Genomic DNA, 55,530 nt, shown 5'->3' with positions numbered 1-55,530 from the left:
GAAAACAGCAGGTTGTGCTCAACAGGATCTACGGAAGTGACGCCTAGCAGAAAGCAGACGATGGAATTGGCTGCCGATCCGCGGCCCTGGCAAAGTATGGGGGGCTTCTGATCGCGCGCGAACCTGACGAGATCGTAGACGGTGAGGAAGTAATAAGCATATTGGTGGTTGCGGATGAGGTCGAATTCTTCCCTCAATAGCTTCCGCACCTTGTCCGGCAGGTCTGTGCCATAGCGTTTGCGGGCAGCCTTTGTGACGATATGCTGGAGCCATCTTTGCGGCTTCCATCCCTTTGGCACCGGCTCGTGCGGATATTCATAGTTCAGATGGTGTAGCCGGAAGCTGATGCGGTCGAGCAGGACCTTGGTTTCCGCCACGGCCTGCGGGCAATCGCGGAACAGGCGCGCCATTTCGGTGGGGGCTTTCAGATGGCGTTCGGCATTACCAGCGAGCTTTCGCCCAGCCTGCGTGATTGTCGTGCCCTCGCGGATGCAGGTGACGATATCGTGCAGGGGGCGCTGCGCCGGCGTCGCGTAGAGCGCGTCATTTGTGGCGATCAGCGGTACGCCGCTGGCCTGACCAAGTCGCATCAAACGCGCGAGACGGCGGCGGTCGCTGCCCTGGCGCGGCATGGTCGCGCCCAGCCAGACGCGGCCCGGTGCGGCATTGCGCAGTTGATAGAGCAAGGCGCCGTCACTTTCCTGCGCCATGACGATCAGCAGCAGGTCTTCAGTATATTCCAGCAGGTCACTGAAATGGAGGATGCAATCGCCTTTCTGCGCGCGCAGATTGCCGAGCGTCAGCAGGCGCGTGAGGCGTCCCCATCCATAGCGTGTTGCCGGATAGGCAACGATGTCCGGCGTGCCGTCGGCAAAGACAAGCCGCGCGCCGACGACCAGCTCGAAAGGGATTTCGGGCAGCTTCTCCGCAGCGGCCTTCTCTCGTGCGTTCCTGAGAGCGATATAGGCGCGAACCACGCCTGCCACAGTATTGCGATCCGCAATGCCGATCCCGGCCATTTTCAGCGCAATCGCTTCACTCACCATGTCCGACGGATGCGACGCGCCGCGCAGGAAGGAGTAGTTCGTCGCGGCCACCAGTTCGGCGAAGGCGGGTTCGTCGCTCATGCGAACAGGCCGTGGACGTACCAGCCGGGCTCCCGCTTCTCGCTGTTATAGAGGCCGTGGCGGAAGATCCAGAAACGGTGGCCACGGGCGTCCTCCACGCGGTAATAGTCGCGCGTGATGCCGGTGCCTTCGGGGCGTTTCCACCATTCGGCTGCGATGCGTTCCGGCCCCTCGAACCGCGTCACGTCGTGCAGGGTGCGTCGCCAGCGGAAGCGATGCGGTGGGCCGTCCGGGACCTCGGCCATGACCTCGATCTTCTGGGGCGGATCGAACAGGTGCAAAGGGCGCAGCGGCGGTTCGCCAGTTTGCGGCTTCTCCCAAACGGCGGGGGTCGGCGCATCCACGGCGGGCAGCGTCAGCACGCCCTGTTCGGGAATATGCGTGTCGCGCGGCGCGAAACGGTGGATGCGGTCGCGGCCCAGGCGCGTCGAGAGCCGGTCGACAAGCGCCGCCATCGCCTCCTGCGTGACGGCGCCGCCTTCAAGCTGCAACTGCGTCGGCATCATCGGTTCCAGGGACGGCACGGCCAGACGGATCATGTCGAAGCCGAAGCCGGGATCGATGGGGTCGGCCAGCGCCTCCACGCGTTCGGAGAACAGCTTGACCAGCAGGGCGGGATCGCGAAGCGGCAGGCCGCTTTCGACGCTGAGGTCGCGGATCTGCCCGTCGCTGCGATAGAGGCGCGCGGTGAAGCGGCGGCCCCCCTTGCGGCGTTCCTCCAGCACAAGGGCGGCTTCCTCGCCAAGGTCGCCGATCACGGTCAGCGCGTCTTCGGTGCGGGCGATGGGTTCGGCAAAGCGGCGCTCGAAGAACAAAGCGGGCAGGGCGCGGCGCGGCACGATGCGGCTGTCGGCCTGACCCAGCACGCGCGCCAGTGTGTCGGTCGCCTCTTCCCCGAAGCGGGCGGCGATGGGCGCGGAGGGGCGCGTGGCGAGATCGCCGATGGTCCGCAGGCCAGCGCGACGCAGGGCAGTCTCGGTTTCCGGCTCCAACCTCAATGCCGCTATGGGCAGGCGGCGGAGTGCGGCGTCTTCGCTGGCGGCGGGCACCGTCTGGAAGCGGGCGAGGGCCTGTGCGCCCTCCGGCGTATCGGCAAAGGCGTGGCGGAGATGGCCGGTCGTGCCCTGCATCCAGCGGTGCATGCGGCTCTCCAGATCGGCGACCAGCCCTGCCTCGCCGCCGAACAGATGCGCGCAGCCGGTGATGTCGAGCGTGATGCCATCGGAAGGATCGAGCGCCACCATCGGCGTGTAGCGGTCGCACAGGTCCGCGATCCGCTCCAGCCAGCGCAGGTCCGCCGCAGGGTCCGCATCGTACACCACAAGCTCCGGGATGCGCGCGCGCGCATCGGCCAGCGGCAGCCCCGGCGCCAGTCCGAGGGCTACGGCGCGCGGGTCGAGTGCGGCGAGGCGCATGGCCCCGCGTATCTTTTCGACCAGTGCGAAGGGCGCGTCATCCCGTGCGTCGGAGCGGGACGAGCGATGGCGCAGCATCCGATCCGCCGCGAGGAAGGGAAACCATAGCGCCAGGTGGCGCCGTCCGGATCGGGGTGTCTGCATTTCTGTCTGCCGGGCGGAAGACTGCACTTTCACGATCCCACTCCACTTGCCAGCATCCGCCAGCCGGACGGCCGCGCTGGCGCAACAATTCGATTTTCAGGGTCGGATAGCCGGGGGCATTGGCCTCCAGCGGGGCGGAGGCGGCCGCACGCACCGCCCAACGGGTTTGCGCGGCGCTCGGCGTCGGTTCGGCATCGACGCGCAGCAGCAGTACCGTGACGCCGGATGCTTCGGCGGCGAGGGCAAGGCGGCGGCTGGCCGTCAGATCGAGGGCAGCGGGACGCTGCCACAGTTCGACGATCGCGACGCCGACATCGGGGCAGCGCACCACGTCGGCGGCGGCACGCAACACCGAAACGGGATCGGGGAGCACCGCCACTATCACGCGCGCCGGATCGAGGCCGATTTCCAGCAACCCTGCGGCGTGCAGCCTGCCGTTCACTTTCTGCACGGTTTCCTGCCGCAGCCACAGGATGCCACCACCCAGCCGCAGGGCCAGCATGGCGGCGAAGCCAGTCACGCTGCCTGCGTCGTCGGGGTCAAGGGCGAACAGTTCGTGCAGGCAACCCCGCGTGATGCCCCCGCCTATGGCTGTGTCGATTGCCTCATGCCCGGTGCTGATCTGCACGCCTTCAGAGATCGGGCGTTGCTGCTCGATATGTGAAATCCTGCGCCGCAGCACGGATAGGGAGGGAGAAGAATCGGCCATATGTTCACTATATGTTCCTTATCTTCTTCTTCGGCATGGCAGTCAACACTCAGCCGCGCATGGCGTCCGCCGCATCGCTGGCGAGCCTGTCGGCACGCTCATTGTCCGGATGCCCGTTATGCCCCTTTACCCAGCGCCAGTCGATGCGATGGCGACGCGTGGCCTCCACCAGCGCCTGCCACAGCTCCGCGTTCTTGACGGGCTTCTTGTCGGCGGTCTTCCAGCCATTCTTCTGCCAGCCCAATACCCACTTGGTGATGCCGTCCTTCACATAATTGCTATCGGTGGTCAGGATCACGTGGCAGGGGCGCTTGAGGGCATTCAGCGCCTCGATCGCGGCCATCAGCTCCATGCGGTTGTTGGTGGTCAGCTTCTCGCCGCCGGACAGGTCCTTCTCATGCGGGCCGGAGCGGATCACCGCGCCCCATCCGCCGGGGCCGGGATTGCCCTTGCATGCGCCGTCGGTGAAGATCTCGACTGTGGTTGGCTCGCTCATGCGCCGAGCAACATGGATGGCTCCGCGGCGGCGTAGAAATCGAGGCGGCGCAGGAAGGCGAGGGGGTCCTTGCGCGTGACCATCGCATCGGATGGCGTGTTGATCCAGTCGTAGGCGCGCGTCAGCAGGAAGCGCAGCGCAGCGCCACGGCACAAGGCGGGAAAGGCGGCGCGCTCCGCATCCGACAGGCCGAATGCGGCATCATATCCGGCCACCAAAGCTGCGCCGCGGTCGGCATGATAAGCGCTGCCGTCGTGCGCGAAACACCATGCGCCATGCGTCACCGCCAGATCATAGGCGCGTATTTCGGTGCAACTGAAATAGAAGTCGATGAGGCCGGTGACATCGTCGCCCAGCATCAGGACATTGTCGGGGAACAGATCGGCATGGATCACCGAGCGCGGCAGATCCGATGGCCAATGCGCGTCCAGCCAGGCGAGTTCGTCCGCGACGCGCCGACCAAGGCCCGGTGCGATGCGGTCGAAATCATCACCACATTTCGCGGCCAGATCGTGCCAGCCAGGCAGATCGAGGACATTTGGACGGACGCCGGTAAAATCCGCCGCCGCACGATGTAGCTCGCCCAGCGCCTTGCCCGCGGCATTGGCTTGAGCAGGGGTTGGCTCGGTGACGGACACCCCGGTCAGGAACTCGATCAGGCAGGCCGGGCGGCCACTCAGTTCCTGCAGCCTGCCGCCCGCGCGATCGGCAATGAAACGCGGCACCTTGCATCCGCGCGCGCCCAGATGGTCGAGCAGGTCCATGAAGAAAGGCAGGTCCGCCTCATCGACGCGCTTTTCGTAGAGCGTCAGGATGAAACGGTCGCGCGTCGTCTCGATCAGGTAATTGCTGTTCTCGACACCTTCGGCAATGCCCTTGGCCGACACGAGGCTGCCGACGTCATAGCGCGTCAGGAAGGCGGCCATGTCTTCGGCCGGAACATGCGTATAGACGGCCATTCGGGGATCAGGCCGCTTCGAGGCCGCGCGGCAGCTTGAAGGAAACGGTTTCCTTGACGGTTTCGACTTGCCGTTCCTCGACTTCGAAGCGTGTCGCCAGCTTTTCGACGACTTCGCGCACCAGCACTTCGGGCGCGGAGGCTCCGGCGGTTATGCCAAGCGTCGCGACGCCGCGCAGCCACTCGAAATCGATGTCTTCGGCGCGCTGGATGAGGCGCGCGGGCGTGCCTTCGCGGTCCGCCACTTCGACCAGCCGCAGCGAGTTGGAGCTGTTGGGCGCGCCGATGACCAGAACGGCGTCGCAGGACGACGCGATCGCCTTCACTGCATTCTGCCGGTTCGACGTCGCATAGCAGATATCCTCGCCCTTTGGCCCCAGGATCGTCGGAAAGCGGCGCTGCAACACTTCCAGAATGGCTGCCGTGTCGTCGACCGAAAGGGTGGTCTGCGTCAGGAACGCCAGGTTGTCGGGATCGAGGGGCGCGAATGCCTCGGCATCGGCGACCGTCTCGATCAAGGTCATCGTACCTTCGGGAACCTGTCCAAAGGTGCCGATGACTTCCGGGTGGCCCCGATGGCCGATGAAGAGGATATGCCGCCCAGCAGTGACCTGCCGTTCCGCTTGGCGGTGAACCTTGGACACGAGCGGGCAGGTCGCATCGAGATAGGAGAGGCCGCGCTGCTCCGCGTCAGCAGGCACCGATTTCGGCACGCCATGCGCGGAAAAGACGACGGGCACGCCATCGGGCACTTCGTCCAGTTCCTCCACGAATACCGCGCCCTTGGCTTTGAGCCCTTCGACCACGAAGCGATTGTGGACGATTTCATGCCGGACGTAGACGGGCGCGCCATATTTTTCGAGCGCGCGTTCCACGATCACGATGGCGCGGTCGACTCCTGCGCAAAAGCCGCGTGGCGCTGCAATCAGCAGCAGCAGGGGAAGCTTGGCGGCATCGGGCGCGGCGTCGATCATGCCCCGCCTTTAGGCGAAGCGCGTGCAGGAGGGAAGGCGCTTCCTCGCATGGGACGGCGCGAGCGCCCCTGTAAGCATGTTGCTTACAGGGAGGTGGATGGATAAGAAGCCGGTCAGCCTCGTTTTTCAGGGAATTCCCGTGACCATCGCCAGAACCGCACTTGTAAGCCTTGCCCTTGTCGCTCTTGCGGGCTGTTCGCGCAGCGGCGAGATCGATGCGACGGGCGGTGTCATCGCGGTGCGCTCTGCGTGCCCGACGGCGGCAGTGCCGGCCTATACGGGCGACATCACGCTGTTCAATCCCGCCAGCAGCCGCGATGCTTCGGCCATCGACGTAGTGGCCAGCATTACCAATGTCCGCGCGACCTGCTCGGAAGGGGCACAGCTTTACACCGAAGCGACATTCGACGTGCAGGCGCGCCGTAGCGACGCCAGCGCCGCGCGCGAAGTGACCTTGCCCTATTTTGCGACGGTCGTGCGCGGTGGAAGCAGCGTTATCGCCAAGCGCGTCGCGCAGGTGACGCTGCGGTTCGCGCCCGGCGAGTATCGTGCGACGGCCAGTGCGAAGGCCGGGTCCTATGTGGACAAGGATGTTGCGACTTTGCCACCCGAAATCCAGAAGCGCATCAGCCAGAAGCGGAAGGCGGGCGATGAGGACGCGGCGCTCGACCCCTTTTCCGATCCGGACGTGAAAGCGGCCTTGCAGCGCACCAGCTTTGAATTGCTGGTGGGCTTCAACCTGACGCAGGACCAGTTGCGATATAACGCGACTCGCTGATCGGGCTGGTGCCGTCGCCTGGCGGCTACATTTCGGATCAGGCAGTATGGGCTTTTAAGGAGCGCAGCCTATTGGCCGTGCAATAGTCCAATCCTTGGGGGATCTACCAAGTGACTTTATATGCACGTTTCGCAACGTATCTGAACGGTGTTCTCGACGGGCTGGTGACGGCCGGTGATCTGCCTGCGGGTCTGGATCGCAAGGGCGTGACGGTCGAACCCCCGCGCGATCCGAGCCATGGCGACCTTGCCACCAATGCCGCGATGGTGCTGGCCAAGCCTGCGGGCACCAATCCACGTGCGCTTGCGGAAAAGATCGCCGCCGGGTTGCAGGCGCTGGAGGAAGTCTCCGAAGTGTCCGTCGCGGGACCGGGCTTCCTCAACATGCGCCTGACGGACGCGACATGGCGTGCGGAACTGGCGGCCATCCATGCCGAAGCGGCGGACTATGGCCGCACGGACATGGGGCAAGGCGTTCACGTAAACGTGGAATATGTCTCCGCCAATCCTACCGGGCCGATGCACATGGGGCATTGTCGTGGCGCGGTGGTGGGCGATGCCCTGGCCACTCTGCTGGAATATGCGGGGCATAAGGTCACGCGCGAATATTATATCAACGATGCGGGCGGGCAGGTCGATGTGCTCGCGCGGTCGGCGCATGTCCGGTATCGCGAGGCGCTGGGCGAAGATGTCGGGGCGATTCCGGAGGGGCTGTATCCGGGCGACTATCTGATCCCGGTGGGTCAGAAGCTGGCCGCAGACTATGGCGACGCGATGGTCGCGGCGCCGGAAAGCGAATGGCTGGTGCCGTTCCGCAAGCAGGCCGTTGCCGCAATGATGGACATGATCCGCGCGGATCTGGCGCTGCTCGGTATCCACCACGACCTGTTCTCCTCCGAAGCCGAATTGCAAAAGGCGGGCAAGCCCGAAGCCGCCGAAGCATGGCTGCGCGAACAGGACCTCGTCTATGACGGCGTGCTGGAAGCGCCCAAGGGCGAGACGCCCGAGGATTGGGAACCCGTCGAACTGCCCCTGTTCCGCTCCACCAAATTCGGTGACGATCAGGACCGCCCGATCAAGAAGTCCAACGGCAGCTGGACCTATTTTGGCGCGGACCTCGCCTATCATTATCAGAAGGCGCAAGCGGCGGACCAGCTTATCGACATCTGGGGCGCGGACCATGCGGGCACCGTAAAGCGCATTCAGGCGGCGGTCGCGGCGCTGACCGGCGGCAAGACACGATTTGACGTTAGGCTGGTGCAGATGGTCCGGCTGCTGCGCAATGGCGAGCCGGTCAAGATGTCGAAGCGTTCGGGCAACTTCGTGACGCTGGCAGATGTCGTGCAGGAAGTCGGCAAGGATGTCGTGCGATTCACCATGCTGACGCGCAAGGCCGATGCGCAGATGGATTTCGACTTTGCGAAGGTGGTCGAGGCGTCGAAGGACAATCCGGTCTTCTACGTACAATATGCCCATGCGCGGATTTCCTCGCTCGGACGGCGGGCGGCGGAAGCGGGGCTCGATCTTCCTGCGCCCGACCTGTCCCTGCTTGGGACGGTCGAACTGGAGCTGGTCAAGCGTGCAGCGCAGTTTCCGCGCATTGTCGAGGCCGCGGCGCAGAACCGCGAACCGCATAGAATTGCCTTTTATCTCAATGACTTGGCGGCCTCCTTCCATGGCTGGTGGAACCTTGGGAATGACAATCCGGAACTGCGCGTGATCGTGGCGACTGATCCTGCCACGACATCGGCGAGGCTTTTCTTGGCTCGCGGAATCGGGCAGATAATCCGCAACGGCTTGGCCCTGATGGGGGTCGAGGCGCTTACGGAGATGCAGTAGATGAGTGATTATGCGCGTGGCGGCCTGAACCTGGAGGATGAGGATCGTCTTCCGTGGCTGGAACCCGCAGAGCGTGACGACGATAATGACGGCGTGTCTCCGCTCAAGCTGCTGGCCTTCATCCTGACGGGTCTGGTTGCGCTGGGGGTGATCGTGGGCGGCGTTTACTGGATGCAGAGCCGCACCGGCTCGGGCGATCTTGGCGGCGACGCGCAGGTGATCACGGCACCCGCTGGCGACTACAAGGTGCCCGCCAATGAAGTGGACGCCAAGAAGTTCGCGGGCGAGGGCGACGCCAGCTTTGCCGCCAGCGAGGGCGTGGAGCGCGTGGGCCGGATCGATCCGAGCCGCGTTCCCGAAGCGCCTGTCATCGGCGGCGCGGCGCCTGCGCCCAAGATCGCGGCGGCCAAGCCCGCCAGCAAGTTCAGTGCGCCCGTTGCGGACGAAACCGGGGCGAAATCTGCTGCCACTACTGCTGCATCCGGCGCTGCCCGGGGGGCGATGATCCAGCTTGGCGCCTATGGCAGCCAGGCGAGTGCCAAGGAAGCCTGGGGAAGGCTTTCCAAGCGGTTCGATTATCTCGCGCCGCTGGGCACTTCGGTCGAGACCGTCAAGGTCGGTGAAACGACGCTGTACCGGCTGCGCGCGAGTGCCGGTAACGCATCGCAGGCGAGTGCATTGTGCGGCAAGTTGCGGGTTGCGGGCGAAAGCTGCCTCGTCGTCAACTGACGCTTCGACAATCGGGCGGGTAGCGGTTAGATTGACGGGCATGATGCGTCACGCCTGTATGAAGCCCAGATCATGAAGCCTGTTATCTTCGGGCTGTCCGGCCTGTCCGTCACTGCGGATGAGGCGGCGTTTTTCCGCGATGCCGATCCGGCGGGATATATCCTCTTCGGCCGCAACATTCAGGATGTCGCGCAGGTGCGCGCCCTGACTGACTCCCTGCGGGCGCTTCATGGGCGCGACGATCTGCTCGTCATGATCGATCAGGAGGGCGGCCGGGTGGCCCGGATGCGGCCGCCGATCTGGCCAGCCTTTCCTCCGGGCGCAGCCTTCGACGCGCTCTATGAAATTGCGCCCATCACGGCGATCGAGGCGGCGCGGGTAAACGCACAGGCGATCGCAACGACGCTCCGGGAATGCGGGATCAGCGTCGATGCCCTGCCGCTCCTGGATGTACGCCAGCCCGGCGCGAGCGACATCATGGGCGACCGCACGCTCGGCAGCGAACCTATGCGCGTGGCGGCGTTGGGACGCGCGGTGCTGGACGGCCTGAAGCGTGGCGGGGTGACGGGCATCGTGAAGCATATGCCGGGCCATGGCCGGGCGCTGGTGGACAGCCATCACGAACTGCCCACGGTCGAAGCGGACGAGGCCGATCTGGCAGTCGATCTGGAGCCGTTCACGAGCCTGAACTGGGCGCCGATGGGGATGACGGCGCATATCGTATATACCACATGGGACCCGGACCGCCCGGCCAGCCTTTCGCCCACGGTCATCCAGACGATCATCCGCGACCGCATCGGATTTGGCGGGCTGCTGATGTCCGACGATCTCGACATGAAGGCGTTGAGCGGCAGCGTGCCCGAGCGCGCCGCCGCCGTAGTTGCCGCGGGCTGCGATCTGGCGCTCAATTGCTGGGCGCGGATGGACGAGATGATCGGCATCGCGCAGGTGCTGCCCGAGATCACGGAGCAGGCCCGAGAGCGGCTGGATGCTGGGATGGCCTATGCCGCCGAGTCACTGGACGATGCTCCGTTGGACGCATTGCTGGCAAAGCGCGACGAACTTCTGGCCTTTGCGTGAGGATGACGCGGGCCAGTGGATGATCTGTTCCCCGCTGCGGCAGGTCCCGCCGGTCCCGAACGGCTGACGGTCACGTTCGATGTGTGGGAAGGGCCGCTCGACCTGTTGCTGGCGCTGGCCCGGACGCAGAAGGTCGATCTGCGCGAGATATCGATTCTGGCCCTGGTCGAGCAGTATCTGGAATTCATCGACAGCGCGCGTGAACTGAAGCTGGAGCTGGCCGCCGATTATCTGGTGATGGCGGCGTGGCTGGCGTATCTGAAATCCGGGCTGCTGCTTCCGCGCGACGAGCAAGTCGATCCCTCGCCCGAGGAACTGGCGCTGCGGCTTCAACTTCGCCTGCAACGTCTGCAGGCGATGCGCGAAGCCGGGGCGCGGCTGATGGCGCGTGATCGGCTCGGCCGCGACGTGTTCGCGCGGCCTGCGCCGGAGGGGCTGCGGACCGTGCGCAAGTCAGCTTGGCAGGCGAGCCTGTTCGAACTCATCCAGGCCTATGGACAGATCCGCGCGCGAACTCAGCCTGCGGTACATGTCGTCGCGCGCCGCCCGGTGATGACGCTGGACGAAGCGATCCTGCGCGTGGAGGCGCTCGTGGGCGTGCGGCTGGACTGGACGACATTGGAAAGCTTCCTGCCGACGGGCATGAGCAAGGTCCTAAGCCGCTCTGCTCTCGCAAGCAGCTTCGTCGCTGCTCTCGAACTGGCGCGGCAGGGCAAGGTGGATATCCGGCAGGATGGGATATTCGCGCCCCTCTATCTTCGCGCCGCTCAGCCTGACGCGGTGATTCGCAGATGATGCAGGAAGCTGACGACTTTTCCCGCGCAGTCGAGGCAACGCTGTTTGCTGCCGAGCAGCCTATGACGACTGGCGAATTGCGGCTGCATGTCGGCGATTCGGGAAAGCTGGCGGAAACGCTTCGGCAGTTGCAGCAGGATTATGCCGGGCGCGGCATCAATCTGGTGGAGCGGGGCGGGCGGTGGCATTTTCAGACCGCGCCCGATCTTGCCCATATCTTGCGGCGGGAGAAGGAAGAGACGCGACGATTGTCGCGCGCCGCGATGGAAACCCTGGCGATAATCAGCTATCATGAGCCGGTCAGCCGCGCCGAGATCGAGGCGATCCGGGGCGTTCAGGTCGGCAAGGGGACGCTGGATGTCCTCATGGAAGCGGGTTGGGTGCGGCCGGCGGGGCGTCGCGAAGTTCCGGGGCGGCCGCTGATTTATGCGACCACTGAAGAATTTCTGACGCATTTCGGGCTTAACAGCCGCCGCGACCTGCCCGGAATAGACGACCTTCGCGCAGCAGGGCTGCTCGATCCGGTCGATCTGGCGCTGGAGAGCGCAATGGGAGCCGGCAGTGCGGATGATGACGGCCAATCCGTTGTGGAAAATGATGATGAAGACGCCTAGATAGCGTCCAGCAATTGGAGAATTACGATGGGTTCCTTTTCGTTGATGCATTGGGTCATCGTCCTGCTGGTCGTCATGCTGCTGTTTGGCAGCGGACGCATCTCCGGGCTGATGGGTGACGTGGCTAAGGGCATCAAAAGCTTCAAGAAAGGCATGGAGGACGATTCGGACGATCTGCCGACCGCGCGTCCTGCCGCCAAGATCGAAGGCCAGCGTGCGCCCGAGCCGAGCGTGACCAAGACCGAAGAGCACAAGCAGGTCTGATCGCGACCGCGACTTCACAGGCGGAACGCGGGTATAGCAATGTTCGATATCGGATCGACTGAACTGCTGCTGATCGTGATCGTGGCGATCGTGGTGATCGGCCCGAAGGATTTGCCGCGCGCGCTCTACAAGGTCGGGCAGGTCGTCGGCAAGGCCCGTGGCATGGCGCGCCATTTCCGCACCGGGATCGACGCCATGGTGCGCGAAGTCGAACTGCAGGAACTCGAGAAGAAGTGGGCGGAGCAGAACAAGCGGATCATGGCGGAACATCCGCCGGAGACCGCTTCGGACGATAGCGAAAGCGCCGCTGGAGCCGCAAGCGCGCAGCCTCAGCTTGATCTTGCCGATACGCCGATGACGCCGCTGCCGACTTCGGCCTATCCCGGGTCGCCGAAGAACGACGAAGCGGCATGATCGACGATATCGACGACAGCAAGGCGCCCTTGCTGGACCATCTGATCGAGTTGCGGGGGCGGTTGCTGAAATGCGTTTATGCCCTGATCATCTGCGGGGCCGTCTGCTTCTACTTCTCCGACAAGCTGTTCGCGTTCCTGATCCAGCCGCTGCGCGAAGCCTTCGGCGATGGCAAGGGGCAACTGGTCTACACCAAGCTGTATGAAGCCTTTTTCGTTCAGGTGAAGATCGCCATCTTCGGCGCGTTCTGCCTGTCCTTCCCCGTCATCGCCAACCAGTTGTGGGCGTTCGTTGCTCCGGGCCTGTATGCTAAGGAAAAGAAGGCGCTGCTGCCCTTCATCATAGCAACGCCCGTGCTGTTCACGATGGGCGCGGCGCTTGCTTATTATGTGGTGATGCCGACGGCATTCCACTTCTTCCTGACGTTTCAGGGTAATGCCGGGGGTCTGAATGTCGAGGCGCTGCCGAGCGCCGACGCCTATCTGTCGCTTGTGATGCAGTTCATTCTGGCATTCGGAATCAGCTTCCTGATGCCGGTGCTGCTGATGCTGCTGAACCGCGCCGGGTTCGTCAGTCGGGCGCAACTTATCGGCCTACGGCGATATATGATTGTCGCTGCGTTCATCGCAGCCGCGGTCCTGACCCCGCCGGACGTAGTATCCCAGCTCATGCTCGCTGTGCCGTTGATCCTGCTCTACGAAATCACGATCATCGCGATCTGGTTCACCGATCGTCGCCAGGCAAAGCAACTGGCGCGGGAAGAACGGAAGGCCGGGGCCGGTCCGGCGTGATGGGACAGGCGGGCACACGCAATCGGTGCCCGCCCGATACCGCCAATTAGTCGGCGGCGTTTTCCACGGCCTGTCCAGCGCTCTGTACGTCGCGGCCTGCACCTTCGACGGTGTTGCATGCGCTCAGAACCAGTGCGCTGGAGAGCAGCATCGCTGCAATGATCTTCTTCGACATAGGACATCTCCTCTAGATATGACGGACGCGTCGCGCGCCATGTGCCCCAAGGCAGCAAGGTGAAAACCCTTTTGTTGGGAAAGCGTTCCTACCACGCCCAGGAATACCGATGCGGACCCGAAATAATTTGGGCCCGGTACGCAATCGGGGGGAGAGTTGCGTCCGGGCCCATGTGTATGGATAGCAAGAGCGGGGGGGCAAAAGTTTTGCTATCCGGAGGTAATAACCCGCAAAATTGTGGGGAGTTCCAGACCCCGCAGATTATTTTGAGTTTTATCCGGGTATGAGGTTAGATGTCTGATTTATAACGGAAGTTTCTGAATTTTTTAGATCAGGGGGCGTCCGCTGCTGCGGAATTCCGGGCGGATCGTGGAGCGTGGGAGGCTATCCTCAGGCGCTACCGGGCTCGGACTGCTCACAGGAGAGGTGGTAGAGGAAAAGGTGATGATTGGCGCGATAGGCGGGAGAATTCCTTTGTCCGGCGTCGCCGTTCGCGGCGAAGGTCCCGTCTGAAGTTCCAATCCCGTATAGGTCGCCGAAAACGCGCGGGGCGAACCGGCGTCGCCTCGCAGACGATAGAAGATGTGCGCGCCGACGACCGCCACCGGCGTCAGGCTGCCCGCCCAATGCGGATGTACGGCCAGGGTATGATAATGGGTGGCGAGACCCACTGGCGCGAATACGGAACCGGCAAGTGCTTCTGTAGCGACACGCCGCGCGCGCGCCCAGCTTGCGCTGGCGGGAACTCGGGCCATTGCCCCATCACAGCTGAAGGTGAACTGGCATCTTGTATCAGCCCGTTCGGAACCCTGATACACGACCGCGCACACGCTGTGAGGCCAGGCGGGATGGCGCATGCGATTGAGCACGACTTGTGCGACGGCACGCTGGCCATCTTCGGGCTCGTTGCCCGCCTCATAATAGATCGCCGAGGTCAGGCAATTGGTGGCCCGGTATTGGTCAAGCGCCGAGCGCGCGCGAAAAGGCAGGGCAAGCGCGGCCGGGCTGCTGCTCAGGGCGAGCACATGTGTGTCGTTGGCGAAGGCGACATCCGGCGCAGGATCGAACGCGCCCTCGACATAGAAGAAGGCCGAGCCGGGAAAATTCTCCCGCGCCCTATCGTGATCGCTGCCGGGAGAAGGCGGGCCGCTCACCAGATCCAGCGCGCCCAAGGTCGCTGCCGGCATGACTTGCCGCGCCAGCAGGGCCAGTGCAATCAGGCCCAGCCAGCAGAGCTTTTCCCGCAAGCCATAGCCGGTAGGGCGTTCCAGGAGTGCCGAGTGTCCGCGCATGCGCGCTGCATAGCGCGGCCTGTATTACTTTTCTGCCCCCTAAAGAACGCTGTTCCTAGATGGGACATCGCAGATCACAGCCCTTAACCGCTGCACAACCTATGTTTGATGGCCGCAAAGCGTGGCTCTCTGGCATATCGTGCGCGGCTCCGCTATCGGAGGGCGATGCATGTTTATGAGAATACGCTGGCGCTGATCGGCAACACGCCGCTGGTGCGCCTCACCGGGCCGTCGGAAGAGACGGGTTGCGACATCTACGGCAAATGCGAATTTGCCAATCCGGGGGCATCGGTCAAGGATCGCGCCGCCCTGTTCATCGTGCAGGATGCGGAGGAGAAGGGGCTGCTGGAACCGGGCGGCACCATCGTTGAAGGTACGGCGGGCAACACCGGAATCGGGCTTGCGCTCGTCGCGAATGCCAAGGGGTACAAGACGATCATCGTCATGCCCGAAACCCAGAGCCGCGAGAAGATGGATACGCTGCGTGCGCTGGGCGCGGAGCTGGTGACGGTGCCTGCCGCGGCTTACTCGAACCCCGGACATTTCGTGCACACCTCCCGCCGCCTCGCGGAGGAGACGCCTGGCGCGATCTGGGCGAATCAGTTCGACAATATCGCGAATCGCAAGGCGCACATCGTCGGCACTGCCGAAGAGCTTTGGAGCCAGATGAAGGGCCGCATCGACGGGTTCACCTGCGCTGCGGGTACGGGCGGCACGATTGCGGGTGTGGGCATGGGCCTGAAGGCGAAGGACGAGAAGATCGTCGTCGCGCTGAGCGATCCGCATGGCGCCGCGCTGTTCAATTATTATGCGCATGGCGAACTGAAGGCGGAAGGCACTTCTGTGGCGGAAGGGATTGGGCAGGGCCGGATCACCGCCAATCTGGAAGGCGCGCCGATCGATGCGCAGTTCCGCATTTCCGATGCCGAAGGGCTGGAATGGGTCCGCCGCCTGCTCACCGAGGAAGGGCTCTGCCTAGGGCTCTCCTCCGGCATCAACGTCGCTGGCGCCGTGGCGCTGGCGCGGCAGCTTGGGCCGGGACATCGCATCGCGACGATCTTGTGCGATACCGGCTTCCGGTATCTTTCAACGCTGTATAATCGCCAGTGGCTGGAATCGAAGGACTTGACGGTGTTCCCCTGGCTAGCGCAGGATTGAACATCAGGCAGATAAGGACCGCTTCGCCGCTTATGGCAATTGTCTCATCCCTGCGCAGGACCAGCCGCCGATGACAAGCCAGCAGCAGCAGCCGACGCCCGGTGCGCGGATCGCCAGCGCTGAGTCGTTAGCGCAAAAGGTAGAGCAGCGGCGGCAGGATGGCCTGCATCGCGTGCAGATCGGGCTGACGGGTATTGCCGGTGTGATCCTGCTGGTCGGCCTTGCCAATATCGTCATCGACAAGGCGCGGCTGGATGCGCGGAGCCTGCCGCCGCCAGTCGTCTCGACAATCCCGCAGGGCGAAGGCAATGCGGCATCGGGTCCGCGTGAACCCCTGGCGGAACTGGGTGTTACGCCGTCGGCCGATCAGGTGGTGCCCGATCTTCAGCCAGACCCCGGGCTTAACAAGCCGATGGATCGCGATCCGCAATAAACGGTTCTTCCGAACGGCGGTGGGTGCCGCTCTGCATTTTACAGCGATTGCCGGTGCTCTCGTTGCTGGACTTGCATGGGGGCCGATGCTGGACGTGGGGCAGGTCGTCATCGGTTCCTGGTGGCCTTTCCTGCTAGGCGCGGCGGGAACATTGGCTGTCGTCGAGCTTATCCGGAGCGGGAAGTGGATGGCCATAGCAGGTGCGGCCTGGGCCTTCTCAGGTGCCTGGCTGAGTGTTGCGGTTCTCTGCAGCGTTGCTTCACAAGTTTCGCCCTCGGCTTTCCTGCCTTTGCGAGAAACGGCGAAGGTTCCGCCTCGCGAGACGCTCGCGCTTAACACGGGACTCGATCTGTATTGGCGGCGAAATCATACGCTGGCCGAATTGGAGCGCGGGTTCGCGGTGGATCGCCTCGATGTCCTTTCTGCCGCGACGCTTGCTCAACATAGCATTCTGCTTCTTGCCCAGCCGCGCTTGCTGGCTCCCGAAGAACTGGTGGCTCTTGACGAATGGGTGCGCCGCGGCGGCAGGGCTGTGGTTCTTGCCGATCCTCTTCTGATCTGGCCTTCCGATCTTCCGGTCGGCGATCGACGCCGCCCACCTGCGACGAGTTTGCTCGACCCTCTGTTGACGCATTGGGGGCTGAGACTGGAAGCTGCGGAGTCGTCATCCCTGCAGCGCCGATTCCTCGGGGGTGCCCGCTTGCTTGTCGTGCAAGGCGCTTCACAGTTCACGGTGAAGCCGAGCCGCTTTGCGCGGTGCGACCGGGTGAAGGACGGCCTTACCGTCGCGTGCCGAATCGATCGGGGACAGGTGCGTTTGGTGGCGGACGCCGATCTGTTGGATGAGCGGTTATGGCTGAGCGAGGATGGCAGAAGGACATCCGACAACATGGCTGTCGTGATCCAGTGGCTGCATCAACCATTGGCGTCCGTGACCAGCTGGCGGACCGCACCTGTGTGGGTGCGAAGCGCGCAGGACCTCAAGGCGGGTTTGCGATGGGCGTTGCTCGTCGCGTTTCTCTGGTCCGCGGCGGGCGCAGTTCTGTTGCGGGCTTTGACAGCACGACGAGATCCGCGCAGGCAATTACGATGAAGAACAAGCATAGAACAGTTAGCTATGATATTGGGGCTTCACCCACGCAGAAACACCAAATACCTCCCATTCCCATCTTTTCCCATCTTTTCCCCTTTATTCCCGACCCGTGAATTGGTAATCAGGTCCGCATAGGGGCTGATCCAGCTTTGTGATTCCGGTGGAGCGGAGGGCGTGGTGCACGCGTTTTCCGCAACGGGAGAGCTGTACCCCTCAGAAAGGGGTAAGGCGTTTTTCTCGTGGCGAGCAGCATACTCTTCTCGGGTAACGCCTTCAGTCTTGCAGACGGCAAAGGTCGGTTCGTCATCCCCCTCGACATGCGCAAGCAGGTAAAGCTTGGCAGCGACAACGAAAATCGCCTCGTCACATCCTTCCATGGCAAGCACCCCTGCGCCACCGGATTTGGCACGATCTTTCGTCAGCAGCAGGAAGACGCCATCACGGCCCGCGCCGTCGCCGCGATGAACCGCGGCGAAGACTATGACGAGGATGGCGAGCGCGAGAAGCTGTTCCCGTTGATGGACGAAGTGAACTTCGACGATGGCGGCCGCTTCTTCCTGCCCGACGACCTGAAGGAAGTCAGCGGCATCACCAGCGCTATCTTCTTCGTCGGAGTCAGCCGCTACATTCAGATGTGGGACCCGGCTTCCTATGAGGCGAGCCCGTCAGGTCATGAGCTGCTCAAGGCAAAATGCCGCCGTTTCCTGGCCGAGCGGGAGGCGTCGGCCAAATGACGATGCTCCAATCCATGGCCGATGCGCCACATATTCCCGTTCTGCTCGATGAAGTGCTCGACGCGCTCGCCATTTCCCCTGGCGAAACGCATGTCGACGGCACGTTCGGCGCAGGCGGCTACAGCCGCGCCATGGCGGCCAAGGGCGCGCGCGTCGTCGCCTTCGACCGCGATCCGGATGCCATTCGCGAAGGGCAGGGGGTTGCGCAGGCATCAGGCATCACGCTGATCGAGGGTAAGTTTTCGCGGATGCAGTCGCTGCTCGGCGAGGCTGGCGTCGACCATGTGGCAGGCGTGACGCTGGATATCGGCGTGTCCTCCATGCAGCTGGACCGTGCGGATCGCGGCTTTTCCTTTCAGGCCGATGGGCCGCTCGACATGCGGATGAGCAAGGCGGGGACCAGCGCCGCCGATTTCCTGAACACCGCGCCCGAAGAAGCGATCGCGGACGTCATCTATCGCTATGGGGAAGAGCCCAAGTCGCGGCGCATCGCCCGCTTCATCGTCGAGGCGCGGCCTTTGGCGCGCACGGGAGAGCTTGCGACGGTCGTACGGCGCGCGCTTGGGCACAAGCCGCATGACAAGAAGGACCCCGCGACACGGGTGTTCCAGGCAATCCGCATTCACCTGAACCAGGAACTGGAAGAGCTGGAGCGCGGGCTCGAGGCGGCCGAGGCAGTGCTGGAGCCGGGCGGTCGTCTGGCCGTCGTGACCTTCCACAGCCTTGAGGATCGGATCGTGAAGCAATTCCTGCGCCGGCGTAGCGGAAGCGAAGGCGCCGGTTCACGGCATCTCCCGATTCAGGCCAAAGCCGACGCGCCGACATTCTCCAAACCTGCAAAGGCTGTACGCGCCGGGCCTGCCGAACTTGCTACTAATCCGCGTGCACGTTCCGCCACCTTGCGCAGCGCCGTGCGCACAGCGGCACCTGCCTTTTCATCCGTCCCAAAGGGGGTCCGGTCATGATAGCCGTGAAGCGTCTGCAAAGTCTGTTCTGGGTGCTGCTTGTCACATTGGGCGCGCTGTCGGCCTATCTCGTGTCGCTGCGGGCGGCGACCGAGCGGAATGACCTCAACAAGGTCAGGATGCAGATCGCCCAGACGCGCGCGGATATCCGCTATCTGGAGACGGAGTTCAGCGCGCGCGCCAGTCTTCGGCAGCTTGAGCGTTGGAACGCTGAGGATTTCCGCTATTCCACGCCGACCGTGGCGCAATATCTGAGCGGCGAGCGCGCGCTGGCCAGCCTGGACGGGGTGCAGCAGAACGGGCCGGAATATGTCGCGCCGCCGGTGATGGCCGCGATGGTGCAGGCGCCCTCCGACGTTCCGGCGCCGGTGCAGGTGGCGCAGGCGAGCCCGGCCAAGACGCAGATCCGCAGCGATATCGCCCTCATTCGTACTGCTCAGGCAGCGGACAAGGTGGAAAAGCTGTCTCAACCTGCGAAGGCGAAGTCGTCCCCGCAAGCGGAGCGCAGCCGTCCCACCCCGGTGGCGCGCAACGCCGAGCGCATGGCGATGCTCGATTCCAAGTTGCTGGACGATCGCACTCTGGGCGACCTGAGCGCCCGCGCTGCCGGTGAAAAACGCAAGGGGGCGCGTTGATGGCGACGCTGGTCGTTCGGCCAGACCGGCCAAGGACAGGCCCGGACCGAATGAACCTGACGGGGTTGGCCCACCAGCGTCTGGTGTTGCTGCTCATCCTGTTCATAGCGATCACGGGCTTGATCATGGTCCGGCTCACGTGGATGGGCATATCGTACGGCATGAGCAACCGGGAGGTTTCAGTCGCCGGGATACTGCCGCGCGCCGATATCGTCGATCGCAACGGCGTACCGCTGGCCCGCACGATGGACGGCTATTCGATTTCGGTGCGGCCGGACCGGCTGATCGGCGATCCGGCCGAGCTGGCACGCAAGCTCAATGAGATATTTCCCGACGAGAGCGCGGCAGTCTTCTACAAGAAGCTGACCGGCAGGGGCTGGGCATATCTGCGCAAGCGTGCCCTCCCTGAGCAGGTCGCGGCTGTGAATGCACTGGGCGAAGTCGGCATCGAGTTTCCCCGGGAGAAAGAGCGCGTCTATCCGCAGCGCACGCTTGCCGCGCACGTGCTGGGCTTTCCGCCGACCGACGGCGCGGGCGGCATGGGCGTGGAGTTGGCGTTCAACGATCAGTTGATGGCGCTGGGTGCCAAGGGCAAATCCTTCGCCATTTCGATCGACACGCGCGTCCAGGCTGCACTGGAAAGCGAGCTTTATACGCAGATGGTGGCGCAGCGTGCGCGCGGTGCGGGTGGCGTGATACTCGATGCCAACACCGGCGAAGTGATCGCCTTGGCGTCGCTCCCCGTCTTCGATCCCAACAAGCTGATCGCGGACACGGCCAAGAGCTGCAATGACTCCGCGCGATGCAATGACATGGTGCAGTCCCGCTACGAACTCGGTTCCACGTTCAAGCCGCTCTCTGTCGCGGCGGCAATGGATCATGGCACCGTCACGTCGATGTCGAAGAAATATGACGCCACCGCGCCGCTGGCCGTGGCGGGGTTCCGCATCAAGGACGATCATCCGCTTGGCCGCTGGATCAACGTGCCCGAGACATTGGTGCACAGTTCGAACATCGCGACTGCGCGAATTGCCGACGAGATGGGGGCCGCTCCAATGCAGGCCATGTTCCGTTCCCTGGAATTCGACCGGCGCTCGAGCATCGAATTGAAGGAGCGCGCCGGCACCTTGTGGCCCTCCAACTGGGGCAGGTTGACGACGATGACCGTCTCCTATGGGCACGGCATCGCGGTGACGCCACTCCATTTGGCCAGTGCCTATGCCGCGCTGGTCAATGGCGGCATCTGGCGGCCTGCCACGATGCGTCGTCTGTCGCCAGGCGAAGTGCCGCACGGCCGCCGCGTGTTCACGGCCGCGACGAGCGCGCGGATGCGTCAGTTGCTCCGGATGATCGTTGCGGCGGGTACGGGCCGCAGCGCGGACGCCAAGGGGTTTCGCATCGGCGGAAAGACGGGCTCGGCCGAAAAGCCGTTCGAGGGCGGCTATGCCCATCACTCGCTCGTGACGACTTTTGCCTCGGCCTTTCCGATGGACGATCCGAAATATGTCGTGCTGACGATGATGGACGAGCCCAAAGGTAGTCCCGAGACTTTTGGACTGCGCACTGCCGCCTGGACAGCCGCGCCGGTTGTTAAGCGTGTGGTGGAACGTGTAGGACCGATGCTCGGGATATTCCCGGACGAGCGGCGCGACGTGGACATTTCCGAGTTGATGCCGCTCCTGTGGAAAGCAAAGGGCGAGGAATAATGCGGCTGGACGCCTTGATCGAAGGAGCGGATAGCTCGGCTTCGGCAGTGCAGGTGACGGGCTTCGCCATCGACCATCGCAAGGTTGCGCTGGGCACGGTCTTCGGTGCCTTTCCGGGCGCACGGTTCAATGGCGAGGATTTCATTGCCGATGCTGTCGCGGCCGGGGCCATTGCGGTGGTGGCGCGTCCTTCTGCGGCAGTGACGGGCGCAGTGCATCTTGCCGATGCGGAACCGCGTCGCCTGTTCGCGTCGCTGGCGGCTAAATTCTTTGCGCCGTTCCCTGAAACCACGGTTGCGGTCACGGGAACCAATGGGAAGACGTCGACGGTCGAACTGACCCGGCAGCTATGGCGGCTGATGGGGGAGAAGTCGGCCTCCATCGGCACACTGGGGGTGACGACGGCAATCGATCAGGTTTCTACGGGTTTGACGACCCCGGACATCGTGACGTTCCTTTCCAACATGTCGGGCCTCCGCCGCGAAGGCATCACGCATGCCGCGTTCGAAGCTTCGAGCCATGGGCTGGACCAGTTTCGCACCGAGGGTCTGCCGGTGAAGGCGGGGGCGTTCACGAACCTCAGCCGCGATCATCTGGATTACCATGGCGACATGGACAGCTACTTCGACGCGAAGATGCGGCTGTTCGACGAAGTGGTTGCTCCGGGTGGGTCGGCCGTGATCTGGGCGGATGACCCCAAATCGGGCGAGGTCGTCGCGCGCACGGAGGCAAGAGGGCTGCGGGTCTTTTCGGTGGGCACCGAGGGCAAGGATCTGAAGCTTGTCGAGCGGACGCCGACGCATCTGGGTCAAACGATGCTGATCGAAGCAGGGGGCAAGACGCACAAGGTGAACCTGCCGCTGATCGGTGCCTATCAGGCGGCGAACGCGCTTGTGTCTGCCGGGTTGGTGATCGTGACGGGTGGCGACGCCACGAAAGTATTGGAATTCCTGGGACGGGTGCAGCCGGTGCGCGGGCGATTGGAGCGAGCCGTCATCAGTCGCGCGGGTGCTCCTGTCTATGTGGACTATGCCCACACACCCGATGGCCTGCGCGCCGCCATAGAGGCGCTGCGTCCCCACACGCGCGGCAAACTGATCGTGGCGTTCGGTGCAGGCGGCGACCGCGATGTCGGCAAGCGCCCGCAGATGGGTGCAGTGGCGACGGAACTGGCGGACGTGGTGATCGTCACCGACGACAATCCGCGCTCCGAGGAGCCTTTGGCCATTCGTGCGGCGATCATGGCCGGCGCTCCGGGGGCTATCGAAATCGGCGGGCGTCGCCCGGCTATCTCGGCAGCCATCGCACAGGCTGGCGCGGATGACATCGTGCTGCTCGCAGGCAAGGGGCATGAACAGGGCCAGATCATCGGCGACCGAGTGCTGCCGTTCGACGATGTAACGGTCGCGCGGGAATGTGCGGAGTGATGCCGTGAGGCCGCTCTGGACCTCGGAGGAAATCGCGGCAGCGGTGGGCGGAACGGCGTCCGCCGCTTTTGCCGTTTCGGGCGTCGCTTTCGACAGCCGCGAAGTCGGTCCCGGCGACTTGTTCGTCGCGCTGAAGGGCGAAGAGACTGACGGGCATCGCTACATTGATACGGCGCTGGCTGCCGGAGCGGCTGGCGTGCTGGTCAGTGAACCGGTCGCCGCCCCGCACATCTGGACGGGCGACAGCTTTGCAGCGCTGCAGGCGCTTGGCCGGGCGGCGCGCGTTCGGACCAAGGCTGCGATCATCGGCGTTACCGGATCGGTCGGCAAGACGGGCACGAAAGAAGCGCTGTTTCAGGCGCTTGATCGGGCGCGGCCGGGGCGGGTCCATCGGTCGGTCAAGAGCTACAACAATCATGTCGGCGTGCCATTGAGCCTGTCGCGCATGCCCGCGGAGAGCGCCTTCGGCATTTTCGAAATGGGGATGAATCATAGCGGAGAACTGTCCGCGCTGACGCAGCTTGTGCGCCCCAATGTCGCAATCGTGACGGCCATTGCGCCTGCGCATATTGAGTTCTTCGCTTCGGAAGATGCGATTGCGGACGCCAAGGCGGAGATATTCGAAGGGCTGGAGCCGGGCGGCACGGCGATCATTCCCTTCGACAGCCCTCAATATCTGCGGTTACGCAACCATGCCGAGCGCTATGCGTCGAACATATTGAGCTTCGGGCTTGGCAGGGGCGCGGACATTCGTGCGGTGGAGGCCGTGTCGGCGGCGCAAGGCGGCACGTTGGTCACGGCGAAGCTGCCGAAGGCTGACATCTGCTTCACCATCGGGGCTCCGGGCGAGCATTGGGTGACGAATGCGCTGGCCGTGCTGGGCGCAGTCGACGCCGTGGGCGGCGATTTGGCGGCGGCGGGTCTGGCGCTGGCCGAACTGCCGGGACTGGCGGGGCGGGGTGCGCGGACGACGCTCCATGTTCAGGGCCGCGAAGCGCTGCTGATCGACGAGAGCTATAACGCCAATCCACTTTCCATGGGCGCAACCCTGCGCCAGTTGGGGACCGAGAAGGCTGCGCGTCGGGTCGCGGTTCTGGGGGCGATGAAGGAACTGGGCAGCCGCAGCGCCGAACTGCACGCTGCGCTTGCCGAGCCCATTGCGGCGAGCGGTGTGGATTATGCGATCCTTGTCGGCGAAGACATGACTCCGCTGGCCGAGCGGCTTGCAGGGCAGGTGCCTTTCGCGCATGTGCCCGACGCCAATGCGGCCAAGGCGCTGATCCTGTCCAAGGTACAGCCGGGCGACGCGATATTGGTAAAGGGATCGAATAGTGTCGGCCTTTCGCGCGTGGTCGCGGCGCTGGCCGATGGAGATAAAGAATAATGTTGTACTGGCTGGCGCAGACGCTGGAATTCCAGGGGGTGTTCAACCTCATCCGGTATCTGAGCTTCCGCACGGGCGCGGCGATCGCGACCGCATTGGTGATCGGCCTGATCATCGGGCCGCGTTTCATCGGCTGGCTACGCGTTCGTCAGGGCAAGGGGCAACCTATTCGCGAAGACGGGCCTCAGAGCCATTTGTCGAAGCGGGGCACGCCGACCATGGGCGGGCTGATGATCCTGACGTCAATGATCGCGTCCGTGCTGTTGTGGATGAACCTGTCGTCCGTTTACGTCTGGGCGTGCATCTTCGTGACGCTCGGCTTTGGCGCGATCGGGTTCCTCGACGATTATGACAAGGTTACGAAGGCCAGCCACAAGGGCTTGTCCGGAAAATTCCGCCTGCTCTGTGAGTTCCTGATTGCGGGCGTGGCTGCGTGGTTGATCGTGGGGCATAATGGCACGGCGCTTTATGTGCCGTTCTGGAATGGCCCGGCCATCGACCTTGGGCCATTCTACTTCGTGTTTGCGGCGTTCGTGATCGTCTCGTTCGGCAATGCGGTAAATTTGACGGATGGGCTCGATGGGCTGGCCACGATGCCGGTCATCATTGCGAGCCTTGCCTTCATGCTGATCGTTTACCTGGTCGGCCGCGCCGATTTTGCCGAGTATCTCGGGATCCCGCATGTGCCGGGGGCAGGCGACCTCACCATCCTGTGCGGCGCGATCATAGGGGCGGGCCTTGCTTTCCTTTGGTTCAATGCGCCGCCTGCCGCGGTGTTCATGGGCGACACCGGCAGTCTGGCTTTGGGCGGCACCATCGGCGTCATTGCCGTCAGCGCGCACCATGAGATCGTCCTCGGCATCATCGGCGGGCTGTTCGTGGTCGAGGCGATGTCGGTCATCATCCAGGTGTTCTTCTACAAGCGCACCGGGCGGCGCGTATTCAAGATGGCGCCGATACACCATCATTTCGAACAGCTTGGCTGGGCTGAGGCGACGGTCGTGATCCGGTTCTGGATCATCGCTTTCGTGCTGGCGCTCGCGGGTCTAGCCACGTTGAAGCTGCGATGATCGTCAGCCCCGCCTTCGCCGGGAAAACCTATGCCGTGCTGGGCCTTGCGCGCAGCGGTCTCGCGACTGTCGCAACGCTGGTGGCGAGTGGTGCGCGGGTCGTCGCCTGGGACACGCGGGAGGAAGCGCAGGCGCTGGTCGCGGAAAAGGCGGAGATCGCTGACCCGCTCACCATCGACCTCAATGGCTTCGATGGCATCGTCGTTTCACCGGGCGTACCGCTGAACCGCCATCCGATAGCGGAAAAAGCGCGCGATGCGGGTGTTCCGATCATCGGCGACATCGAGTTGTTCGCACTGGCGCGGGCGTCCCTTCCGCCGCACCGGGTCGTCGGCATCACCGGTACCAACGGGAAGTCCACGACTACGGCGCTGATCCACCACATCATCCGAAGCGCTGGCATAGCTGCGTCGATGGGTGGCAATATCGGCTTGCCCGTGCTGGGCGAAGCGCCCCTGCCGGAGGGCGGCGTCTACGTCCTCGAACTGTCCAGCTACCAGATCGATCTGACCTACAGCCTCGACTGCGATGTGGCGGTGCTGCTCAATATCACGCCGGACCATCTCGATCGGTACGATGGGTTCGAGGGTTATGTCGCGTCCAAGGCGCGGCTGTTCGCCATGCAGGGCGCGGAACATGGCGCCGTCATCGCCATAGACGATGAGCCCAGCCGGAGCATCGCCACGCAGGTCTCCGCAAAGCTGCACTCGGTTTCGGCGCAGGATGTGGACGGAATCGCGCAGGCGCTTTGGCCGTCGCTGCAAGGGCCGCACAATGCGCAGAATGCCGCCGTGGCGATCGCGGTGGCCGGTGCCCTTGGCATTTCGGAAGCTGTGACCAAGGCTGCCCTTGCCACCTTCTCAAGCCTGCCGCACCGCATGCAACGCGTGGGGGAAGTGAATGGCGTCCTCTACGTCAATGACAGCAAGGCGACCAATGCTGCATCTACTGCACCGGCTCTCGCAGCCTATCCGCCTGTCGAGGGAAAGCCGCGCATTCACTGGATAGTCGGCGGGATCGCCAAGACGGACAATCTCGACGAGTGCGTGCCCTATTATGGCAACGTCTCCCACGCGTACACCATCGGCGAGTCTGGCCATATGTTCGCTGACATCCTGCGCCCGCACATGGAAGTGGATGACAGCGAGATGCTGCTGACGGCCGTGCGCCGCGCCGCGCGGGTTGCTCAGCCGGGGGATGTGGTGCTGCTCTCGCCCGCGTGCGCATCGTTCGATCAGTTTCGCGATTTCGAAGCCCGCGGCGATGCGTTCGTAGCCGCCGTGAAAGCGCTGGAGGAACCCGATCATGGCTAGCGGCAGCTTCAAGCCGGGCAGGCTGGTGAACGGGCTCCGTGGCAAGACGGTGCCCCGCGAACGCACGGCGCTGGCCATATGGTTCTGGGAAATTGACCGCGTGCTCCTGTCGTTGATCGCGGTGCTGATCGCGATCGGGCTTGTAGCGGTTGCCGCCGCGTCGCCGGTTGCGGCTATCGACCGTTCGACCAGTCAGGTGGCGGTGAACCCGCTGATCTACTTCTACCGACAGTTGATCTGGGTGGGCATCGGGCTTCCGGTGATGCTGGTCATCTCCATGCTTCCCCGTACGCAGGCCCGGCGGCTTGCGGTGGTGTTGACGGCCGTGTTCCTGGTCATGCTGTTGCTGGTGCCGATCCTTGGCAATACCATCAACGGGGCCAAGCGCTGGATCGACCTGCCGGGCATGCGCTTCCAGCCTTCCGAGTTTCTCAAGCCCGCTTTCGTCGTGACATTGGCGTGGCTGCTGTCGCTGCGTGGCAAGGATGCGAGCTTGCCGGTCATATATATAAGTGGGCTGCTTACTGCATTCGTCGCGCTGTTGCTGATGCGGCAGCCGGATTTTGGCCAAACCGTGATCTTCTGCGCGGTCTGGGGCGCGCTGTTGCTGCTTTCGGGCGTGTCGATGAAGGCGATTGGCGCTTTGGCGGCCGCGGCGATGGGTCTCTTCGTGCTGACCTACATGTTTTATGAGAACGGCCGGAACCGCATCAACGACTTTCTCGGGCTGGGCATCGCCACCGATACTGGCCCCGATCAGGCGGATCTGGCGCACAAGACGATCACCAATGGCGGATTTACGGGCGTCGGTCCGGGCGGCGGGCAGGAAAAGTTTCATCTGCCTGAGGCGCATACTGATTACATCTTCTCGGTGATCGGCGAGGAGTTCGGGCTGCTGGCGTGCATCGGCATCGCCATCGTCTATCTGGCCATCATCGTGCGCGTGCTGCTGCGGCTGTTGGACGAGGAAGACAGCTTCGTCATCCTCGCCGCTGCGGGCCTCACGACGGAACTCGGACTGCAGGCGATCATCAACATGGGCGTCAATGCCCATATATTTCCGTCGAAGGGCATGACGCTCCCCTTTATCAGCTATGGCGGCTCCTCTATGCTTGCGCTTTGCATCGGGGTCGGCCTGTTGCTGGCGTTCACACGTCGCAACCCGTTCATGGACCGCAGCCCCTATGTGGTGAAATGGAGCGGTCGATGAGTATTTCCCGTCACTTCGTTCTCGCGGCTGGCGGGACCGGGGGACATATGATCCCTGCCTATGCGGTGGCGAAGGAGCTGACTGCGCGCGGCCATCATGTCGCGCTGGTGACGGACGAGCGTGGTGCGAAAATTCCCGGCATCTTCGAGGATATGCAGGTGCATGTCCTTCCAGCCGGCCGCATGCAGGGAGGGCCGGTTGGCTGGCTGCGCGGGTTGAAGGCGATCCTTGCAGGTCGGGCCATGGCAGTGCGATTGTACGAGACGTTTCAGCCGACCGCGGTAGTGGGCTTCGGCGGATATCCGGCGCTGCCCGCTGTGCTGGCCGCCTTCAAGATGGGCATTCCGACTGCCTTGCATGAGCAGAATGCCGTGCTGGGTCGCGTAAATCGCCTGCTCGCGCGTAAGGTGGATGCGATCGCGACGGCGTATCCGATCGTCGAGCGTCTGGCCGACAAGCATACCGACAAGGTACACCTCATCGGCAATCCAGTGCGGTCCGAAGTGATGGCTTTGCGCGAGGACGAGTTTCCCGCTTTCACGGACGAAAGCGTGTTCCGCCTGCTCGTGACTGGCGGCAGTCAGGGCGCGACCGTGCTTTCCAGCGTGGTGCCTAATGGTCTCGCGCTGCTGCCGGTGGGTCTGCGCCGCCGCCTGCAGGTTACGCAGCAGTGCCGGGCTGAGGACATCGAGAAAGTCCGGCAGACCTATGCCGACATGGAAATTCCGGCGGACCTCTCGACCTATATCGAGGATATGGCGGAGAAGCTGAGCTGGGCGCATCTGGTGATTGCGCGCGCCGGCGCTTCCACCATCGCCGAGCTGACGGCGGCAGGGCGTCCCGCTATTCTCGTGCCGCTGCCTACGGCAATGGATGATCACCAGACCGCCAATGTGCGGGAAATGGTGGACAGCGGCGGCGCGCGATCGATCCAGCAATCGCGATTCACGCCTGTCGAACTCGCCAAGCAGATGCAGAAGATGGCGATGGAACCCGGCGCGCTGGCCAATGCGGCAAAGCGCGCGCGCTCCTGCGGGCGTCCTTATGCGGCGCGCGACATGGCCGACCTTCTTGAGAGTATTGGACAAGCCCCGATCATGAACGATCCCCTGCGGACAACACCGCCGCCGCCCGCCAGCCTCACCTTGCATGGCGTTCCGGCATGAGGGGTGTTGCGATCGACATCGGCACCATTCATTTCATCGGCATTGGCGGCATCGGCATGTCGGGCATTGCCGAAGTGATGCACAATCTTGGCTATAAAGTGCAGGGCAGCGATGTTGCCGAAGGCTATGTGATCGAGGGTCTGCGCAAGAAGGGCATTCCGGTCGCTATCGGGCACAAGGCCGAAAATCTGGGTGATGCCGCCGTCGTCGTCACGTCCACGGCGATCAAGCGCGGCAATCCGGAAGTCGAACTGGCGCTGGAGAACCGCATCCCGGTGGTGCGTCGCGCGGAAATGCTGGCGGAACTGATGCGCCTCAAGTCCACCGTCGCGGTGGCGGGGACGCATGGCAAGACCACGACGACATCGATGGTCGCGGCGCTGCTGGACGCGGGCGGGGTGGACCCCACGGTCATCAACGGCGGCATCATCAATAGCTATGGGTCGAATGCGCGGCTGGGCGCTTCGGACTGGATGGTGGTCGAGGCGGATGAGAGCGACGGCAGCTTCCTGCGGCTGGATGGCACCATTGCGGTCGTCACCAATATCGATCCCGAGCATCTGGATCATTATGGCGGCTTCGACGCGGTGAAGGATGCGTTCGTCGACTTCATCGAGAATGTGCCTTTCTACGGGGCGGCCATTGTCTGCCTCGACCATCCGGAGGTGCAGGCGATCCTGCCGCGTGTGCAGGACCGGCGCGTCGTGACCTACGGGTTCAGCGCACAGGCTGACATTCGCGGCGAGAATGTCGTGTCTTTCCCCGGCGGCAACCGCTTCGACGTGCAGGTGCGTGAGCGCGACGGCAGCACCCGGCGTATCGAAGGCATCGAAATGCCGATGCCTGGCCGCCACAATGTGTTGAACGCCATGGCCGCCATCGGCGTCGCGCTGCAAATGGGCATTGACGATGCGACCATCCAAACCGGCTTTTCCAAATTCGGTGGCGTGAAGCGGCGTTTTACCAAGGTGGGTGAAATCGCGCTTGGGGGCGGCACTGCGACGGTGATTGATGATTATGGCCATCATCCGGTCGAGATCCGCGCCGTCCTCGCCGCGGCACGGGAGGGCGCGCGCGGGCGTGTCATTGCCGTTGTCCAGCCGCACCGCTTCACGCGGCTGCGCGACCTGATGGACGATTTCCAGCAGGCGTTCAACGATGCTGATGTTGTCTATGCCGCGCCCGTCTATCCCGCCGGTGAGCAACCCCTCGAAGGGACTGACAGCGCCGCGCTGGTTGCAGGCTTGAAGCGTCGTGGTCACCGGGCCGCCTCCGTGATCGACGGGCCGGAAGCGCTTGCGACTGCGCTCGCAGCCGATCTCCAGCCCGATGACATGGTGATATGTCTGGGCGCCGGTGATATAACGAAGTGGGCGGCCGGCCTCGCGACATCTATCACGGCTGCTCTTTCGGAGACGGCGTCATGATCGAATTCGTGGACCTGTGCATCGACATGCAGAAGCGCGTGATCGAAGCGCATGAGAAGAGTCTGGAGGCGGCGCACAAGACGTTGAAAGGGGCCAATGCCTCCGTCGCCATGCAGGAGGCCGTGACCGAAGCGACCAAGGCCAATGTTGCTGCCTGGGAGCGTTGGATCGCCCTTTGGACCGGGCGGAAATGACGGTTACGCTGGCGACGCTTCCTCCCCTCGACGGTACGATAGAACCGGGCGGCAGCCTTGCTGACTTCATCTGGTTCCGCACCGGAGGACCTGCCGAATATCTGGTCCGACCCCGCGACGTGGCGGACCTTTCCCGTTTTCTGGCGTCACTCGACCCTGAGTTGCCGGTTCTGCCAGTGGGAGTCGGCTCCAACCTTATAGTGCGGGACGGGGGCGTGCCGGGCGTCGTCGTGCGCTTGCCCAAGGCGATGCAGAAGGTGGCTATCGAGCCCGGAAATCGCGTGCGGGCGGGTGGTGCTGCGATGGGGATATCGGTCGCCAGTGCGGCACGGGACGCCGGGATTGCAGGGCTGGAATTCATGCGCGGCATTCCGGGCACGGTGGGCGGCGCTGTGCGGATGAACGCCGGGGCGTACGGCCGCGACACCAGTGACATTCTTGTCGAAGTGACGCTCGTCCTCCGGAATGGCGATGTGGAGACGTGGCCGGCCGCGAAGCTTGGCTATACGTATCGGCACAGCGAATTGCCCGAGGGCGCGGTTGTGGTTGAGGCGCTTTTCGAAGGCGTGCCAGGTGATACTGCCACCATTGGAGCGGAAATGGACCGGATAGCTGCGGAGCGCGAGGCGAGCCAGCCGCTGCGCAGTCGCACCGGCGGATCGACGTTCAAGAACCCCGATGGCCATAAGGCATGGGCGCTGATCGATCGGGCGGGCTGTCGCGGCTTGCGGCGAGGTGATGCGCAAGTCTCTGAAAAACACTGTAATTTCCTTCTAAACCTTGGTAGCGCCACCAGCGCGGATATCGAGGCCTTGGGCGAGGACTTGCGGGACAAGGTGAAGGCCAACAGCGGCGTGGAGCTTGAGTGGGAAATTCAGCGGATCGGGGTGGACAAGTGAGGGGCCCCTGGCATGTCGCGGTCCTGATGGGCGGCTGGTCGGCCGAGCGCTCCGTATCGCTGTCGTCGGGGGAGGGTATCGCCAGGGCGCTGGAGTCGCGCGGCCATCGCGTGACGCGTATCGATATGGATCATGAAGTGGCGCTACGCCTGCATGAGGCAAAGCCCGATGTCGTGTTCAATGCGCTTCATGGCGTTCCGGGCGAGGACGGAACCGTGCAGGGCATGATGGACCTGATGGGGCTGACCTACACGCATAGCGGGTTGGCCACGTCGGTCATTGCCATCGACAAGCAGCTTACCAAGCAGGCGCTGGTGCCGCACGGTATCCCGATGCCGGGGGGCCAAGTCGTGGAAAGCGCTTCCCTGTTCGAGGGTGATCCGATCCCGCGGCCCTATGTGGTGAAGCCAGTGAACGAAGGATCGTCTGTCGGCGTCGCCATTGTGACCGATGAGAGCAATTTCGGAAGTCCGATCGGGCGCGATGTCGAGGGGCCATGGCTGCACTTCGATGCTTTGCTTGCAGAACCTTATATTCGTGGGCGGGAGCTGACGACGGCGGTGCTGGGCGATGAAGCCCTGCTGGTTACGGAACTGCGGCCCAAGAGCGGCTTTTATGACTTCGATGCCAAATATACCGATGGCATGACGGACCATATCTGTCCCGCCGATATTCCCGACGACGTGACCGAGCAGTGCAAGGCCATTGCCCTACGCGCGCATCAATTACTCGGCTGCAAGGGCGCATCGCGGTCTGATTTCCGTTGGGACGACACGCAGGGCGTCGACGGGCTGTTCCTGCTGGAGGTCAACACCCAGCCGGGCATGACGCCGCTTAGCCTGGTGCCCGAACAGGCCGCGAAGCTTGGCATCGACTATGCCGAACTGGTCGAGCGGATCGTCGAGGATGCAGTGGCCGGGGGGCACAAGACATGAGCGATGCAAGGATCAGGCGCGGCGGCACAAGCCGCCTTTCGCCGCGAAGCACGACAGCATCGCGAGGTGGCGGGCGTGGCCGCGCACTGAAAAAGCAATCGCGCCTCGATCGGATCGTTGCTGCGTTGCCGATCAGCAATGAGACGCTGCAACGTCTGGCGACATGGGGGATCGTGCTGGTCGTCGGCGGCGTCGCTGTCGCTACGTCGATGTTCTTCGGTCTGCCCGCCATGGCCAGGATGGAGTTCGCCAATGCCACCGCCAAGGCAGGGTTCGAAGTCGCCAAGGTCGAAGTGCATGGCGTCGAGCGTATGGACGAACTCGCCGTCTATAATATCGCGCTTGGGCAAGTGGACCGCTCGATGGTCAATGTCGATCTTCCCAAGTTGCGCGGCGACCTGATGACGTTGGGTTGGGTCAAGGACGCGCGCGTGTCACGCCGCCTGCCTGATACGCTGGTTGTGGACATCGTGGAGCGTCAGCCGGTTGCCGTGTGGCAACATGCCGGGCAACTGCGCCTGATCGACGTAACGGGGGCAGTGCTGCAAACCGTCGCGGCGTCCAGCATGCCGGACCTGCCGCTGGTCGTGGGCCCGAACGCCAACAAGCAGACGGCGCGGCTGAGCCAATTGCTGGAGGCTGCTCCTGCGTTGAAGCCGGTGCTGGCAGGCGCGACATGGATCGGAGATCGCCGCTGGGATTTGCGGTTCCAGTCGGGCGAAACTTTGTCGCTGCCGGAGGGCGAACCGGAGGCAGCGGCCGCGCTGGTGAACTTTGCTCGGATGGATGGCGTCAACCGGTTGCTGGGGCGTGGAATTATTCGCTTCGACATGCGCGATCCCGACAAATTCGTGCTACGCATGCCGAAGGATCGCACGCCCAAGGGGGATGATGCGAAGTCGGACGCGCCCAAGGAAGCCAAGATCGCGGCGACCAATGGCGACGGGGAAGTCTGAAGACATGGCACCACCTAAAGTCGAAAAACTCATCACCGCCATCGACATCGGGTCCTGGAAAGTCTCGGCGCTGATTGCAGGCAAGACGGATACAGGCGAGCTTGCCATTCTGGGGACCGGCCAGCGCGAAAGTCGGGGCGTTCGGCGCGGCTATATTGCCGACATGGAGCGCACGGAAATGGCAGTGCGGGAAACCGTCGAGCAGGCCGAGCGCGTGGCGGGCCTCAATATCGAGGATGTGTGGGTCTCCTTCTCCGGCGGGAGCCTTGTCAGCGATGTGGTGACAGTGGAGCGAGGGCTGGGCGGCTATCGCGTGGAGCAGGCCGATATCGACGATCTGCTCACCACCGGCAGGCAGAGCATCGATCCCGATGGCCGCATCGTTCTCCATGCGCAGCCGACATGCTTCACGCTGAACGGCACCGAAGGCGTGAAGCGCCCGCTCGGCATGCACGCGGACAAGCTGGGCGTCGACATCCATGTCGTGCTGGCCGACGGCGCGCCGCTGGCGAACATGGAGATGTGCGTGCGTGGCGCCTATCTCGATGTGAATGCGGTGGTAGCCGCACCCATCGCCACGGGGCTCGCTTGTCTGTCCGAGGAAGAGCGCGACCTGGGCGTGGCGCTGGTGGAACTTGGGGCGGGCGTCACCAATGTCTCGCTTTATGTCGGCGGCATGTTGGTGGGCCTCCATTCCATTCCCATCGGTGCGTCGGACATCACGGACGACATCGCTTCTGCCTTCGGCATTCGCCGCAGTCAGGCGGAGCGGATGAAGTGCTTCTATGGCTCGGCTATGCAATCGCGCCGCGATTTCCGGGAGATGATCGAGATCGCGCCGATTTCCGGCGACGTGGCAGCGGGCGAGGGGGGCAAGATCACGCGCGCGGCGCTGGTCGGCGTCATCTGCGAGCGGCTCAATCAGTTGATGGCGGAAGTGAATGCCGCCTTGAAGGGCATGGGCTTCAATTCGCCGGTCGGGCGACAGGTCGTGCTGACGGGTGGCGGCGCGGAGATGAAGGGCATCGCCGATTATGCGCAGAGCGCGCTGGGCCGCGCCGTACGCATCGGCCGCCCTCGGGGCCTTGCTGCGCTGCCCGAAGCGCACAGTGGTCCCGCTTTTGCCACGCTTGCCGGATTGGCGCTTTACGGCGCATCCAATCCGGTGGACCTGCGCAGCATGACACCAGCGCCCCAGACCGTGCACAAGATGGGTGCGTCGGCATGGTGGCAGCGGATGATGGGCGCACTGAAAGCGAATTACTGAAGGTCTATGCCAAGTTTAGCGAAGATCAAAAAAGGTGATGAATTGCCTTTTCAACTAGTGCATGAAGTAAATATTACGTTTCGCCGCGTGCCGGGCGAGACTGAGGGAGCGTCAAGAATATGAGCATTGAACTCGGCCCGCCGCAGGTGGATGAGCTTAAGCCACGCATCGCGGTCATCGGGGTCGGTGGAGCTGGTGGCAACGCTATCGCCAACATGATAGCGGCGTCTGTCGAAGGCGTAGACTTCATCGTCGCAAATACCGATGCGCAGGCATTGAATGCCTCGCCCGCGGAGCGCCGTATCCAACTGGGTCCCCGGATCACCGAAGGTCTTGGTGCAGGATCGCGCCCTGAAATCGGTCGCGCGGCGGCGGAAGAAACCATTGCGTCCGTCGAGGAAGCGCTTGCGGGCGCGCATATGTGCTTCATTGCGGCGGGCATGGGCGGCGGCACCGGAACTGGCGCAGCCCCGGTCATCGCCAAGGCGGCGCGTGACCGTGGCATACTGACGGTCGGCGTCGTGACGAAGCCGTTTACCTTCGAAGGCTCGCGCCGCGCGCGTTCCGCTGAGGCAGGCATTGACGAGCTACAGAAGCATGTCGACACGCTGATCGTCATCCCGAACCAGAACCTTTTCCTGGTCGCAAACCCGAACACCACCTTCAAGGAAGCCTTCCAGATGGCGGACGAGGTGCTGCAGCAGGGTGTGCGCGGCATCACTGACCTGATGGTCATGCCCGGCCTCATCAACCTCGACTTCGCGGACGTCCGCTCGGTAATGGGCGAGATGGGCAAGGCGATGATGGGCACTGGCGAAGCCGAAGGCGATGGTCGTGCCTTGCAGGCCGCGGAAAAGGCGATCGCCAATCCGCTGCTCGATGGCGTCAGCATGAAGGGCGCGAAGGGCGTCATCGTATCCATCGTCGGCGGTGAGGACATGCGCCTGATGGAAGTCGACGAGGCCGCGAACCATATTCGCGAACTGGTCGATCCCGACGCGAATATCATCTGGGGTTCGGCATTCAACGACAGCCTGAACGGCCGGATTCGTGTTTCCGTGGTTGCGACCGGCATAGATCATGAAGCGTCGAATGCACCCGCTGCCCCATCGCAGCCCTTCAGCTTCGCGAACCGCCCGGCGGTTTCCACGCCGGTCTCCACTCCCGTTGCGCCACCCGCACCGCAACCTGTAGCTGCAGCGCCAGTTGCCGCGCCGGTAGCGGAAGAAGAGGCTGAGCCGTTGGACCTGGGCACTGCTGCCGAGTCAATGGAACCTGCTCCCGCGCCAGCCCCTTTGGCTGCGCCCTTGGCAGCGCCGAAGTCTCCGGTAGTGATCTCCGATCTGACAGACGAGGAAGAGTTGCTGCTGGGCGGCGACAAGGCGCCTGAGCCAGTGGCCGAGCCAGAGCCCGCCCGCGCCGCGCCGCGTGTTGCAACGGGCGGCGGAACGCTGTTCGAGCGTATGTCCGGGCTCTCGCGGGGGGTGGACAAGGCGGCTGATGCCGATGCGAAGGCCAAACCCGGCGGCATCGACATACCCCGTTTTCTTAACCGTCAGAACAACCAGTAACCCGTTCCAGTCTCGGCCCCCACGGTTCATCCGGGCGGGCCGAGCTTCTGCCGCATGACGTTGTTTTCGTACATTTTCCGTTCACCGATGATCGGGCTAAGGACCAGTGTTGTGACTCTGCGTTCTTCCTTCAATGCGATTATCGGTAGCGCCTGCATTGCAACGATCGGGCTCGCAGTCCCGGCCTTTGCTCAACAGGCGGGCGGCTTTTCCCAGCTCGATGTCCGGCCATCGGATGCGACGGCCAGCCTCAACGCGAGCCTGACGCGTCTGGGAGATAACCCCCGGGATGTCGGTGCGCTGATCGGGGCGGGCGAAGCGGCTCTCTCCTTGAACGATCCCAATGCAGCTACCGGGTTTTTCGCGCGAGCGGACGAGATCCAGAGCGGTAATGGAAGGATCAAGGCTGGCCTGGGGCGCGCGATGTTGCAATTGCAGAATGCGACCGAGGCGCTGCGGCTATTCGATCAGGCGGAGAGACTGCGGTATCCGGTCGACAGTTTCATCGGGGATCGCGCGCTTGCCCGGGATCTGACCGGCGATCAGGCCGGGGCGCAGCGCGATTATCAGGTCGCTTTGCGCGCAAAGCCGAATGACGCCGAGCTTTTGCGCCGCTACTCGATTTCGCTGGGCATCTCAGGGCAAGTCGATGCTTCGGAAAAGGTGATCGAACCGCTTCTCTACAAGAACGACCGGGCGGCGTGGCGCAATCGGGCCTTTGTCCTTGCTATGAATGGGCGCGAGCAACAGGCGCGCACCATCACCCAGACGGTCATGCCCAAGCCATTGGCCGATGCTATCCAGCCCTATATGGATCGCATGGCGGGGCTTACACCGGCGCAACGTGCAGCGGCGGTGCACTTCGGCAATTTTCCGGCCACTGCCGGGGTCCGCATTGCTTCCAATAACGTTGCCGTTCCGAAAACGGTGCAGCCAGTGCCTTCCGCAACGCCGCGCCGTCAGGTCCAGGAAGCGCCTTCTGCGCCGGTTGGCAATATGACGGTGCGACAGCCAGCGCCGTCTCAACCAGCATCGAGTGGCAGTGCCTTGGCATCTGGCCCGCTCGGCCCTAGTGCTCGCTCCGTCGCGCCGCCTGGCCGGACTGATCGGCCCGTCATTCAACAGGGTGCTCCCGTAATGCCGGTGCAGGCAAATCCCGTTCCCGTACGGCCGGCGCCTCCTGCTGCTTCTCCTGAGCCTGCCCCGTCGGCGCCTGTGCAGAGGCGTGTTCTGCCCTCGCCCGGTTCCAACGCCGTGGTGCAAGGGCCCATCGACCCGGCACCCGCTCCACAGGCGGCTTCAAGATCGCAGCAAACACCGATGCAGCCCGCAATTTCCGCCACGCCCGCGGCTTCCGGAGCAGTTGATTCACCAACACCAAATCCTGTGGCGACGCGCACTCTTGCCGATATCATGCGCGAATTGAATGTTCCTGACAGCGAGAGGCGGACGCAAGTCGCTGCGGTAGACGTCAGCGAACTCGTGGCGTTGCAGGAAAAAAAGCGTCAGGCGGCTCGGGCAGCGGCGGAAAAGGCGAAGCGGGACGCTGCAGCCAAGGTCAAGGCTGAGGCGGACGCCAAGGCGAAGGCGCTCGCTGCAGAAAAGGCAAAGCTGGCGAAAAACCCATCGCGCAACTGGGTTCAGGTTGGCACCGGACAGAATATCTCCGCACTCGGCTTCACGCTTCGTGGTTTGCGCAAGAAGTATGACAGCCTGTCTGGCCAGAGCGGCTACACCGCCGCTTGGGGACGCACAAACCGCCTTGTGGTTGGTCCCTTTTCCTCGTTCGCCAAAGCAAAGGACCTTGAAGCGACAATGAAAAGGGCGGGCGCGGATGTCTTCGCCTGGCAAAGTGAAGCCGGCGAGGAAGTCGTTCCGCTCGCTAGCAACTAGGGCAGGTTTGCCGCTGCCATGGCCAAGGCTCGGCCCCGTCGGAGCCGGACATGTTCGCGCCATGCTATATAAAGGCCGCTGGCGACGATAAGTATCGCGCCGACCCATGTCGTCGCGAGCGGCCAGTCATTCCATAGCAGCCATCCGAACAGCGTCGCCCACAAGATGGTGCTATAGTCCATTGGCAGAACGACAGAGACCGGAGCCCATTTCAAGGCGCCTGTCATACACAATTGCGCGATTCCGCCGCTGATCCCCAACCCGATGAGGATGGCCCAGGTCATCGCGTCATGAGGCTGCGCGACGAAGATCATTGCGACGCCCAGCGGAGGCAGGGAAAGCAGGGTGAACCAGAAAACGGTAGCGCCTGCGCTCTCGGTCTTTCCCAGATCGCGAAGGAGCAAGTTGACGCATGCGGTGGTCACGGCTGCTCCCAGCGCGACGCATACTCCGATAAGGGGGAAGTGCGAGGCATCCGGTCTCACCATGACGAGAACCCCTGCGAATCCGACAAGCACGGCCGCCCAACGGTGAATGCCTGTCGCTTCTTTCAGAAGGAATGCCGAAAGGATCGTCGCGAAGATCGGCATGGAGAAGCCGATCGTCGTTGCCTCGGTGAGAGGCAGCAGTATGAAAGATCCGAAATTGAGTACCATGCCCGTCAAGCCGACCGCCGTGCGGCTAAGGTGTTTCCCTATCTTTCGCGTGCGGACCGCAGTTGGGCCTTGAGTGAAGCAAATCCAGCTGAAGACGACCGGGAGCGCCAAGGCTTGACGGTAAAAGAGCGATTCCAGCAATCGAACACCATGGGCGTCCGCAAGCTTCACCAGAGCAAACATGATCGTGAGGAACAGCATCGCGGTAAGGCGTAGTCCGATCGCCAGGAAAGGACGTTCTTCGCGAGGTGCGCCCGGACCGGAAGCCGAAGGCACAGGATTAGCTGTGGTGTGCATGGCGCCGCTTTACCCGGTTTGCGGCGGCGCGCAATGCAGCTCCGGCGATGCGATCCGGTGGCTATGTCCGACCGAGCGCCCCTTTATGGCTTCACGAACTTCAGCGTCATGCGGTCGCTCTCGCCAACCGCAAGATACTTCGCCTTATCAGTATCGCCTTCCGAGAGTACGGGAGGCAGGGTCCACACGCCCTTGGGCCAGTCCGCCGTGTCCCTGGGATTGGCGTTGATCTCCGAGGAGCCGACATATCTGAACCCCGCCGCTTCGGCGAGACGGCGCACTGTGGAGACCTTCAGATAGCCCGACGACTTCTCGGCGGCCACGTCCCGCGCCTCGGGCAGCCTGTGGTCGACGATGCCGAGCGTGCCGCCGGGCTTCAGCATCGCAAAGAATGCCTGGAAGCTGGCCGCTTCCTTGCCGCCCATCACCATGTTGTGAACGTTCCGGAAGGTCAACACGGTATCAACGCTATTCGCCGGGATGCCCGTGTCGGGCCAGGGCACCAGCTTCACTTTGCCATATACATCAGGCGTAGCGGCGAGCTTGGCTTTCAGGCTGTCGAAGCCTTTGCCGGGAGCCTGTGCGGCGTAGAAAGTCCCCTTGTCCTTCAAAAGCGGCGCAAGGATCTCGGTGTACCATCCCGCCCCGGGAGAATATTCGACGACGGTTTGAGCGGGGGTGACGCCGAAGAACGCCAGCGTCTCGACCGGGTGACGGTACTTGTCGCGCGCGGTATTGGCGGCAGTCCGGTTCGGTGCGGCTACAGCGGCGCTGATCGCTTCGCTGGAGGCTCCATGGACGCTTGCGGCCGGCATCTTCGAATGATCCATAGTGCTGTGATCGGCCGCATGCTGCGCCAGGGCAACAGGAACCGCGGCGACAATGCTCAACATGGTGGCGGCAGTGATTGCAGTGAGAATTCGCATCGGTCGGTCCTCTCCGGGGAAGTCGCGATCATGACCGGGTGGGCCCTGGGGCGCAAGGAGAATGGCTAAGCAGTTGTGAATCGGTGGGTCAATGGCTCGCGCGGTGGTTCAGCTCGTGCCCCAGCGCCAAAATGGCGACTCCAACGATCGTGTAGACGCTTTCTTCCAGCCCGTGATCCATCGAAAGCGCTCCGGCCATCACGCCCAATCCGAGCGATCCGACCGCAGCGGGCATCATGAAGCTGTGCTTCAACGCGCCGTGGCCAAGTGCCACTGCCCCGATCAGGATCGCCAGAAACATGCCAGCTTCGTGAATCAACGGGTTGGCAAGGATACCTCCCGCAGACGCCAACAGCGCCAGCAAGACGACAGTTGCCACGCAATGCGCTGCGCACAGGCCGGAAACAGCGACAGCAATGCGGTCGACCGTGCCTTTTTCCAATGCAGAGCGGAGGGTGAGCAACATACTCACGCGACATAGGCGCATCTTCGTGAAGATACAACATCACATTGGGAATTAATAAGCCAGTTCATGCTTACGCCGGGCGGCTGGCGATACTGCTTGAAACCTGGACGGGGCAGGCGCAGAAGCGCGCTCATGCCTGCGTCGCTCAGCCAATCGGCGTTTTCGCGCCGTTCCTCGCCCCGTCCGCGATCCATAGCCGCATGGCTGCTGGCGGTTGCCGTCCTCGTCTTTGCCATGGTCGTCGTGGGCGGGATCACGCGCCTTACCGAATCGGGTCTTTCGATCACCGAATGGAAGCCGATCAGCGGCGCGCTGCCGCCGCTCTCGCACGCGGACTGGATGGACGCATTCGAGAAGTACAAGCAGATCCCCGAATATCGGGAGATCAACAAGGGCATGAGCCTTTCGGACTTCCAGTTCATCTTCTTTTGGGAATGGACGCACCGATTGCTGGGGCGCGTCATCGGGCTGGCGTTCGCGCTCCCCTTGGCGTGGTTCGCGTGGAAGCGGGCGATCCCGGCGGGATATGGCCCGCGCCTGTTCGCTCTGCTGATGCTGGGCGGTCTGCAGGGGGCGATCGGCTGGTGGATGGTGGCGTCCGGCCTTTCGGTGCGGACCGATGTCAGCCATTATCGGCTCGCGGTGCATCTGCTGACGGCTCTGTTCGTGCTGGCGGGACTGGTGTGGACGGCGCTTGATCTGCTGGGGCAAGCGGCGGACACGCGGGCGCTTCCGGCGCGGCTGAAGGGCTTTGCGGTGCTGGCGGCACTGGTGCTGTTCGTGCAGCTCCTGTTCGGCGCTTATACGGCGGGGCTCAACGCAGGTTATGTCGCCAATACGTGGCCGCTGATGAACGACCACTTCTTTCCCGAAGGCGTACAGTGGCTGGGCTCGCTCTGGAGCACGGTCAGCAATGACCCGTTCCTCATTCACTTCATTCATCGCTGGTGGGCGTTCGTCACGGCGGGTGTGCTGATCCTGCTGGCGCGGCGGGCGAAGCGGGCAGGCGCGCGCGGGGCGTCGATCGCATTGAACGCGAGCGTCGGGACGCAGGTGCTGCTGGGCATCGCGACGGTCATCAGCGGCATCGCCTTGCCGCTTGCGGTTCTGCATCAGGCAGTCGGCGCTTTGGTGGTCGCCAGCGCGGCGTGGAGCGCCCATGCGATAGGGGCAAAACGCCGCTGAGAAACCTGATGGTATCATAATACCCGTCAGGAAACCCGCGCTATAGCTTGACTTATGGGCCATGTGCCGTCATTAGCGCGCATCCCCCGAACGGCGGCTTCGCCATCGGGATCGTATTCAACAGGAGATTCGGCCCATGAAGGCGCTGATGAAGACGACCAAGTCGGCGACCCCGGCTACGGTCGACAAGAAATGGGTGCTGATCGACGCAGAAGGCCTGGTTGTAGGCCGTGCGGCTTCGATCATCGCCAACATTCTGCGCGGCAAGCACAAGCCGAGCTATACCCCGCATATCGATTGCGGCGACAATGTCATCATCATCAATGCCGGCAAGGTGAAGTTCACCGGCAAGAAGATGACCGACAAGATCTACTACAAGCACACCGGCTATGCCGGCGGCATCAAGGAAACCACGCCTGCCAAGATCCTGGACGGCCGTTTCCCCGAGCGCGTGCTGGAGAAGGCGATCGAGCGCATGATTCCGCGCGGTCCGCTGGGCCGTCAGCAGATGCGCAACCTGCGCGTTTTCGCCGGTGCCGAGCATCCGCACGAAGCGCAGAACCCCGAAGTGCTCGACCTCGCGTCGCGCAACCGCAAGAACAAGGTGGGTGCATAATGTCCGATAACCGCCAGTCACTCTCCGACCTCGCCGAACTGACGTCGGCAGCGCCGGTCGCCGCCGCTGCTTCGGCGCCTGCGGAAGCTTCGGCTCCCGTACAGCCCGCAGCGCCGACGATGCCGTTGCGCGAGCAGGAAATCGACGGTCTGGGCCGCGCCTACGCAACCGGCCGCCGCAAGGACGCCGTTGCCCGCGTATGGATCAAGCCCGGTTCGGGCAAGGTCACGATCAACGGCCGCGACCAGGAAATCTACTTCGCCCGTCCGACGCTGCGTCTGGTTCTGAACCAGCCGTTCACCGTCACGGATCGCGTCGGCTCCTATGACGTCATCGCGACCGTCAAGGGCGGCGGTCTTTCCGGTCAGGCAGGCGCCGTCAAGCACGGCATCAGCCAGGCGCTGACCAAGTACGAGCCTGCGCTGCGCAGCGCGGTCAAGGCCGAAGGCTTCCTGACCCGCGACAGCCGCGCCGTCGAGCGTAAGAAGTACGGCAAGGCGAAGGCCCGCAAGAGCTTCCAGTTCTCGAAGCGCTGATTTCGAGAATATATCAACCTCGGAAAGGGCGGTCCTCATGGGATCGCCCTTTTTCATTTGAGCTTCTGCCCCGCCGGTGAGATCATCGGCCGCGTGAGGCAATGGGCGTGGAGACGGCAGGATGGGCGAGCGGTTCGAGCGCCATAAGCAACCCTGGACTTCGGAAGAGCTGGCCAAGCTGCGCACGCTGGCGGCCAAGGGCATGGCGATGAAGGCCATCGCCAAGGCTCTGACGCGGAGCGAGGAATCCATCAAGGATCGCGCGAAGGCGGACGGGATCAAGATCGCCAAACTGCGGTGAGCGCGCGGGCGGCGGCCTTTCCTCTGCGCTCCGACGAGGAGGGGTGGGCTGCGCCTGCGCCAGGGGACGGCGTTGCCGGACCGACCCGCAAGCTGGAGGCGCAGGTCGCCCAACTGGTCCGCGCGGCGGCGTTCCTGGCCCGCGATCCGGCGGCGGTGCGGGGCGACCGGCCGATGCCGCGGCGCGTGATGGGCAATGGCCTGCGCGAACTCGACATATTCCTGGTGGACATCGTGGCGGAGGCGGCGGGGCTGCGGCGGGGGCGGCGTGTCTATTGCGCGGCGGAGGCGTGGCGGCGGGCCGGGCCAAGGATCGGGCTGGCGGAAGGGCAATATCGTGGGCTGGTCCAGCTGCGGGCCGCCCAGAACCGGATGACCTTCGAGCCTGCGCGATATTGGGTCGGGCCGCCCTATCCGCTGGCGCTGGCCTGCGCCCTGTATAGCGCGCTCGGGCTGGCGGTTCTGGAGGGGGTAAAAGGCTCGGAAGGTGACAAAGGTGACACTACGTCACCCCCCACTGGGGCTCTTTCGGCACCTGCCCGATTGTAGGATTTTTTTGCGGCCTCGCCGCCGTTCGCCGTGGGTTGGGAGATGCGTGTCCGGTTGGGCCTCAAAAAATTCCGCCCAGGAGACGCGTGTAGCTTAGAGTATGACATCAGGTTGATTATCCACCGTTCGTGCTGAGTAGAGACTGCGCTTATCGAAGGCTCATATCGAAGCGTCCTGCGATGTACCTGATCCTTCGATACGCCATTTCGACAAGCTCAATGGCTACTCAGGACGAACGGCTCACTGTAACGTCCTTATGCTTCCAGAGGCGCTGCCGACCTTTCGCACCTTCGCAGTCGCGCCCGCTCTGATGCAGTCATTGGCGTTCGGCTGTAGGGCTGAACGTCGCAGGGAATTTCGGCCGTGCACTACAGGGCTCCCTCTGGTGTCAGGTGGAGCCGGATATAGCCCATTGCCCGGCGTGTAGGACAGCCTTCGACGTCAGCGGATCACTGGCAGCGACGTATAGGGGATCTGGATGTAGTCCAGCACCGTTCCGGCCGCTCTTGCCGCCTTCGACCGTGAGGAACCGAAGAACAGTTCCTTGAAGTTGATGCCGACGCCGACATAGGGGCGGCGGCGCGGGGATTCGCCGCGCGCCTTTTCATGCGCCGTGAAGCCCGTCGCATAATAACCCGCGTGGAGTTCCAGAAAGCGGAGCGGCGTGTCGCGCAGGCGATCGAAACCGCTGAGCGTCGCGGCGAGGATGTAGCGCTGCTGCCGGTAATGGCGCTGGCCCTTGAAGGTGTAGACGTCGGAATTGGGAATGATCATCAGCCGGAAATCGAGCTTGTCCTTGAGCCCCGGCACAGTGTTGCGCAGGGCGGAGAACAATGCGCCGCCAGTGTTGAACGCCACGTCCTCGATCGAGAAGCCGCTGGACTTCTTGTGCGCGTCGAACAGCTCCGCATAGAATTGCAGGCCCATGCCCATTGCCGCCGCAGCCATCGCATCGCCCGGCTGCCCGCCGGTCTTGCGCGTTAGCCGCCAGTGGAGAAGTTCCGTCATGATGTAGGCGTTGTAGGCGTGCGCCATCTTGTCCAGGCCGAGCGCCTTGGTGTCCCTGCCGAACCATCCTTCGTCCTGGAAGTGGAAGGAGCGCGTGCCTTCCGTGACGATGATCTGCGTCACGGTGGTGTAGGCGAAGATGCCGCCGACTTCCCACTTCACTGCGCCGAGTTTCTCGCCGAAGCTGTCATAGCGTTCCGGGTCGGGCGGCGGCGCGGCAGACGGGGGCTGGTCCGGCGGGCCCGAGATTTGCGGCGCGGGCGCGGTGGCATCATCGAGCCTGGCAAGATCGAAGGTCATCGGGGAGATCTCGGCATGGGCGGGGAAACTGCCGAGCGCAACGACCATGAGCAGCACGGACATGCTGCGCCAACATATTCCGACCCCCCTGCTCATAGGGCACAGAGTATACAGCGCCAGAGCGTGCGCGCCAACTCATATCAATATGGCATCAGCTTTTCCCCTGCCCGGGCGCAGTCGGGCAGAGGCGATGCGCTAGACCAGCAGGAAGTCCGCCGCCGAGAAAGTGTGGGCCGTCAGCGTAGTGGTCGGGTCCGCGATTTCGATCGAGAACCTGCCGCCCGCCGAGGTGACGACATCCAGTGCAACGTTGCCGTTTGCGAGATCGTGCGCGAAGACGGTGCCGAGGCCGCCGCTGGAGTTATAGCTGCTGACGCCGAGCTTCTCCAGCACGATGCGGTCGCTGCCGTCCTGAAAATCCTCGATCACGTCGCCGCCGTCCAGCGCGCCTGCGCCCTTGAAGCAGAACCAGTCTGCGCCCGCACCGCCCCAGAGATGATCGCTGCCAAGTTCGCCCATCAGCTTGTCGAACCCGCCGTCGCCGTACATCAGGTCGTTGCCGCCGCCGCCGAGCAGCAGGTCGTCGCCGCTGCCGCCGCTCATGCTGTCGTTGCCGTCTTCGCCGTTCATGGAATCGGCGTCGTTGCCGCCCGACAGGCTGTCATTGCCGGCACCTGCCTGGAGATTGTCGTTGCCATCGCCGCCCACGAGGGTGTCGACGCCATATTCCGAGGAGAGCACGTCATTGCCGGCGCCGCCATCGAGATAATTATTGCCGTCGCCGCCATCCACGAAGTCGTTGCCGATGCCGCCGTAGACGCGATCGTCGCCCGATTGCCCCTTCAGCCGATCGTTGCCGCCTTCGCCATAGATGGTGTCGTGGCCTGCGCCGCCGCCCACCGCCTGCGTGGTCAGCTTGCCGGTCGCGGGATTGATTTCATTGTAGAAGCCGTCGTCGCCTTCGCCCGCATAGATGAGGTCGTCGCCGATGCCGCCATCGATGTAATCGCGGCCCGCGCCTGCCGTGATGGTGTCGTTCCCGGCGTCGCCCAGGATCTGGTCGTGGCCGTCGCCCGCGTCGATCCGGTCGTTGCCTTCGCCGCCCGAGAAGATGTCGTTGCCAAGGCCCCCGGTTAGCCGATCATCGCCGATGCCGCCGTCCAGCTTGTCATTGCCATCGCCGCCGTCGATGATGTCGACGCCATTGCCGCCCTTCAGGAAGTCGTTGCCCGCTTCGCCGTACAGTGTGTCGTTGCCGTCGCCGCCCTCGACATAATCGTCGCCCGTGCGCGCCCAGATGATGTCGTTGCCATCCAGGCCCCGGATGTCGTCGATTGCGGATGTGCCATAGAGCGTTTCCGCCCATATGGTGCCAACGAATTTAGCCATGTGATTCCCCCACCCAAACAGTCGCTGCGGAGCGCCGAAGGTCACGGATGACCGGCGCTCCTGCTCTCATGCACACATGACACAGCTTTCGGGACGCGACAGGGGCGTGAGGCGATATGCCTTAGCTGTGGGATCGATCGTTGGAAATCGGGGTCTACACCTAGAGGAAAACCCCGCCTGCCGGTTATTTGCGGGCTTTGCGGGCGGCGTATTTGGCGTCGCGGATGGCTTTCTGCTCTTCGGGCGTGAGCTTGGGCTTTTCCTTCTTCACCGGCTGCGCGGCGAGTTCGGCGGCTTTCTTCTCGGCCTTCTCGGCGGCGGCGGCTTCCTGCGCGGCTTTCTTTTCGGCGAGCTTGGCGGCGCGCTTTTCGGCGGCGGCGGCTTCCTTGGCTTCGGCGGCGGCCTTGCGCTCCGCGACGACTGCCGGATCGATCGGCGCCTTGGCCTTCAGCTTGTCGAGCGCCTTCTGCTTCGCCTGCGCAGCCAGTGCGAGGCGATCCTGAAAAGCGGGATCCCGATACGTCGCCATAAGTCCTGAAGCCTGTCCTGTTAGATGAGGGAGCGCAGCGCCTGCCCGCATTTCCTCCATCTTGCAAGGGTTCAGGGGCTATTTTGTTCCGTTATGCGGCGCAATCTTGCCGTTGTGCCGCCGATCGCGCTAGAGCGCCGCGATGACCGGCGCACCCAGTTCACCCGCTGTTACGGCAATCGTCCTGGCGGGGAGCAGGCCCGGCGCCGATCCGTTGCTGGAGGGGCGCGGGGTTTCGACCAAGGCGCTGCTGCCCGTCGCGGGTCGGCCGATGCTGGCGCATGTTCTGGGCGCTCTGGTGGGGCATCGCGCGGTGGGGCAGGTGCTGGTGCTGGCGCAGGATGTGCGGGCGTTGCAGGACGATCCGGCGCTGGCGGGGTTCGCAGGCGTCCGCTTTGCGACGAGTGGCGAGGGGATCAGCCAGTCGGTGATGGCGGCGCTGGATCAGGGCGCGGCGATGCCGGTGCTGCTGACTACGGCCGACAATGTGCTGCTGACCGGAGCGATGATCGACGCGTTCGTTGCAGGCGCGCGGGGGAGGGACATCGCGGTGGGCATGGTCGAGCGGCGGGTGCTGCTGGCCGAGCATCCGGAGAGCCGCCGGACGTGGCTGAAGTTCCGGAGCGGATGGTGGTCGGGCGCGAACCTGTTCTGGATCGGTAGCGAAAGGGCGCGGCCGCTGCTGGAGCGCTGGCGGGCCGTGGAGCAGGACCGCAAGAAGGGGATGAAGATCGTCGGCGCATTCGGGCCGCTGCTGCTGATCGGGGCTGTGTTGCGAGTGCTGACGATCCAGCAGGCGGTGGCGCGGCTGGGACGGCGGCTTGGCGTCAGTGCGCGCGTGGTGGCGATGCCTCAGGCGGAGGCGTGCATCGATGTGGACAAGCCTTCGGATCTGGTGCTGGCCGAAGTGATACTGGCGAGGCGCGGGTAAGGAGAATTTACACAGTCCCGTTCGTCCTGAGTAGCCATTGAGCTTGTCGAAATGGCGTATCGAAGGATCAGGCGCTGCGCAGGATGCTTCGATACGAGCCTTCGACAAGCTCAGTCTCTACTCAGCACGAACGGATTTAAAGCGAGGTGTTCACGTCCTAAGCTCTGCGCAATGCCCGGCGGCTGGCCCAGCCCATCAGCAGGAAGCCGACGACCGACGTGGCGAGGCTGGAATAGGCCGCGCCGACAGTGCCGAAGCGGGGGAGGAGCAGCGTCAGCAGGCCGAGCAGCATGAGCGTCGTGACGAACGTGATGCGCAGCGAAGTGCCTGCGCGGTCGGTCGCCATCAGCAGCGGGCTGAAGCTGACGCCGACCAGGTCGATCGACGCGGCGATGCCCAGCAGGACCAGCAGCGGATAGGCGCCTGCGAACGCCTCTCCCGCCACCAGCACCAGTATCGGCTTCCCGACGATCAGGATGAGCGCGACGATCGATGCGCCGGTGATCAGCGCGAGGCGGTTCATGCGCCCGAACAGCGCCTGCATCTGTCCGGCGCTCTCGCTGGCGCTGGCGCGGGCGAGTTCGGCGAAGATGGTGCGGGACAGCAGGCCGGAAATCTTGGTGAGCGACTGGCTGAGCTGGTTGGCGAGGCGGTACAGACCCGCGCCCGCCGGGCCGACGAACAGGCCGATGACGAGGACCGCGACCTGCTTGCCGACGGCGTTGAGCGTCGTGGAAAGATTGGTGGCGGTGAGGAAGCGCAGGAGGCCGGGGTTTTCCGTGCGGGCGGCGAGAAACCGGCCTGCGCCCCACGATCCGATGCGGCCCCGCCCGGCCCTCAAAGCCAGCACCCAGTAGGCGGCAGCGCAGAAGATCTCGGCTGCGGCCCAGACGATCAGGAAGGCCGTGATCGAAGGGCCGGTCGCGAGCACGACCGCCGCGCCGATCATGCGCCCCACCGGCACCATGGTTTCGGCGACGGAGCCCGTATCGAAGCGGTCGAACAGGCGCAGCAGGCCGGTCGGCGTCGATCGGATGCCGATCAGCATCGCGGCGCAGAACAGCAGCGCCTGGCTTCGCAGTTCGGGCGACCATCCGAAGAAGGGGCCGAGCAGCAGCGTGACCGCCGCCGCGATCAGGCAGCCGACCGCCGCCGACCCGATGTCGATCAGAACGCAGAAACGGATCAGCCGATTGAGCGCGTGGGCGTCGCCGCTGATCAGATGCCTCTGCCCGAACCGCACGATGATCTGCCAGGATTCGAACGTGACGAGCACGCTGATCGCCTGCGCGGTGCTCAGCACCAACGCGAAGCGGCCGAAATCGGCGACGCCCAGGCTGCGCGTGACGATGGCGAGATAGAAGAGGCTGAGGATGCCGCCGATGCCCTTGCCGCCCAGCAGCCATGCGGTGTTTGCAAGGACACGCGAAAAGGCGGCGTCGTTTTCGCGTGTGCGGCTGCCTGCGGTGTCCTGCTGCGTCAATTGGATGGCCTGTAGCGGTGGGGCGTCGCGCTATCTAGGCATTGGGCCGGTGATTGTCGATGGCGCGGGGAACGGCTAAGGCGACGGCCATGACCATCGAAAAAGCCATCATCCTGAGCGCCGGACAGGGATCGCGCCTGCTGCCCCTGACGGCGGACGTGCCCAAATGCCTGATCGACTTCAACGGGCGAAGCCTGATCGCCTGGCAAGTCGCGGCGCTGGCGGCGAACGGCATCAGGCATATCGTCGTCGTGACGGGCTTTCGCACCGAGAAGGTCGAGTCGCACCTGGAAGCGCTGGCAGCGGGGACGGACCTGCGGATCGAGACGCTGTTCAATCCGTTTTTTCAGGTGGCGGATAACCTCGGCACCTGCTGGATCGCCAAGGAGGAGATGGACCGCGACTTCATCATCCTGAATGGCGACACCATCATTTCCGCCGAGATCGTCGCGCGGCTGATCGCGGAGGCATCCGCGCCGATCACGGTGACGGTCGACGTGAAGCCGGACTATGACGATGACGACATGAAGGTGCATCGCTTGGGCGGCAAGCTCATCTCCATCGGCAAGCGCCTGTTGCCGCACGAGAGCAACGCTGAGTCGATCGGGATGCTGGCGTTCCGGGGTGAGGGCCCATCGATCTTCCGCCGTCAGGTAGAGGACATGATGCGCACGCCCGAGGGCGTGGAGCGCTGGTATCTGCGCGCCATCGACATCATCGCCAAGACGCAGGACGTGGGCACAGTCTCGATCGAGGGACTGGAATGGGCGGAAGTCGATTTTCCGCAGGATGTCGAGGCGGCGACGGCGCTGACGGGTCGATGGGTTGCGGACGGGCGTCCGTAACTGCCTACTGGCCTTGTGTGAAATAGGGCTTCAGCCAGTCGCGCAACGCGTCGCGCTCCGCATCGTTCAGCTTGTGGGCCTGCGAGATGTCGGGCACGCCGGGCCAGGCCGTGTCCGCAATCGTCACGCCGCAGGCAGTGCGCTCGCCTTCGTAGCGGGGGAGGGCGTGGAAGTGGACGTGGGGATCGATCATCATGAACAACAGGTAGTTGATCTTCTGGTGCTGGATGGTTCCAGACAGAGCCTGCGCTATGGCCGCGGTTACGGTCTGCAATTCGGCATAGGCTTCCGGTGGCAAGGCTTCGATGGCCGTGGCGTCCGACTTGGCGGCGAGGACCAGCGATCCGAGCGTCACCTGCGCAGGACGCAGCAGGACGACCCAATGGTCATATTCGCGCAGCAGCGTGGCGGGATAGCCGAATTTCTTGATCGTTTCGTTCATGTTGCCTGCTCCAGCCAGCTAGTGATCGGCCGCCCCTTTGCCCGCACCGCATAGGCCTGGGCAAGGCGTATCGCATGGACCACCAGCGACAGCACCGTCCAGACGGCCAGCCAGACGAGGCCCTGATCCGGCCGCCCGGCCAGAACGGACACGAACAGGATGACCATGTTCGGATTGCGCCGCGCCGTGACCAGTCGAAACAGCGAATCGAATCGCTGCCACACATGGATATCCATGCCGAAGTCCTTGATGAAGGCCCCTTCGATCAGCCGTTGCAGGATGTAGCCGGCGACGATGGCGACCATGATGATCGCGAAGCTGCGATTGTCGAGCGCCAGGCCATGGCTCGCAAGGCCCAGCCCCCACGCGTACCACCAGAAAGGCGGATGGACGAGGTCTATGCCATGGTCGAACACATTGCCCCATTTGGACGAGGTGATCGTGCAGCGGGCGAGCTTTCCGTCCACCGTGTCCAGCACCATGAAGCCGAAGGCGCTCGCCATGCCCGCCCAATACTGCCCGTCCGCGAAGAGGAACGCCGCCGCGACGCAGCAGACTGCGCCGATCGCCGTCACCATGTTCGGCGTCATCTTCAGCTGCGCGGCGATGCGCGTCAGGAACAGCGCCAGTTCGGGCCAGAGATATTTGGTGAGGACATCGGTGACGCCCTTATACGCGCCGAAATAGCTTTGCCGCTCTATGGCGCGGCGGGAGGAGGGGGCGAGACGCCGCACGAAGGGCACTTCCAGCTTGCGGAGCTGACGGTTGTAGATCTTCTCGCCCTTGCCGAGGTCGGTGATCGTCAGGCCGGGCGTGCTGTGGATCGCCAGCGGATCGGCGCCGCGCGGGATCTGGCCCAGCACAAGCTCGTCACCGATGGTGAAAACCGTGCCCGGCGTCTCCAACGCCAGCCGCAGCAGCAGCGGGTCGAAGACATAGGCAAGATTCGCGGCGAGCACGTGACCCTCGGCAACGGCCTGCCCGGCCTTGGCCTGCCCCGCGACCATGCGGCGCACGCGCTCCGCATTGGACATGCCCCAGATGGGCGTGTCGTTGCTGCCGATCAGCGTCAATGATGGTACACTATTAGTCTTATTTGGCATTGTGGGCCTATATCGGCTAATATCCGGCGGGACTAGAGCGGCTCCTTGAACGGGTATGGAAATCGCTTGCAGAGTTTCTGCCGATCGGCAAATGCTGCCGAATGTGTTAAGGGAGAGCCGCTACATGTCCCTCAAGCCAGCTCGATTGGGTTGGTATGCAACCAGCTATTCTCCGAAGATTGCTAGTATAAGACTGCGGTTGCTTAAACCGATGGCGTTTCTACGGGAGCAAGGACTCGATGTAGAGCGCTATCGAAGTAGCGTCGGGCCTGCCGGCTATGACGCCATCGTGTTTTCAAAGGCGTTCTGCAAGGATGCACTTCAGGTGGCGAGGGCCGCCAAGGCTGAAGGCAAGACGGTCGTCTTTGACATGTGCGACAATATTTTCGAAGCCAAGCAGAGCAGGAAGAAGGCAGGAAAGGTGGCGCGTTTTCGTGAGATGATCACGATGGCGGATTGCCTCGTTTTTTCCACGCCGGTGCTGCGAAGCCAGATATTGGCGGCGGTGCCTGAAGCCACGGCCCAGAGCCATGTCATTCCCGATACCATAGAGGATATGCATGTTGCGGATGGTGCAAATGTGCGCACTTCTCTCTCGCTTATGAGGTTAAAACTGTTCCTGGCGCGTCGGGAAGATGCACTTCATTGCGTGTGGTTTGGTAAGTGCCAGGGTAATCGAGCAGGATTGGTGCATGTGGATGCCGCTGTCAGAGAGCTCGAAATATTTGCCAGGCGCTATCCGGTGACACTGACCATCATCGGTAACAAACGGCTAAAGTACTGGCAGGCTTCCAGGAAATGGGGCATTCCGCACATCTACGTGCCATGGTCCTTGGAACAATTCCCAACGACTTTGGCCATGCACGATATTGCCCTGATACCGGTTGAGCAAAACAGCTACACCATAGGCAAGACCCTGAACCGGCCTGCGACCGCGATCGCTGCGGGTCTGGGTGTCATTGCAGATTCCATAGATGCCTACGAAGAGCTGCGTCCATTCATCGTGCTGGATGACTGGCAAGCTGGTCTTGAGCGCTATCAACTCAGCAAGAGCCAGGGGGATTGCGGTATCGAGGAAGGGCGCGCATATCTGGAGCGACGATATGGACAGACGGCCGTAGGTAATGCATGGCTGGCTCTAGGACATAGCATCACAGCTACGGCCTGATCTCGCCGTTCAGCAGACGCGTCCATTGGTCGAGGCACTTATTCAGGCTCCAGAGTGCCGCTCCTGCCGCTTGCTGGTCAGGATCCCGTCCAACCGACAGCTCCGAGACTATCGCCTGGGAAAGACCTTCGGGGTCTTCCACGGGGGCCAAGGTGCCAAACGGGCCTCGTGTCAGTATTTCCCAGGAGCCCGTCGGGCATTCGGTTGCCACAAGCGGAAGTCCGCAGGCGAGCGCTTCCAGAAGGGCGTTGCTTGACCCTTCCCAGCGGGAGGCGCTGACGAACAGGTCGGCCTGCGCCATGATGGCAAAGGGGTTCGCCTGATATCCGAGGAAGGCGATGCGATCCCCAACGCCCGCCTCTTGCGCAAGGCGCTCGAGCTTATCTCGCTGCGCCTTTTCCCCGTCTCCGATCACCAGCAGCCGAGGGAGCCTGGGGAGGCTGATGCGGGCGAAGGCGGCGATAAGGACGTCGAAGCCCTTTTGCGACGTAAGCCGCCCCATCGATGTCAGGAGAGGATGCCCATCATTCCGATCCTGCAGAAACGGATGGGAAAATGGTTCGCGCGCCAGCTTTCTGATCTTATCGACATCTACGCCATTCGGAATGCAATAGATGGGCACGGGAAAATCGAGCTGGATGATTTCGTCCGACAGCTCCTCGGAAACGGCGACTATTGTATCGCTTCCGCCGTATTTCAGATTATCTCCCCACGTTGTCATCAGATTATTGTGTCGTGCGCGGCGGGAGGAATTACTCGCGCGGGCGATGAACTGAACTTTCCCGTTCATTCTCGCCATAGCGAGGGCCGCCCGTGCGGGAAGGTGAAAATGGTTGCCGCCCGACAGGAGAACGGATGGGCGCCGCGCTCGGATGGCTGCCGCAAGGCCTGGGACGTTCAGCGCCAGATCGACGGCGCGATTCGGGACACACCCTGGTAGACGGCTAACCTCGACGACGGGCACGTGCGCAGAAACCTGCCTGATCAAGGGGCCCCGACGGCGTATTGCCCACAACTCGACCCGCAGGCCAGCTTCGGATGCCGCCGTTGCGATCTCAATTGATTTTCTGACAGTGCCGCTCGCACACAAATCATAATTGCATATGGCAACCAAGGGGCGAGCATCAGTCAATTTCGCAGTCCTTATCGTCATGTCGGGACAGCTGCTGCTGCTGGAAATCGATGCTGTGCCAACCATGCCCGGCTGAGATCCTTGCCAGCACGGCGCCGGCGTTGACGACATAAGCTTCATCCGCCCAGTTCAGCGTGGGCGCGTCGGAAATATCATCGCTATAAAAGCACGTGCTGATGGGTGTTGAGCCGTTGGCCTGGAGCCACGCTCGTATCATTGCCAGCTTGTGCGGCCCATAGCAGTTCTCGCCGTCGATACGGTGCGAGATGTTTCTTCCGATCCGCCTATGGCGCGTCGCGATCACTGCGTCGAAGCCGAGCGCCGCGCCGATGCGCTGCGCGTAGAATTCCGGGGCTGCGGTGGCCATTACCAGCATACGTCCGGCGGCGCGGTCCTCGGCGATCTGGGCAAGTGCGCCCGGTTGAATGTTGTGCGCCAGCGTGCGCGCGGCGTAGCGCTCCGCCAGCAGCTTTGCCGTTTCGGGCGAAATCGTGGACCCCAGGAAGAGGCGCAGGCCGAATTGCTTGAGCGGCTTGCGGGCGATCAGGCCCCCCTTGTGGGCCGCCATTGCGGCCAGCCACAGGGGCAGCGCGGCCAGCCGCCATGGCGCGCGCTGCTGCGCTGCGAAGATCAGGAACGGTGTGAAGGTGCCGCGCTTCGTGATGGTGCGGTCCATGTCGTAGATGGCAAGCTGCATAGAGCGTCGCCCTATAGGCAGAAACGCTCTCTGCAAGCAGTCATTCGATAAACCCGCAATTGTTTCCGCACATGCGAAAGCACTGGACCTTGACTAAACCGGCCCCATATTGTTGAGGGGTCCGCATCGGGACTCAACGGGACACGCGCGAACATGGCCGAATTCAGACTACCCGCGAACAGCCGCATCAACGGCAAGGGTGTGGAGCACAAGGTCGACGGCGCATCCAACGTCAAGAAATTCAAGGTCTATCGCTACGATCCCGACAGCGGCAAGAACCCCCGCTACGACACGTTCGAGATCGACCTCGACACCTGCGGCCCCATGGTCCTCGACGCTCTCATCAAGATGAAGAGCGAGCAGGACCCGACGCTGACGTTCCGCCGATCCTGCCGCGAAGGCATTTGCGGATCGTGCTCGATGAACATCAACGGCAAGAACGGCCTTGCCTGCACCACCGCCATCGAAGACTGCAAGGGCGAGGTGAAGATCACGCCGCTGCCGCACATGGACGTGATCAAGGACCTGGTCCCCGACTTCACGCATTTCTATGCGCAGTACAGCTCGATCAAGCCATGGCTGCAAACCGTGACGCCGCCGCCGTCGGGCAAGGAGCGGCTGCAGTCACCCGAAGACCGCGAGAAGCTGGACGGGCTCTACGAGTGCATCCTGTGCGCCTGCTGCTCCAGCTCCTGCCCGTCCTACTGGTGGAACAGCGACAAGTTCCTAGGGCCAGCGATCCTGTTGCAGGCCTATCGCTGGCTCGCCGACAGCCGCGACGAATATACCGGCGAGCGTCTGGACGAGCTGGAAGATCCGTTCCGCCTGTATCGCTGCCACACGATCATGAACTGCGCCAATGTCTGTCCAAAGGGCCTCAGCCCCGCCAAGGCGATTGCCGAAACGCGCAAGATGATGGTCGAACGCGCCATCTAATCTTCGG

57 protein-coding genes and 1 pseudogene (1 of these 58 cut by a window edge) are annotated in these 55,530 nt (G+C 63.4%); 39 read left to right on the top strand and 19 right to left on the bottom strand.

From position 1 onward, the window contains the following. The 6 genes and pseudogenes from QHC67_RS02675 to ispH all read right to left on the bottom strand — a co-directional run. Window positions 1-1,127: pseudogene (locus QHC67_RS02675) on the bottom strand (error-prone DNA polymerase); it reaches 2,140 nt to the left of the window's first position. After that, window positions 1,124-2,620 (bottom strand): DNA polymerase Y family protein, encoded by a 1,497-nt coding sequence (locus QHC67_RS02670; RefSeq protein ID WP_319290642.1) that lies wholly within the window; start codon window positions 2,618-2,620, stop codon window positions 1,124-1,126. The pseudogene QHC67_RS02675 and the gene QHC67_RS02670 overlap by 4 nt, the downstream one beginning before the upstream one ends. Continuing rightward, window positions 2,580-3,395 carry a hypothetical protein gene (locus QHC67_RS02665; protein WP_319290640.1) on the bottom strand — a complete coding sequence of 272 codons (816 nt, stop codon included), beginning with the start codon at window positions 3,393-3,395 and terminating at the stop codon, window positions 2,580-2,582. The genes QHC67_RS02670 and QHC67_RS02665 overlap by 41 nt, the downstream gene beginning before the upstream one ends. Window positions 3,396-3,444: 49 nt before the next feature. Then, window positions 3,445-3,891, bottom strand: coding sequence for a ribonuclease HI (gene rnhA, locus QHC67_RS02660; RefSeq protein ID WP_319290638.1), 447 nt, complete (start codon window positions 3,889-3,891; stop codon window positions 3,445-3,447). After that, a complete protein-coding gene (gene thrB / locus QHC67_RS02655) occupies window positions 3,888-4,850 on the bottom strand; it encodes a homoserine kinase (RefSeq protein ID WP_319290636.1) in 963 nt (320 codons plus the stop codon). Before thrB ends, rnhA begins: the two co-directional genes overlap by 4 nt. A 7-nt stretch (window positions 4,851-4,857) precedes the next feature. After that, a complete protein-coding gene (ispH, locus tag QHC67_RS02650) occupies window positions 4,858-5,823 on the bottom strand; it encodes a 4-hydroxy-3-methylbut-2-enyl diphosphate reductase (RefSeq protein WP_319290634.1) in 966 nt (321 codons plus the stop codon). Window positions 5,824-5,962: 139 nt separating this feature from the next. Between ispH and QHC67_RS02645 the strand changes: the two genes are divergently transcribed. The 9 genes from QHC67_RS02645 (at window position 5,963) to tatC (ending at window position 13,126) form a co-directional block, all read left to right on the top strand. Beyond that, on the top strand, window positions 5,963-6,601 hold the full coding sequence (locus QHC67_RS02645; protein WP_319290746.1) for a hypothetical protein: 639 nt from the start codon (window positions 5,963-5,965) through the stop codon (window positions 6,599-6,601). A 110-nt stretch (window positions 6,602-6,711) separates the two neighbouring features. Further along, window positions 6,712-8,439, top strand: coding sequence for an arginine--tRNA ligase (gene argS, locus QHC67_RS02640; protein WP_319290632.1), 1,728 nt, complete (start codon window positions 6,712-6,714; stop codon window positions 8,437-8,439). Further along, the gene (locus QHC67_RS02635; RefSeq protein ID WP_319290630.1) at window positions 8,440-9,168 is read left to right on the top strand and encodes an SPOR domain-containing protein; all 729 of its coding nucleotides are present in this window, start codon (window positions 8,440-8,442) and stop codon (window positions 9,166-9,168) included. 72 nt (window positions 9,169-9,240) lie between these two features. Further along, the gene (gene nagZ, locus QHC67_RS02630; protein WP_319290628.1) at window positions 9,241-10,248 is read left to right on the top strand and encodes a beta-N-acetylhexosaminidase; all 1,008 of its coding nucleotides are present in this window, start codon (window positions 9,241-9,243) and stop codon (window positions 10,246-10,248) included. A gap of 15 nt (window positions 10,249-10,263) precedes the next feature. After that, window positions 10,264-11,043, top strand: a complete 780-nt coding sequence (locus QHC67_RS02625) for a ScpA family protein (protein WP_319290626.1) — start codon at window positions 10,264-10,266, stop codon at window positions 11,041-11,043. After that, window positions 11,040-11,657 (top strand): SMC-Scp complex subunit ScpB, encoded by a 618-nt coding sequence (scpB, locus tag QHC67_RS02620; RefSeq protein ID WP_319290624.1) that lies wholly within the window; start codon window positions 11,040-11,042, stop codon window positions 11,655-11,657. Before QHC67_RS02625 ends, scpB begins: the two co-directional genes overlap by 4 nt. Window positions 11,658-11,684: 27 nt before the next feature. Further along, window positions 11,685-11,921 (top strand): twin-arginine translocase TatA/TatE family subunit, encoded by a 237-nt coding sequence (locus tag QHC67_RS02615; protein ID WP_319290622.1) that lies wholly within the window; start codon window positions 11,685-11,687, stop codon window positions 11,919-11,921. Between the two features lie 39 nt (window positions 11,922-11,960). Further along, a complete protein-coding gene (tatB, locus tag QHC67_RS02610; protein ID WP_319290620.1) occupies window positions 11,961-12,335 on the top strand; it encodes a Sec-independent protein translocase protein TatB in 375 nt (124 codons plus the stop codon). Then, on the top strand, window positions 12,332-13,126 hold the full coding sequence (tatC, locus tag QHC67_RS02605) for a twin-arginine translocase subunit TatC (RefSeq protein ID WP_319290618.1): 795 nt from the start codon (window positions 12,332-12,334) through the stop codon (window positions 13,124-13,126). The genes tatB and tatC overlap by 4 nt, the downstream gene beginning before the upstream one ends. Window positions 13,127-13,172: 46 nt before the next feature. Here the strand turns inward: tatC and QHC67_RS02600 are convergent, their stop codons facing one another. Then, the gene (locus QHC67_RS02600; protein WP_319290615.1) at window positions 13,173-13,301 is read right to left on the bottom strand and encodes an entericidin A/B family lipoprotein; all 129 of its coding nucleotides are present in this window, start codon (window positions 13,299-13,301) and stop codon (window positions 13,173-13,175) included. Window positions 13,302-13,627: 326 nt separating this feature from the next. Then, window positions 13,628-14,593: a cell wall hydrolase gene (locus QHC67_RS02595; RefSeq protein ID WP_319290614.1), complete on the bottom strand. Its 966-nt coding sequence runs from the start codon at window positions 14,591-14,593 to the stop codon at window positions 13,628-13,630. Window positions 14,594-14,758: 165 nt separating this feature from the next. On the opposite strand from QHC67_RS02595, the gene QHC67_RS02590 reads away from it, so the two are divergent. The 21 genes from QHC67_RS02590 (at window position 14,759) to QHC67_RS02490 (ending at window position 38,029) form a co-directional block, all read left to right on the top strand. Continuing rightward, on the top strand, window positions 14,759-15,751 hold the full coding sequence (locus QHC67_RS02590; RefSeq protein ID WP_319290612.1) for a cysteine synthase A: 993 nt from the start codon (window positions 14,759-14,761) through the stop codon (window positions 15,749-15,751). Window positions 15,752-15,821: 70 nt separating this feature from the next. Beyond that, entirely contained in the window at window positions 15,822-16,184 is a 363-nt protein-coding gene (locus tag QHC67_RS02585) for a hypothetical protein (protein ID WP_319290610.1), read from the top strand. A gap of 19 nt (window positions 16,185-16,203) precedes the next feature. Beyond that, window positions 16,204-17,277, top strand: a complete 1,074-nt coding sequence (locus tag QHC67_RS02580; RefSeq protein ID WP_319290608.1) for a DUF4350 domain-containing protein — start codon at window positions 16,204-16,206, stop codon at window positions 17,275-17,277. Between the two features lie 239 nt (window positions 17,278-17,516). Further along, the gene (locus QHC67_RS02575; RefSeq protein WP_319290606.1) at window positions 17,517-18,011 is read left to right on the top strand and encodes a division/cell wall cluster transcriptional repressor MraZ; all 495 of its coding nucleotides are present in this window, start codon (window positions 17,517-17,519) and stop codon (window positions 18,009-18,011) included. Between the two features lie 2 nt (window positions 18,012-18,013). After that, a complete protein-coding gene (rsmH, locus tag QHC67_RS02570) occupies window positions 18,014-18,976 on the top strand; it encodes a 16S rRNA (cytosine(1402)-N(4))-methyltransferase RsmH (RefSeq protein ID WP_319290744.1) in 963 nt (320 codons plus the stop codon). After that, the gene (locus QHC67_RS02565) at window positions 18,973-19,611 is read left to right on the top strand and encodes a colicin transporter (protein WP_319290604.1); all 639 of its coding nucleotides are present in this window, start codon (window positions 18,973-18,975) and stop codon (window positions 19,609-19,611) included. Before rsmH ends, QHC67_RS02565 begins: the two co-directional genes overlap by 4 nt. Beyond that, window positions 19,611-21,317: a penicillin-binding protein 2 gene (locus tag QHC67_RS02560; protein WP_319290602.1), complete on the top strand. Its 1,707-nt coding sequence runs from the start codon at window positions 19,611-19,613 to the stop codon at window positions 21,315-21,317. Before QHC67_RS02565 ends, QHC67_RS02560 begins: the two co-directional genes overlap by 1 nt. After that, a complete protein-coding gene (locus QHC67_RS02555) occupies window positions 21,317-22,744 on the top strand; it encodes a UDP-N-acetylmuramoyl-L-alanyl-D-glutamate--2,6-diaminopimelate ligase (protein ID WP_319290600.1) in 1,428 nt (475 codons plus the stop codon). The genes QHC67_RS02560 and QHC67_RS02555 overlap by 1 nt, the downstream gene beginning before the upstream one ends. A gap of 4 nt (window positions 22,745-22,748) precedes the next feature. Continuing rightward, window positions 22,749-24,128: a UDP-N-acetylmuramoyl-tripeptide--D-alanyl-D-alanine ligase gene (locus QHC67_RS02550; RefSeq protein ID WP_319290597.1), complete on the top strand. Its 1,380-nt coding sequence runs from the start codon at window positions 22,749-22,751 to the stop codon at window positions 24,126-24,128. Then, window positions 24,128-25,198 carry a phospho-N-acetylmuramoyl-pentapeptide-transferase gene (mraY, locus tag QHC67_RS02545; protein ID WP_319290595.1) on the top strand — a complete coding sequence of 357 codons (1,071 nt, stop codon included), beginning with the start codon at window positions 24,128-24,130 and terminating at the stop codon, window positions 25,196-25,198. The genes QHC67_RS02550 and mraY overlap by 1 nt, the downstream gene beginning before the upstream one ends. Further along, window positions 25,195-26,511 (top strand): UDP-N-acetylmuramoyl-L-alanine--D-glutamate ligase, encoded by a 1,317-nt coding sequence (murD, locus tag QHC67_RS02540; protein WP_319290593.1) that lies wholly within the window; start codon window positions 25,195-25,197, stop codon window positions 26,509-26,511. The genes mraY and murD overlap by 4 nt, the downstream gene beginning before the upstream one ends. Then, window positions 26,504-27,721: a putative peptidoglycan glycosyltransferase FtsW gene (locus QHC67_RS02535; RefSeq protein ID WP_319290591.1), complete on the top strand. Its 1,218-nt coding sequence runs from the start codon at window positions 26,504-26,506 to the stop codon at window positions 27,719-27,721. Before murD ends, QHC67_RS02535 begins: the two co-directional genes overlap by 8 nt. Beyond that, window positions 27,718-28,887: an undecaprenyldiphospho-muramoylpentapeptide beta-N-acetylglucosaminyltransferase gene (gene murG, locus QHC67_RS02530; RefSeq protein ID WP_319290589.1), complete on the top strand. Its 1,170-nt coding sequence runs from the start codon at window positions 27,718-27,720 to the stop codon at window positions 28,885-28,887. Before QHC67_RS02535 ends, murG begins: the two co-directional genes overlap by 4 nt. Further along, window positions 28,884-30,314, top strand: a complete 1,431-nt coding sequence (murC, locus tag QHC67_RS02525; protein ID WP_319290587.1) for a UDP-N-acetylmuramate--L-alanine ligase — start codon at window positions 28,884-28,886, stop codon at window positions 30,312-30,314. Before murG ends, murC begins: the two co-directional genes overlap by 4 nt. Further along, window positions 30,311-30,508 carry a hypothetical protein gene (locus tag QHC67_RS02520; RefSeq protein ID WP_319290585.1) on the top strand — a complete coding sequence of 66 codons (198 nt, stop codon included), beginning with the start codon at window positions 30,311-30,313 and terminating at the stop codon, window positions 30,506-30,508. The genes murC and QHC67_RS02520 overlap by 4 nt, the downstream gene beginning before the upstream one ends. Continuing rightward, entirely contained in the window at window positions 30,505-31,407 is a 903-nt protein-coding gene (gene murB, locus QHC67_RS02515; RefSeq protein ID WP_319290583.1) for a UDP-N-acetylmuramate dehydrogenase, read from the top strand. The genes QHC67_RS02520 and murB overlap by 4 nt, the downstream gene beginning before the upstream one ends. Beyond that, the gene (locus QHC67_RS02510) at window positions 31,404-32,342 is read left to right on the top strand and encodes a D-alanine--D-alanine ligase (RefSeq protein ID WP_319290581.1); all 939 of its coding nucleotides are present in this window, start codon (window positions 31,404-31,406) and stop codon (window positions 32,340-32,342) included. Before murB ends, QHC67_RS02510 begins: the two co-directional genes overlap by 4 nt. Continuing rightward, window positions 32,339-33,298 (top strand): cell division protein FtsQ/DivIB, encoded by a 960-nt coding sequence (locus QHC67_RS02505; RefSeq protein WP_319290579.1) that lies wholly within the window; start codon window positions 32,339-32,341, stop codon window positions 33,296-33,298. The genes QHC67_RS02510 and QHC67_RS02505 overlap by 4 nt, the downstream gene beginning before the upstream one ends. Window positions 33,299-33,302: 4 nt before the next feature. Further along, on the top strand, window positions 33,303-34,565 hold the full coding sequence (ftsA, locus tag QHC67_RS02500) for a cell division protein FtsA (protein WP_319290577.1): 1,263 nt from the start codon (window positions 33,303-33,305) through the stop codon (window positions 34,563-34,565). Between the two features lie 119 nt (window positions 34,566-34,684). Then, entirely contained in the window at window positions 34,685-36,136 is a 1,452-nt protein-coding gene (ftsZ, locus tag QHC67_RS02495; RefSeq protein ID WP_319290574.1) for a cell division protein FtsZ, read from the top strand. A 111-nt stretch (window positions 36,137-36,247) separates the two neighbouring features. Continuing rightward, window positions 36,248-38,029: a tetratricopeptide repeat protein gene (locus tag QHC67_RS02490; RefSeq protein ID WP_319290572.1), complete on the top strand. Its 1,782-nt coding sequence runs from the start codon at window positions 36,248-36,250 to the stop codon at window positions 38,027-38,029. Here the strand turns inward: QHC67_RS02490 and QHC67_RS02485 are convergent. The 3 genes from QHC67_RS02485 to QHC67_RS02475 all read right to left on the bottom strand — a co-directional run bounded on the left by QHC67_RS02485 (window position 38,026) and on the right by QHC67_RS02475 (window position 40,374). After that, complete coding sequence (locus tag QHC67_RS02485) at window positions 38,026-38,982, bottom strand: DMT family transporter (RefSeq protein WP_319290570.1); 957 nt, start codon at window positions 38,980-38,982, stop codon at window positions 38,026-38,028. The two genes, QHC67_RS02490 and QHC67_RS02485, sit on opposite strands and share 4 nt — an antisense overlap. Window positions 38,983-39,065: 83 nt before the next feature. Beyond that, on the bottom strand, window positions 39,066-39,908 hold the full coding sequence (locus QHC67_RS02480) for a methyltransferase (protein WP_319290569.1): 843 nt from the start codon (window positions 39,906-39,908) through the stop codon (window positions 39,066-39,068). 88 nt (window positions 39,909-39,996) lie between these two features. Then, window positions 39,997-40,374, bottom strand: a complete 378-nt coding sequence (locus QHC67_RS02475) for a MerC domain-containing protein (protein ID WP_319290741.1) — start codon at window positions 40,372-40,374, stop codon at window positions 39,997-39,999. A 132-nt stretch (window positions 40,375-40,506) separates the two neighbouring features. On the opposite strand from QHC67_RS02475, the gene QHC67_RS02470 reads away from it, so the two are divergent. From QHC67_RS02470 to QHC67_RS02450, 5 genes are all read left to right on the top strand, one after another. After that, on the top strand, window positions 40,507-41,559 hold the full coding sequence (locus tag QHC67_RS02470; protein ID WP_319290566.1) for a COX15/CtaA family protein: 1,053 nt from the start codon (window positions 40,507-40,509) through the stop codon (window positions 41,557-41,559). A 136-nt stretch (window positions 41,560-41,695) separates the two neighbouring features. Next, window positions 41,696-42,175 (top strand): 50S ribosomal protein L13, encoded by a 480-nt coding sequence (gene rplM / locus QHC67_RS02465; RefSeq protein ID WP_319290564.1) that lies wholly within the window; start codon window positions 41,696-41,698, stop codon window positions 42,173-42,175. Next, window positions 42,175-42,711 carry a 30S ribosomal protein S9 gene (gene rpsI, locus QHC67_RS02460; RefSeq protein WP_319290561.1) on the top strand — a complete coding sequence of 179 codons (537 nt, stop codon included), beginning with the start codon at window positions 42,175-42,177 and terminating at the stop codon, window positions 42,709-42,711. Before rplM ends, rpsI begins: the two co-directional genes overlap by 1 nt. A gap of 121 nt (window positions 42,712-42,832) precedes the next feature. Beyond that, entirely contained in the window at window positions 42,833-43,012 is a 180-nt protein-coding gene (locus QHC67_RS02455; RefSeq protein ID WP_319290559.1) for a hypothetical protein, read from the top strand. Next, window positions 43,009-43,560 carry a hypothetical protein gene (locus tag QHC67_RS02450; protein WP_319290557.1) on the top strand — a complete coding sequence of 184 codons (552 nt, stop codon included), beginning with the start codon at window positions 43,009-43,011 and terminating at the stop codon, window positions 43,558-43,560. Before QHC67_RS02455 ends, QHC67_RS02450 begins: the two co-directional genes overlap by 4 nt. 441 nt (window positions 43,561-44,001) lie before the next feature. Here QHC67_RS02450 and QHC67_RS02445 read toward each other — a convergent pair whose 3' ends face one another. The 3 genes from QHC67_RS02445 to QHC67_RS02435 all read right to left on the bottom strand — a co-directional run bounded on the left by QHC67_RS02445 (window position 44,002) and on the right by QHC67_RS02435 (window position 46,786). Continuing rightward, window positions 44,002-44,931, bottom strand: coding sequence for a DUF2279 domain-containing protein (locus tag QHC67_RS02445; protein WP_319290555.1), 930 nt, complete (start codon window positions 44,929-44,931; stop codon window positions 44,002-44,004). Between the two features lie 132 nt (window positions 44,932-45,063). After that, window positions 45,064-46,257, bottom strand: coding sequence for a calcium-binding protein (locus QHC67_RS02440; protein WP_319290553.1), 1,194 nt, complete (start codon window positions 46,255-46,257; stop codon window positions 45,064-45,066). A 184-nt stretch (window positions 46,258-46,441) separates the two neighbouring features. Further along, on the bottom strand, window positions 46,442-46,786 hold the full coding sequence (locus QHC67_RS02435; RefSeq protein WP_319290551.1) for a DUF6481 family protein: 345 nt from the start codon (window positions 46,784-46,786) through the stop codon (window positions 46,442-46,444). A gap of 142 nt (window positions 46,787-46,928) precedes the next feature. Between QHC67_RS02435 and QHC67_RS02430 the strand changes: the two genes are divergently transcribed. Further along, window positions 46,929-47,717: a nucleotidyltransferase family protein gene (locus QHC67_RS02430; protein WP_319290549.1), complete on the top strand. Its 789-nt coding sequence runs from the start codon at window positions 46,929-46,931 to the stop codon at window positions 47,715-47,717. Between the two features lie 157 nt (window positions 47,718-47,874). Here the strand turns inward: QHC67_RS02430 and QHC67_RS02425 are convergent, their stop codons facing one another. Then, window positions 47,875-49,200 (bottom strand): lipopolysaccharide biosynthesis protein, encoded by a 1,326-nt coding sequence (locus QHC67_RS02425; RefSeq protein WP_319290547.1) that lies wholly within the window; start codon window positions 49,198-49,200, stop codon window positions 47,875-47,877. An 89-nt stretch (window positions 49,201-49,289) separates the two neighbouring features. Here QHC67_RS02425 and QHC67_RS02420 point away from each other — a divergent pair, with 89 nt between their 5' ends. After that, window positions 49,290-50,045, top strand: coding sequence for a phosphocholine cytidylyltransferase family protein (locus QHC67_RS02420; protein ID WP_319290545.1), 756 nt, complete (start codon window positions 49,290-49,292; stop codon window positions 50,043-50,045). Between the two features lie 4 nt (window positions 50,046-50,049). On the opposite strand, the gene QHC67_RS02415 is transcribed toward QHC67_RS02420, so the two are convergent. Together QHC67_RS02415 and QHC67_RS02410 are read right to left on the bottom strand one after the other, a co-directional pair. Then, the gene (locus QHC67_RS02415; protein ID WP_319290543.1) at window positions 50,050-50,487 is read right to left on the bottom strand and encodes an HIT family protein; all 438 of its coding nucleotides are present in this window, start codon (window positions 50,485-50,487) and stop codon (window positions 50,050-50,052) included. Beyond that, entirely contained in the window at window positions 50,484-51,590 is a 1,107-nt protein-coding gene (locus QHC67_RS02410; RefSeq protein ID WP_319290540.1) for a CDP-alcohol phosphatidyltransferase family protein, read from the bottom strand. Before QHC67_RS02410 ends, QHC67_RS02415 begins: the two co-directional genes overlap by 4 nt. A 124-nt stretch (window positions 51,591-51,714) precedes the next feature. On the opposite strand from QHC67_RS02410, the gene QHC67_RS02405 reads away from it, so the two are divergent. Continuing rightward, entirely contained in the window at window positions 51,715-52,758 is a 1,044-nt protein-coding gene (locus QHC67_RS02405; protein ID WP_319290539.1) for a hypothetical protein, read from the top strand. Here QHC67_RS02405 and QHC67_RS19170 read toward each other — a convergent pair. Continuing rightward, window positions 52,748-53,911, bottom strand: a complete 1,164-nt coding sequence (locus QHC67_RS19170) for a glycosyltransferase (protein ID WP_413818477.1) — start codon at window positions 53,909-53,911, stop codon at window positions 52,748-52,750. The two genes, QHC67_RS02405 and QHC67_RS19170, sit on opposite strands and share 11 nt — an antisense overlap. After that, window positions 53,883-54,587: an HAD family hydrolase gene (locus tag QHC67_RS02390; RefSeq protein ID WP_319290538.1), complete on the bottom strand. Its 705-nt coding sequence runs from the start codon at window positions 54,585-54,587 to the stop codon at window positions 53,883-53,885. Before QHC67_RS02390 ends, QHC67_RS19170 begins: the two co-directional genes overlap by 29 nt. 153 nt (window positions 54,588-54,740) lie before the next feature. Here QHC67_RS02390 and QHC67_RS02385 point away from each other — a divergent pair, with 153 nt between their 5' ends. Beyond that, window positions 54,741-55,523, top strand: coding sequence for a succinate dehydrogenase iron-sulfur subunit (locus QHC67_RS02385; RefSeq protein ID WP_319290537.1), 783 nt, complete (start codon window positions 54,741-54,743; stop codon window positions 55,521-55,523). The last annotated feature ends 7 nt before the right edge of the window (window positions 55,524-55,530 follow it).

It is taken from the genome of Sphingobium sp. (assembly GCF_033795625.1).
Lineage (GTDB): Bacteria > Pseudomonadota > Alphaproteobacteria > Sphingomonadales > Sphingomonadaceae > Sphingobium.
This window is presented reverse-complemented; position numbering and strand designations above follow the sequence as displayed.

What these genes read in the sequence shown, in the direction of transcription:
- murG (WP_319290589.1), top strand. Translation starts at nt 27,718, where the DNA reads ATGAGTATTTCCCGTCACTTCGTTCTCGCGGCTGGCGGGACCGGGGGA.
- rnhA (WP_319290638.1), bottom strand. Translation starts at nt 3,891, where the DNA reads ATGAGCGAGCCAACCACAGTCGAGATCTTCACCGACGGCGCATGCAAG.
- QHC67_RS02535 (WP_319290591.1), top strand. Translation starts at nt 26,504, where the DNA reads ATGGCTAGCGGCAGCTTCAAGCCGGGCAGGCTGGTGAACGGGCTCCGT.
- thrB (WP_319290636.1), bottom strand. Translation starts at nt 4,850, where the DNA reads ATGGCCGTCTATACGCATGTTCCGGCCGAAGACATGGCCGCCTTCCTG.
- QHC67_RS02520 (WP_319290585.1), top strand. Translation starts at nt 30,311, where the DNA reads ATGATCGAATTCGTGGACCTGTGCATCGACATGCAGAAGCGCGTGATC.
- murC (WP_319290587.1), top strand. Translation starts at nt 28,884, where the DNA reads ATGAGGGGTGTTGCGATCGACATCGGCACCATTCATTTCATCGGCATT.
- rsmH (WP_319290744.1), top strand. Translation starts at nt 18,014, where the DNA reads ATGCTCCAATCCATGGCCGATGCGCCACATATTCCCGTTCTGCTCGAT.
- tatB (WP_319290620.1), top strand. Translation starts at nt 11,961, where the DNA reads ATGTTCGATATCGGATCGACTGAACTGCTGCTGATCGTGATCGTGGCG.
- QHC67_RS02410 (WP_319290540.1), bottom strand. Translation starts at nt 51,590, where the DNA reads ATGCCAAATAAGACTAATAGTGTACCATCATTGACGCTGATCGGCAGC.
- QHC67_RS02670 (WP_319290642.1), bottom strand. Translation starts at nt 2,620, where the DNA reads ATGCTGCGCCATCGCTCGTCCCGCTCCGACGCACGGGATGACGCGCCC.
- QHC67_RS02615 (WP_319290622.1), top strand. Translation starts at nt 11,685, where the DNA reads ATGGGTTCCTTTTCGTTGATGCATTGGGTCATCGTCCTGCTGGTCGTC.
- QHC67_RS02445 (WP_319290555.1), bottom strand. Translation starts at nt 44,931, where the DNA reads ATGTCCGTGCTGCTCATGGTCGTTGCGCTCGGCAGTTTCCCCGCCCAT.
- QHC67_RS02505 (WP_319290579.1), top strand. Translation starts at nt 32,339, where the DNA reads ATGAGCGATGCAAGGATCAGGCGCGGCGGCACAAGCCGCCTTTCGCCG.
- ftsA (WP_319290577.1), top strand. Translation starts at nt 33,303, where the DNA reads ATGGCACCACCTAAAGTCGAAAAACTCATCACCGCCATCGACATCGGG.
- mraY (WP_319290595.1), top strand. Translation starts at nt 24,128, where the DNA reads ATGTTGTACTGGCTGGCGCAGACGCTGGAATTCCAGGGGGTGTTCAAC.
- QHC67_RS02665 (WP_319290640.1), bottom strand. Translation starts at nt 3,395, where the DNA reads ATGGCCGATTCTTCTCCCTCCCTATCCGTGCTGCGGCGCAGGATTTCA.
- QHC67_RS02390 (WP_319290538.1), bottom strand. Translation starts at nt 54,587, where the DNA reads ATGCAGCTTGCCATCTACGACATGGACCGCACCATCACGAAGCGCGGC.
- QHC67_RS02635 (WP_319290630.1), top strand. Translation starts at nt 8,440, where the DNA reads ATGAGTGATTATGCGCGTGGCGGCCTGAACCTGGAGGATGAGGATCGT.
- QHC67_RS19170 (WP_413818477.1), bottom strand. Translation starts at nt 53,911, where the DNA reads ATGACGATAAGGACTGCGAAATTGACTGATGCTCGCCCCTTGGTTGCC.
- scpB (WP_319290624.1), top strand. Translation starts at nt 11,040, where the DNA reads ATGATGCAGGAAGCTGACGACTTTTCCCGCGCAGTCGAGGCAACGCTG.
- QHC67_RS02470 (WP_319290566.1), top strand. Translation starts at nt 40,507, where the DNA reads ATGCCTGCGTCGCTCAGCCAATCGGCGTTTTCGCGCCGTTCCTCGCCC.
- QHC67_RS02385 (WP_319290537.1), top strand. Translation starts at nt 54,741, where the DNA reads ATGGCCGAATTCAGACTACCCGCGAACAGCCGCATCAACGGCAAGGGT.
- QHC67_RS02415 (WP_319290543.1), bottom strand. Translation starts at nt 50,487, where the DNA reads ATGAACGAAACGATCAAGAAATTCGGCTATCCCGCCACGCTGCTGCGC.
- QHC67_RS02435 (WP_319290551.1), bottom strand. Translation starts at nt 46,786, where the DNA reads ATGGCGACGTATCGGGATCCCGCTTTTCAGGATCGCCTCGCACTGGCT.
- ftsZ (WP_319290574.1), top strand. Translation starts at nt 34,685, where the DNA reads ATGAGCATTGAACTCGGCCCGCCGCAGGTGGATGAGCTTAAGCCACGC.
- QHC67_RS02595 (WP_319290614.1), bottom strand. Translation starts at nt 14,593, where the DNA reads ATGCGCGGACACTCGGCACTCCTGGAACGCCCTACCGGCTATGGCTTG.
- QHC67_RS02555 (WP_319290600.1), top strand. Translation starts at nt 21,317, where the DNA reads ATGCGGCTGGACGCCTTGATCGAAGGAGCGGATAGCTCGGCTTCGGCA.
- QHC67_RS02485 (WP_319290570.1), bottom strand. Translation starts at nt 38,982, where the DNA reads ATGCACACCACAGCTAATCCTGTGCCTTCGGCTTCCGGTCCGGGCGCA.
- QHC67_RS02440 (WP_319290553.1), bottom strand. Translation starts at nt 46,257, where the DNA reads ATGGCTAAATTCGTTGGCACCATATGGGCGGAAACGCTCTATGGCACA.
- QHC67_RS02600 (WP_319290615.1), bottom strand. Translation starts at nt 13,301, where the DNA reads ATGTCGAAGAAGATCATTGCAGCGATGCTGCTCTCCAGCGCACTGGTT.
- QHC67_RS02455 (WP_319290559.1), top strand. Translation starts at nt 42,833, where the DNA reads ATGGGCGAGCGGTTCGAGCGCCATAAGCAACCCTGGACTTCGGAAGAG.
- QHC67_RS02475 (WP_319290741.1), bottom strand. Translation starts at nt 40,374, where the DNA reads ATGTTGCTCACCCTCCGCTCTGCATTGGAAAAAGGCACGGTCGACCGC.
- QHC67_RS02590 (WP_319290612.1), top strand. Translation starts at nt 14,759, where the DNA reads ATGCATGTTTATGAGAATACGCTGGCGCTGATCGGCAACACGCCGCTG.
- QHC67_RS02585 (WP_319290610.1), top strand. Translation starts at nt 15,822, where the DNA reads ATGACAAGCCAGCAGCAGCAGCCGACGCCCGGTGCGCGGATCGCCAGC.
- QHC67_RS02430 (WP_319290549.1), top strand. Translation starts at nt 46,929, where the DNA reads ATGACCGGCGCACCCAGTTCACCCGCTGTTACGGCAATCGTCCTGGCG.
- QHC67_RS02560 (WP_319290602.1), top strand. Translation starts at nt 19,611, where the DNA reads ATGGCGACGCTGGTCGTTCGGCCAGACCGGCCAAGGACAGGCCCGGAC.
- tatC (WP_319290618.1), top strand. Translation starts at nt 12,332, where the DNA reads ATGATCGACGATATCGACGACAGCAAGGCGCCCTTGCTGGACCATCTG.
- QHC67_RS02565 (WP_319290604.1), top strand. Translation starts at nt 18,973, where the DNA reads ATGATAGCCGTGAAGCGTCTGCAAAGTCTGTTCTGGGTGCTGCTTGTC.
- murD (WP_319290593.1), top strand. Translation starts at nt 25,195, where the DNA reads ATGATCGTCAGCCCCGCCTTCGCCGGGAAAACCTATGCCGTGCTGGGC.
- ispH (WP_319290634.1), bottom strand. Translation starts at nt 5,823, where the DNA reads ATGATCGACGCCGCGCCCGATGCCGCCAAGCTTCCCCTGCTGCTGCTG.
- QHC67_RS02420 (WP_319290545.1), top strand. Translation starts at nt 49,290, where the DNA reads ATGACCATCGAAAAAGCCATCATCCTGAGCGCCGGACAGGGATCGCGC.
- nagZ (WP_319290628.1), top strand. Translation starts at nt 9,241, where the DNA reads ATGAAGCCTGTTATCTTCGGGCTGTCCGGCCTGTCCGTCACTGCGGAT.
- QHC67_RS02405 (WP_319290539.1), top strand. Translation starts at nt 51,715, where the DNA reads ATGTCCCTCAAGCCAGCTCGATTGGGTTGGTATGCAACCAGCTATTCT.
- rplM (WP_319290564.1), top strand. Translation starts at nt 41,696, where the DNA reads ATGAAGGCGCTGATGAAGACGACCAAGTCGGCGACCCCGGCTACGGTC.
- QHC67_RS02480 (WP_319290569.1), bottom strand. Translation starts at nt 39,908, where the DNA reads ATGCGAATTCTCACTGCAATCACTGCCGCCACCATGTTGAGCATTGTC.
- rpsI (WP_319290561.1), top strand. Translation starts at nt 42,175, where the DNA reads ATGTCCGATAACCGCCAGTCACTCTCCGACCTCGCCGAACTGACGTCG.
- murB (WP_319290583.1), top strand. Translation starts at nt 30,505, where the DNA reads ATGACGGTTACGCTGGCGACGCTTCCTCCCCTCGACGGTACGATAGAA.